Annotated in this window: 58 protein-coding genes and 1 riboswitch (1 of these 59 running past the window's edge); of the genes, 30 read left to right on the top strand and 28 right to left on the bottom strand. The window is 60.4% G+C overall.

The features are described from left to right. From ACE3O2_RS16895 to ACE3O2_RS16855, 9 genes are all read right to left on the bottom strand, one after another. Positions 1-504, bottom strand: the beginning of a protein-coding gene (locus ACE3O2_RS16895) for a DUF1631 domain-containing protein (RefSeq protein WP_374339511.1). It extends 1836 nt beyond the left edge of the window; only the first 504 of its 2340 coding nucleotides appear in the window; the start codon lies at positions 502-504; its stop codon lies off the left edge, out of view. Positions 505-630: 126 nt separating this feature from the next. Further along, a riboswitch (cyclic di-GMP riboswitch) is annotated at positions 631-722 on the bottom strand. A gap of 108 nt (positions 723-830) precedes the next feature. After that, positions 831-1325, bottom strand: coding sequence for a 2-C-methyl-D-erythritol 2,4-cyclodiphosphate synthase (ispF, locus tag ACE3O2_RS16890; protein WP_374339509.1), 495 nt, complete (start codon positions 1323-1325; stop codon positions 831-833). A gap of 72 nt (positions 1326-1397) precedes the next feature. After that, entirely contained in the window at positions 1398-1778 is a 381-nt protein-coding gene (locus ACE3O2_RS16885; RefSeq protein ID WP_374339507.1) for a response regulator, read from the bottom strand. Between the two features lie 45 nt (positions 1779-1823). Further along, positions 1824-2300, bottom strand: a complete 477-nt coding sequence (locus ACE3O2_RS16880; RefSeq protein ID WP_374339569.1) for a low molecular weight protein-tyrosine-phosphatase — start codon at positions 2298-2300, stop codon at positions 1824-1826. A 67-nt stretch (positions 2301-2367) separates the two neighbouring features. Then, positions 2368-3567: an ABC transporter substrate-binding protein gene (locus ACE3O2_RS16875; protein WP_374339505.1), complete on the bottom strand. Its 1200-nt coding sequence runs from the start codon at positions 3565-3567 to the stop codon at positions 2368-2370. A 36-nt stretch (positions 3568-3603) separates the two neighbouring features. Then, the gene (locus tag ACE3O2_RS16870) at positions 3604-3996 is read right to left on the bottom strand and encodes a RidA family protein (RefSeq protein WP_374339503.1); all 393 of its coding nucleotides are present in this window, start codon (positions 3994-3996) and stop codon (positions 3604-3606) included. A 48-nt stretch (positions 3997-4044) separates the two neighbouring features. Next, complete coding sequence (locus ACE3O2_RS16865; protein ID WP_240947327.1) at positions 4045-4902, bottom strand: carbohydrate ABC transporter permease; 858 nt, start codon at positions 4900-4902, stop codon at positions 4045-4047. Continuing rightward, positions 4899-5786 carry a carbohydrate ABC transporter permease gene (locus ACE3O2_RS16860; protein ID WP_374339500.1) on the bottom strand — a complete coding sequence of 296 codons (888 nt, stop codon included), beginning with the start codon at positions 5784-5786 and terminating at the stop codon, positions 4899-4901. The genes ACE3O2_RS16865 and ACE3O2_RS16860 overlap by 4 nt, the downstream gene beginning before the upstream one ends. A 109-nt stretch (positions 5787-5895) precedes the next feature. Then, positions 5896-7134, bottom strand: coding sequence for an ABC transporter substrate-binding protein (locus ACE3O2_RS16855; protein ID WP_205882144.1), 1239 nt, complete (start codon positions 7132-7134; stop codon positions 5896-5898). A 385-nt stretch (positions 7135-7519) separates the two neighbouring features. Between ACE3O2_RS16855 and ACE3O2_RS16850 the strand changes: the two genes are divergently transcribed. Genes ACE3O2_RS16850 through ACE3O2_RS16815 form a run of 8 tightly spaced genes read left to right on the top strand, consistent with a single transcriptional unit; the run spans position 7520 to position 15857 of the window. After that, the gene (locus ACE3O2_RS16850; protein ID WP_374339498.1) at positions 7520-8719 is read left to right on the top strand and encodes a hypothetical protein; all 1200 of its coding nucleotides are present in this window, start codon (positions 7520-7522) and stop codon (positions 8717-8719) included. Continuing rightward, entirely contained in the window at positions 8716-9486 is a 771-nt protein-coding gene (locus tag ACE3O2_RS16845) for an SDR family oxidoreductase (protein WP_374339496.1), read from the top strand. Before ACE3O2_RS16850 ends, ACE3O2_RS16845 begins: the two co-directional genes overlap by 4 nt. Positions 9487-9541: 55 nt before the next feature. Further along, entirely contained in the window at positions 9542-10609 is a 1068-nt protein-coding gene (locus ACE3O2_RS16840) for an ABC transporter ATP-binding protein (protein WP_168878477.1), read from the top strand. Between the two features lie 8 nt (positions 10610-10617). Further along, positions 10618-11943 carry an amino acid deaminase gene (locus ACE3O2_RS16835; protein WP_374339493.1) on the top strand — a complete coding sequence of 442 codons (1326 nt, stop codon included), beginning with the start codon at positions 10618-10620 and terminating at the stop codon, positions 11941-11943. 16 nt (positions 11944-11959) lie between these two features. Then, positions 11960-12847, top strand: a complete 888-nt coding sequence (locus ACE3O2_RS16830) for a MurR/RpiR family transcriptional regulator (RefSeq protein WP_168878479.1) — start codon at positions 11960-11962, stop codon at positions 12845-12847. Positions 12848-12850: 3 nt separating this feature from the next. Further along, on the top strand, positions 12851-14320 hold the full coding sequence (locus ACE3O2_RS16825; protein ID WP_374339491.1) for an amidohydrolase family protein: 1470 nt from the start codon (positions 12851-12853) through the stop codon (positions 14318-14320). Then, entirely contained in the window at positions 14317-15216 is a 900-nt protein-coding gene (locus tag ACE3O2_RS16820; protein WP_374339489.1) for a 2-dehydro-3-deoxygalactonokinase, read from the top strand. Before ACE3O2_RS16825 ends, ACE3O2_RS16820 begins: the two co-directional genes overlap by 4 nt. Then, positions 15213-15857: a 2-dehydro-3-deoxy-6-phosphogalactonate aldolase gene (locus ACE3O2_RS16815; RefSeq protein WP_374339487.1), complete on the top strand. Its 645-nt coding sequence runs from the start codon at positions 15213-15215 to the stop codon at positions 15855-15857. The genes ACE3O2_RS16820 and ACE3O2_RS16815 overlap by 4 nt, the downstream gene beginning before the upstream one ends. Here the strand turns inward: ACE3O2_RS16815 and ACE3O2_RS16810 are convergent. Further along, complete coding sequence (locus ACE3O2_RS16810; protein WP_374339485.1) at positions 15848-16618, bottom strand: substrate-binding periplasmic protein; 771 nt, start codon at positions 16616-16618, stop codon at positions 15848-15850. The genes ACE3O2_RS16815 and ACE3O2_RS16810 overlap by 10 nt on opposite strands. Before the next feature lie 139 nt (positions 16619-16757). Here ACE3O2_RS16810 and guaB point away from each other — a divergent pair, with 139 nt between their 5' ends. The 3 genes from guaB to ACE3O2_RS16795 all read left to right on the top strand — a co-directional run bounded on the left by guaB (position 16758) and on the right by ACE3O2_RS16795 (position 19606). Beyond that, a complete protein-coding gene (gene guaB / locus ACE3O2_RS16805) occupies positions 16758-18218 on the top strand; it encodes an IMP dehydrogenase (protein ID WP_374339483.1) in 1461 nt (486 codons plus the stop codon). Between the two features lie 84 nt (positions 18219-18302). Further along, on the top strand, positions 18303-18944 hold the full coding sequence (gene maiA, locus ACE3O2_RS16800) for a maleylacetoacetate isomerase (RefSeq protein ID WP_374339481.1): 642 nt from the start codon (positions 18303-18305) through the stop codon (positions 18942-18944). 11 nt (positions 18945-18955) lie between these two features. Further along, a complete protein-coding gene (locus tag ACE3O2_RS16795) occupies positions 18956-19606 on the top strand; it encodes a hypothetical protein (RefSeq protein ID WP_374339479.1) in 651 nt (216 codons plus the stop codon). 9 nt (positions 19607-19615) lie between these two features. Here the strand turns inward: ACE3O2_RS16795 and ACE3O2_RS16790 are convergent, their stop codons facing one another. Together ACE3O2_RS16790 and ACE3O2_RS16785 are read right to left on the bottom strand one after the other, a co-directional pair. Beyond that, on the bottom strand, positions 19616-20230 hold the full coding sequence (locus ACE3O2_RS16790; RefSeq protein ID WP_374339477.1) for a nitroreductase family protein: 615 nt from the start codon (positions 20228-20230) through the stop codon (positions 19616-19618). Positions 20231-20264: 34 nt separating this feature from the next. Beyond that, positions 20265-21131 (bottom strand): EamA family transporter, encoded by an 867-nt coding sequence (locus tag ACE3O2_RS16785; RefSeq protein WP_374339475.1) that lies wholly within the window; start codon positions 21129-21131, stop codon positions 20265-20267. A gap of 66 nt (positions 21132-21197) precedes the next feature. On the opposite strand from ACE3O2_RS16785, the gene ACE3O2_RS16780 reads away from it, so the two are divergent. After that, positions 21198-21716, top strand: a complete 519-nt coding sequence (locus tag ACE3O2_RS16780) for a MarR family winged helix-turn-helix transcriptional regulator (protein ID WP_374339473.1) — start codon at positions 21198-21200, stop codon at positions 21714-21716. Between the two features lie 52 nt (positions 21717-21768). Here the strand turns inward: ACE3O2_RS16780 and ACE3O2_RS16775 are convergent, their stop codons facing one another. Next, positions 21769-22260, bottom strand: coding sequence for an Lrp/AsnC family transcriptional regulator (locus tag ACE3O2_RS16775; protein WP_374339471.1), 492 nt, complete (start codon positions 22258-22260; stop codon positions 21769-21771). 155 nt (positions 22261-22415) lie between these two features. On the opposite strand from ACE3O2_RS16775, the gene hppD reads away from it, so the two are divergent. From hppD to ACE3O2_RS16760, 3 genes are read left to right on the top strand one after another with little or no spacing between them, the layout of a single operon-like run. Further along, on the top strand, positions 22416-23525 hold the full coding sequence (gene hppD / locus ACE3O2_RS16770) for a 4-hydroxyphenylpyruvate dioxygenase (protein WP_374339469.1): 1110 nt from the start codon (positions 22416-22418) through the stop codon (positions 23523-23525). A 57-nt stretch (positions 23526-23582) separates the two neighbouring features. Beyond that, positions 23583-24725 carry a homogentisate 1,2-dioxygenase gene (locus ACE3O2_RS16765; protein WP_374339467.1) on the top strand — a complete coding sequence of 381 codons (1143 nt, stop codon included), beginning with the start codon at positions 23583-23585 and terminating at the stop codon, positions 24723-24725. 7 nt (positions 24726-24732) lie between these two features. Continuing rightward, positions 24733-25719 carry a fumarylacetoacetate hydrolase family protein gene (locus ACE3O2_RS16760; protein ID WP_374339465.1) on the top strand — a complete coding sequence of 329 codons (987 nt, stop codon included), beginning with the start codon at positions 24733-24735 and terminating at the stop codon, positions 25717-25719. Between the two features lie 61 nt (positions 25720-25780). Here ACE3O2_RS16760 and ACE3O2_RS16755 read toward each other — a convergent pair whose 3' ends face one another. Further along, positions 25781-27067: a WD40/YVTN/BNR-like repeat-containing protein gene (locus ACE3O2_RS16755; RefSeq protein WP_374339463.1), complete on the bottom strand. Its 1287-nt coding sequence runs from the start codon at positions 27065-27067 to the stop codon at positions 25781-25783. 350 nt (positions 27068-27417) lie between these two features. Here ACE3O2_RS16755 and creB point away from each other — a divergent pair, with 350 nt between their 5' ends. Genes creB through ACE3O2_RS16740 form a run of 3 tightly spaced genes read left to right on the top strand, consistent with a single transcriptional unit; the run spans position 27418 to position 30699 of the window. Further along, the gene (creB, locus tag ACE3O2_RS16750; RefSeq protein WP_374339460.1) at positions 27418-28089 is read left to right on the top strand and encodes a two-component system response regulator CreB; all 672 of its coding nucleotides are present in this window, start codon (positions 27418-27420) and stop codon (positions 28087-28089) included. Between the two features lies 1 nt (position 28090). After that, positions 28091-29530 (top strand): two-component system sensor histidine kinase CreC, encoded by a 1440-nt coding sequence (creC, locus tag ACE3O2_RS16745; RefSeq protein WP_374339458.1) that lies wholly within the window; start codon positions 28091-28093, stop codon positions 29528-29530. A gap of 2 nt (positions 29531-29532) precedes the next feature. Next, positions 29533-30699, top strand: coding sequence for a hypothetical protein (locus tag ACE3O2_RS16740; RefSeq protein WP_374339456.1), 1167 nt, complete (start codon positions 29533-29535; stop codon positions 30697-30699). 13 nt (positions 30700-30712) lie between these two features. Here ACE3O2_RS16740 and ACE3O2_RS16735 read toward each other — a convergent pair whose 3' ends face one another. After that, on the bottom strand, positions 30713-31849 hold the full coding sequence (locus ACE3O2_RS16735; protein WP_374339453.1) for a methyltransferase: 1137 nt from the start codon (positions 31847-31849) through the stop codon (positions 30713-30715). A 141-nt stretch (positions 31850-31990) separates the two neighbouring features. On the opposite strand from ACE3O2_RS16735, the gene creD reads away from it, so the two are divergent. Together creD and ACE3O2_RS16725 are read left to right on the top strand one after the other, a co-directional pair. Next, positions 31991-33373, top strand: coding sequence for a cell envelope integrity protein CreD (gene creD, locus ACE3O2_RS16730; protein ID WP_374339451.1), 1383 nt, complete (start codon positions 31991-31993; stop codon positions 33371-33373). A 12-nt stretch (positions 33374-33385) separates the two neighbouring features. Beyond that, positions 33386-33688, top strand: coding sequence for a hypothetical protein (locus ACE3O2_RS16725; protein ID WP_374339448.1), 303 nt, complete (start codon positions 33386-33388; stop codon positions 33686-33688). A 140-nt stretch (positions 33689-33828) separates the two neighbouring features. Here the strand turns inward: ACE3O2_RS16725 and ACE3O2_RS16720 are convergent, their stop codons facing one another. Together ACE3O2_RS16720 and ACE3O2_RS16715 are read right to left on the bottom strand one after the other, a co-directional pair. Next, the gene (locus ACE3O2_RS16720) at positions 33829-35208 is read right to left on the bottom strand and encodes an esterase-like activity of phytase family protein (protein WP_374339446.1); all 1380 of its coding nucleotides are present in this window, start codon (positions 35206-35208) and stop codon (positions 33829-33831) included. Between the two features lie 66 nt (positions 35209-35274). Continuing rightward, positions 35275-35814, bottom strand: a complete 540-nt coding sequence (locus ACE3O2_RS16715; RefSeq protein ID WP_374339444.1) for a LemA family protein — start codon at positions 35812-35814, stop codon at positions 35275-35277. Positions 35815-35867: 53 nt separating this feature from the next. On the opposite strand from ACE3O2_RS16715, the gene ACE3O2_RS16710 reads away from it, so the two are divergent. The 4 genes from ACE3O2_RS16710 to aroG all read left to right on the top strand — a co-directional run bounded on the left by ACE3O2_RS16710 (position 35868) and on the right by aroG (position 39560). After that, positions 35868-36263: an RNA-binding S4 domain-containing protein gene (locus ACE3O2_RS16710; RefSeq protein ID WP_374339442.1), complete on the top strand. Its 396-nt coding sequence runs from the start codon at positions 35868-35870 to the stop codon at positions 36261-36263. Beyond that, complete coding sequence (locus tag ACE3O2_RS16705) at positions 36253-36561, top strand: SelT/SelW/SelH family protein (protein WP_374339440.1); 309 nt, start codon at positions 36253-36255, stop codon at positions 36559-36561. Before ACE3O2_RS16710 ends, ACE3O2_RS16705 begins: the two co-directional genes overlap by 11 nt. Positions 36562-36665: 104 nt before the next feature. After that, on the top strand, positions 36666-38069 hold the full coding sequence (hemN, locus tag ACE3O2_RS16700) for an oxygen-independent coproporphyrinogen III oxidase (protein ID WP_374339438.1): 1404 nt from the start codon (positions 36666-36668) through the stop codon (positions 38067-38069). Between the two features lie 405 nt (positions 38070-38474). Further along, entirely contained in the window at positions 38475-39560 is a 1086-nt protein-coding gene (gene aroG, locus ACE3O2_RS16695; RefSeq protein WP_374339567.1) for a 3-deoxy-7-phosphoheptulonate synthase AroG, read from the top strand. Positions 39561-39580: 20 nt separating this feature from the next. Here the strand turns inward: aroG and ACE3O2_RS16690 are convergent, their stop codons facing one another. The 5 genes from ACE3O2_RS16690 to ACE3O2_RS16670 form a co-directional block, all read right to left on the bottom strand. Continuing rightward, the gene (locus ACE3O2_RS16690) at positions 39581-40486 is read right to left on the bottom strand and encodes an alpha/beta fold hydrolase (RefSeq protein ID WP_374339436.1); all 906 of its coding nucleotides are present in this window, start codon (positions 40484-40486) and stop codon (positions 39581-39583) included. Between the two features lie 110 nt (positions 40487-40596). Continuing rightward, positions 40597-41313 carry an ABC transporter ATP-binding protein gene (locus tag ACE3O2_RS16685; protein ID WP_168878506.1) on the bottom strand — a complete coding sequence of 239 codons (717 nt, stop codon included), beginning with the start codon at positions 41311-41313 and terminating at the stop codon, positions 40597-40599. Further along, positions 41310-42092: an ABC transporter ATP-binding protein gene (locus ACE3O2_RS16680; protein WP_374339433.1), complete on the bottom strand. Its 783-nt coding sequence runs from the start codon at positions 42090-42092 to the stop codon at positions 41310-41312. The genes ACE3O2_RS16685 and ACE3O2_RS16680 overlap by 4 nt, the downstream gene beginning before the upstream one ends. Before the next feature lie 2 nt (positions 42093-42094). Next, entirely contained in the window at positions 42095-43324 is a 1230-nt protein-coding gene (locus tag ACE3O2_RS16675; RefSeq protein WP_374339431.1) for an ABC transporter ATP-binding protein, read from the bottom strand. A gap of 19 nt (positions 43325-43343) precedes the next feature. Beyond that, positions 43344-44285, bottom strand: coding sequence for a branched-chain amino acid ABC transporter permease (locus ACE3O2_RS16670; RefSeq protein WP_168878509.1), 942 nt, complete (start codon positions 44283-44285; stop codon positions 43344-43346). A gap of 541 nt (positions 44286-44826) precedes the next feature. Between ACE3O2_RS16670 and flhB the strand changes: the two genes are divergently transcribed. The 6 genes from flhB to ACE3O2_RS16640 all read left to right on the top strand — a co-directional run bounded on the left by flhB (position 44827) and on the right by ACE3O2_RS16640 (position 52095). Next, positions 44827-45963, top strand: coding sequence for a flagellar biosynthesis protein FlhB (gene flhB / locus ACE3O2_RS16665; protein WP_374339428.1), 1137 nt, complete (start codon positions 44827-44829; stop codon positions 45961-45963). 58 nt (positions 45964-46021) lie between these two features. Continuing rightward, positions 46022-48106: a flagellar biosynthesis protein FlhA gene (gene flhA, locus ACE3O2_RS16660; RefSeq protein ID WP_374339426.1), complete on the top strand. Its 2085-nt coding sequence runs from the start codon at positions 46022-46024 to the stop codon at positions 48104-48106. 81 nt (positions 48107-48187) lie between these two features. Next, positions 48188-49708: a flagellar biosynthesis protein FlhF gene (gene flhF / locus ACE3O2_RS16655; RefSeq protein WP_374339424.1), complete on the top strand. Its 1521-nt coding sequence runs from the start codon at positions 48188-48190 to the stop codon at positions 49706-49708. Continuing rightward, positions 49701-50585 carry a MinD/ParA family protein gene (locus tag ACE3O2_RS16650; protein ID WP_374339421.1) on the top strand — a complete coding sequence of 295 codons (885 nt, stop codon included), beginning with the start codon at positions 49701-49703 and terminating at the stop codon, positions 50583-50585. The genes flhF and ACE3O2_RS16650 overlap by 8 nt, the downstream gene beginning before the upstream one ends. Beyond that, positions 50557-51333 carry an RNA polymerase sigma factor FliA gene (locus ACE3O2_RS16645; protein WP_374339419.1) on the top strand — a complete coding sequence of 259 codons (777 nt, stop codon included), beginning with the start codon at positions 50557-50559 and terminating at the stop codon, positions 51331-51333. The genes ACE3O2_RS16650 and ACE3O2_RS16645 overlap by 29 nt, the downstream gene beginning before the upstream one ends. 6 nt (positions 51334-51339) lie before the next feature. After that, positions 51340-52095, top strand: a complete 756-nt coding sequence (locus ACE3O2_RS16640; RefSeq protein WP_168878632.1) for a flagellar motor protein — start codon at positions 51340-51342, stop codon at positions 52093-52095. A gap of 25 nt (positions 52096-52120) precedes the next feature. Here ACE3O2_RS16640 and ACE3O2_RS16635 read toward each other — a convergent pair whose 3' ends face one another. The 6 genes from ACE3O2_RS16635 to hpf form a co-directional block, all read right to left on the bottom strand. After that, the gene (locus ACE3O2_RS16635; protein WP_374339416.1) at positions 52121-52753 is read right to left on the bottom strand and encodes a flavin prenyltransferase UbiX; all 633 of its coding nucleotides are present in this window, start codon (positions 52751-52753) and stop codon (positions 52121-52123) included. Then, positions 52734-53354 carry a surface-adhesin E family protein gene (locus ACE3O2_RS16630; RefSeq protein WP_374339414.1) on the bottom strand — a complete coding sequence of 207 codons (621 nt, stop codon included), beginning with the start codon at positions 53352-53354 and terminating at the stop codon, positions 52734-52736. The genes ACE3O2_RS16635 and ACE3O2_RS16630 overlap by 20 nt, the downstream gene beginning before the upstream one ends. Positions 53355-53363: 9 nt before the next feature. After that, complete coding sequence (gene rapZ / locus ACE3O2_RS16625) at positions 53364-54242, bottom strand: RNase adapter RapZ (protein ID WP_374339412.1); 879 nt, start codon at positions 54240-54242, stop codon at positions 53364-53366. A gap of 2 nt (positions 54243-54244) precedes the next feature. Then, positions 54245-55189 carry an HPr(Ser) kinase/phosphatase gene (hprK, locus tag ACE3O2_RS16620; protein WP_374339410.1) on the bottom strand — a complete coding sequence of 315 codons (945 nt, stop codon included), beginning with the start codon at positions 55187-55189 and terminating at the stop codon, positions 54245-54247. Between the two features lie 3 nt (positions 55190-55192). After that, positions 55193-55645 carry a PTS sugar transporter subunit IIA gene (locus tag ACE3O2_RS16615; RefSeq protein ID WP_374339408.1) on the bottom strand — a complete coding sequence of 151 codons (453 nt, stop codon included), beginning with the start codon at positions 55643-55645 and terminating at the stop codon, positions 55193-55195. A gap of 141 nt (positions 55646-55786) precedes the next feature. Beyond that, entirely contained in the window at positions 55787-56122 is a 336-nt protein-coding gene (hpf, locus tag ACE3O2_RS16610; protein ID WP_168878519.1) for a ribosome hibernation-promoting factor, HPF/YfiA family, read from the bottom strand. Between the last annotated feature and the right edge of the window lie 37 nt (positions 56123-56159).

The raw sequence follows: 56159 nt of genomic DNA, 5'->3' as shown, positions 1-56159 counted from the left end.
CAGCTCGGGGGAACTCAACAGCACCCCTAAACGCTGATCCAGCGCGGACAGTTCTTCATTGCAGTTGCTGCGCAGCTTGGTGGCGATGTTTTTCACCGCCAACGATTCTTCGTAGTCCTTGTTATCAACCAGCGACAGCTCCAGCGAGCCCCAGTCAAAGTCCCCCATTTTGGCGGACTGGCCTTTAGGGTTCAGAATGGCCGCGTCAAAGGCTTCCATGAACTGCTGGCGGAAGCTGGCTTCCAGGGTTGCCCGGTTGGTACTGGTCAGGCCACGGGCATTCATATAGAGGTTGCTGCGCTCGCGATCATGCGACTTCTCGGCGAGATCGAACAACACATCCTCGATCTTGTCCATCATGCTGGACAGCGAGCGCGACAAGGTGGTCAGCGCCAGATCGCGACATTCCTGCAGCAAGCGACGTGAGTCGACGCCATTTGCACTCTGACGGTCATCAAAATCGGAGATCGAGATCACATTCGCGGGCTTTGTGGAAGCACTCATGGCAAAACACCCAAAAGGGTACTATTCCTGCCACCCTGTTCTGCAACCAGGGCTGCGGGCAAACAATACTTTGGGGGCAAACTCGCCAGCGGTGCCTGCCCATACTGGCAGGAGCCTTCTGATCCGTGATGCAGCTCCGCTGTCTCTCAGCACCCGATGGCGCGCGTAGACCGGTGGCTTTGCGTCCTCACTTTTCAGTGAGTTTGCCCTTGAAAATCACAGTAACATGGTTGCATGACGATTTTGTGCAGACCATGCGTCTCAGCGTGAAGTATACGCGAACCTTACAGAAAAATTAAGCTCTTAGCATATTTGCCGATGAGCGGTCAGTTTCCGTGGCCAAGGTGCAACAGGCAGATTGCATCTGCGGCAATCCCCTCTTCTCGCCCGGTAAACCCCAGCCGCTCTGTGGTTTTGGCCTTGACGTTGACACAGCTCGCCTCGATCGCGAGGTCGGCCGCAATGCAGGCGACCATCTGCGGAATGTGCGGGGCCATCTTTGGGGCCTGCGCCACAATGGTCATATCGACATTACCGATGTGCCAGCCAGCCTCCCGCACCAGCTGGGCCGCATGGCGCAGCAACACACGACTGTCCGCCCCTTTGAAGCGTGGATCGGTGTCGGGAAAGTGCCGCCCGATATCGCCCAGCGCAGCGGCGCCCAGCAGCGCATCTGTCAGCGCGTGCAGCAACACATCTGCATCTGAATGACCCGCGAGGCCACGCGGATAAGGAATGGTCACCCCGCCGATGATCAGGGGGCGGCCTTCTACCAGCGCATGTACATCAAAACCCTGGCCAACCCGAAATGGAAACTTCATGAGAACCTGCCTGCAACAAAAACGCAGGTAGCAACATAGCAGAAAGCAGCCTGGTCTGCGAGCCAGGCACCGTTAACCCGCCTTGGATTTGAGGGCATGCTCCATGGCGGCAATCAGTTTGGCGGCGTTGAGCGGTTTGACCACAAACCCGCTGGCCCCGGCCCCCAGTGCCGCCCGTACCCGCTCCATGGTCGCTTCGCCACTGACCATGATCACCTTCGGGCGGTGTGCCATCTGCAGCATCTCTGGCAGCACCTCCAGCCCGTCATGATCCGGAAGGTTAATGTCGAGCAGCACAATGCCCGGCTTCAACTGTTCACAAAGCTTCAGCCCGGCATCAGCAGCCGATGCCTCGCCGCACACCACATACTCTTCCTGCCGCAGGATGGAAGACATCAACGATCGCAGCACAGTGTCATCATCAATGATCAGAACAGTCGGTTTGCCTGCCATGGTCAACGCACCCGGAAGTTACAACACTTCCACTGTAGCAGTGGCCTATGCTTTTTGCAGTCCCAATTGCGCCCGCAACTGGCCGATCAGCCCAGTACAGGCATCTTCCAGCCGGTCCAGCACCGCCTCGAAGCCGGCCTTACCGCCATAGTAAGGATCAGGCACAGCCTGGCCGGGGTAAACGGTGCTGTAATGCAGGACCAGCGCCAAGTGCGCCCGAGAGTTCAGCAATCTGGCCTGCATGTGTTGCAAGTGCTGCAGATTATCCTGATCCATGGCCAGTATCAGGTCAAAACGCTGAAAGTCTTCTGCTACCACCGCCCGCGCCCGCAGCGCACTCAGGTCATAGCCTCGCCGGGCTGCAGCGGCAATGGAGCGGGGGTCAGGCGCTTCGCCTGCATGCCAGCTGTGCGTCCCGGCCGAATCCACCAGCACCTGTCCTTCAAGCCCGGCCTGCCGCAGGAGATGACGAAACACCCCCTCTGCACTGGGACTGCGGCAGATATTCCCCATACACACCATCAGCACTGCATACATACCGCCCCCCTGTTTGCTGAGCATGGCAGCTTAACGCAAGGAGCGGGCCAGGTCATTGCCCCAGCACAGCCGTGGCCGCTTTGGAGGCCTGTTTCAGGGCTGCGGCTGGCTCTGCCTTGCCGGTGTAGATGGCCTGCATGGCATCGCTCACCGCTTTGGCGGTATCTTCCCAGCCCGTCACCGTCGGAGCAAACTTGGCATACGGCAACAACTTTACAAAGGTCTGCAACCGCGGGTTACCGGTAAAGTAGGGGGCGGATGCCTCGTCCTTGGTGGTTGGCAGGAAGCCCTCACCCGCCGTAAAGCCGATACGGGGCTCCTTGGTAAACAGAAAATCCAGAAACTGCCAGGCCAACGCCTTGTTCCGGGCGTTGCGGAACATCACCACCGAATCGGTCACCGCATAGGTGGCCCCCCGCTGCTGCGTCGGAATGGGTGCGATGCCGTACTGCATGCCCGGTGCTTCGGCTTTTAGCTGATTGATCAGGAAGGGAGCAGAAATCACCATACCCAGATTGCCCTTCTTGAACAGGTTGCCCACATCCTCACGGCTGTACTGGGTGACATTCGGCTGGGTCAGCCCTTCATCAATCATCTGCTTGTAGAGTGTGGCGGCCTTGACGCCCGGTGTGTTGGCAAATGTCGGCCACTTGCCCACCACCACCTCGCCGCCAAACGACCACAGCGCATAGTACCAGTAGATGTCCGTCTCGATATCCTTGCCCTGCAAACCAAAACCATAGCCACCGCCTGCCTTGATCTTGCGCGAGGCCGTCACCACATCGTCCCAGGTCTTGGGGCCATCCGGGAAACCAGCCTGGCTCAGCAGGCGCTTGTTGTAGTACATGGCACGGGCGGACGCCGCTATCGGCAAGCCCCAGGTCTTGTTGTCGATCTGCGAGGGCTCAAGGAAGGTGCCGATGAAGCGCCCTTCGAACTCGCTGCCCATGTAGCGATCCAGCGGCTCCAGCTGGTCATGCTTCACATAGTCCAGCAGCCAGCGGGTCCCGACAATCGCGATGTCCGCGTTACGCCCCTGCTCCAGATCAACCTGTAGCTTCTTTTGCAGCCCATCCCAACCCGCCATCTCGATCTTGATCCGATGGCCGGGATGGGTGCTCTCAAACTGACGCGCCATTTTTTCGAAGTAGGGCTGCGTTGCCGGACTGTAGTAGGCCACGGTAAATCGCAGGGTATCCGCCTGCGCTGCCACCGCCCCCAGCACCATCACACTGCACAGCAACTTGCGCATGTTTGCCCCTTTTCGCAATTCTTGTTAAGCGTTCTTCTACAACGGCTTGTAAGCCACCACCTCGATTTCCACCTTGCAATCCACCATCATGCAGGCCTGCACGCAGGAGCGGGTAGGTGGGTTCTCTGGAAAGTACTCCTGATACACGCGGTTAAAGGTCCAGAAATCACGGGTGTCATCCAGCCAGACCGTCACCTTGACCACATCCTGCAGGCTGCAGCCGGCCAGCCCCAGCACCCGCTCCACATTGCGGAAGGTCTGCCGCGTCTGCGCTTCGATGCCGCCGTACTCGATCTCACCTTTATCGTTCATGGCCACCTGGCCGGAAATGAACACAAAATCGCCCGCCCGGATCGCCGGGGAAAATGGCAAGCGTTGCCCGCCGGCGCCGGATGGCACCGCGCCGTAAATGACCTTTTCCTTGCTCATGAACATGCACTCCATGAGGGCGGATGCTCTCCGCCCATGACTTGATAATTACTTGACCGCGCCCAGCGACAGGCCCTTGACCAGGAAGCGCTGCAGCCAGGCAAACAACACCGACACCGGCAGCGTGGCCAGCAGCGTTGCGGCCATGACCTGATGCCACTCGACCGAGTAACGACCGGCGACCAGATCGGTAATCCGCACCGTCAGCGTCTTGCTCTCATCCGAGCGGATCAGGGTGTACACCACGGCAAACTCATTCCAGGCGTTGATGAAGGTGAAGATGGCTGTCACCACCATGGCCGGTACCGCCAGCGGCAGGAATACCTTGAACACGGAACGCACCCGGCCACAACCCTCCAGCCAGGCCGCTTCTTCCAGATCACGCGGAATGGTGGCGAAGTAGGAAGACAGCATCCACACCGCAAACGCAATATTGAACGCGGCGTAGGACACGATCACCCCAATGTGGGAATCCACCAGATTGCCGTCACCATAAGGAATCATGGTGGCCAGCCGGAACAAGCCCAGCACCAGCAGGATGGGCGACAGCATCTGCGTGACCAGCAGGAACTGGCGATAAAAGCCCTTGCCACGGAACGGGAAGCGCGCCAGCGCATAGGCAGCAGGTACACTTACCGCAATGGCAATCAAGGTGGACAGCACGCTGATGATCAGGCTGTTCTTCAGCGCGGTACCGAACTGCACCGCCTCCCACATGTCGGCAAAGTTCTGCCAGCGGAAGCTGCTGGGCAGCCAGCGTGCCGGATAGGTAAACACTTCTTCCGGTGGCTTCACTGCGGTAAAGAACATCACCGCAAACGGAAACAGCACAATCAGGGCAAAGGGCGCCAAGGCCAGCCAGCACCACAGGCTGCGCCACAGTTTGGGCTTGTCGATCTGCATCATGCCCCCTCACTCTCTTTGGGCTGCATGCGCACATACAGCACGGTAAAACACATCAGGATTGCCAGCATCACCAGTGATACCGCCGCTGCCTCACCCGGACGGCCCAGGCGGAAACCCAGCTCGTACAGGTAGGTCACCAGAATATGCGTCGAGTTGCTCGGGCCACCCTGCGTCATCACCCAGATGATGGGGAAAGAGTTGAACACGTAAATCACGTTCAACACGACGGCCATATTGATAAAGGGACGCAGCAAAGGCAACGTCAGGCGGCGGAACTGCTGCCAGCGGCTGGCACCGTCCAGTCGGGCAGCTTCGTAAATATCGCCCGGCACCGAGGACAAGCCGCCGAGGAAAATGGTCACGGTAAACGGCACGGATACCAGAATACCGACACCAATTTCTACCGGGAAAGCCCAGTCTGCCGTGGCCAGCCAGTGGATGGGGCCTGAGATTAAACCCAGCTTCTGCAAGGTCACATTGACCATGCCGTATTCGTCATTGAACGCCCAGCGCCAGACAATGGCGGTCATGGTCAGCGATACCGACCACGGCAGCATGACAATGGTACGCGCTACGCCACGACCATAGAAATCCTGATGCAGGATCAGGGCAATGGGCACGGAGACCAGCACCGTGCCACCGACCACGCCCAGCGTCCACCACAGGGTGCGCCAGACGGTGGCCATGAACACCGGATCAGCAAAAACAGTTCGGAAGTTTTCCAACCCGCTGAAATCGCGCAACAAACCAAAGCGGGACACATCGTGCACCGACTGGTTGACGATATTGAACAGGGGGTAACTGATAATGAACAACGCCAGCATGAAGCTGGGGATGATCAGCAGCCACGGCGTCAACGGCCGGCCTGAAGCGGTCTGCGTCATGCAAAACTACCTATGCAAGAGGAAAAACCCGCCGGAGTCATCCGGCGGCAAGCTGCTCAGCGCAGAGGAGATGCGGGCCCCGCCGCTATCGCAGCGGGGCGGCACGGGCTTACTTGCCCAGTGCCTTGTTGGCTTGCTCGGCTGCCGCCTTCAGGGCATCCGCCGGCTTGGCCTTGCCCAGATACACGGCTTGCATGGCATCGCTCACCGCCTTGGCAGTATCTTCCCAGCCGGTAACGGTCGGTGCGAAACGTGCGGTCGGCAGCAGGTTCACGAATGCCTTGGTATCCGGCTCGCCGAACTGCGGCGCAGTGGCTTCTTCCTTGGTGGTCGGCAGGAAGCCTTCACCCGAGGAGAAGGCGACACGCGGGCCCTTGGTGAACAGGAAGTCCAGGAACTTCCAGGCCGTCTTCTTCGACTTGGCGTTCTTGAACATCACCATGGAATCGGTCACGGCATAGGTGGCATTGGCCGAGCCCATCGGCACCGGTGCAATACCGTATTGCAGGTTCGGTGCTTCCTTCTTGATCTGCTTGGCCAGGAACGGAGCCGAAATCACCATCGACACACGGCCCTGCTTGAACAGGTTCTGTACGTCTTCACGGCTGTAGTTGGTCACGCCCGGCTGGGTCAGGCCCTGGTCGATCATCGACTTGTACAGGGTGGCCGCCTTGATACCAGCTGGCGAATTGAACGCGGCCTTGCCATCCTTGCCGACGACGTCACCACCGTTGGTCCACAGGCCGTAGTACCAGTACACGTCAGTTTCGATTTCCTTGCCTTGCAGGCCGAAACCGTAGCCGCCGTTCGCCTTGATCTTCTTGGAAGCGGCAACCACATCATCCCAGGTCTTCGGACCATTCGGGAAGCCTGCCTTGGCCAGTTGTTCCTTGTTGTAATACAGCGCACGGGCAGAGGCTGCGATCGGCAAGCCATAGGTCTTGCCCTTAATCTGGCCCGGTGCCATGAAGGCGCCAATGAAGCGGTCCTTGAATGCGCCGTCCATGTAACCGTCCAACGGCTCCGCCACATCATCCTTCACGAAGTCCAGCAGCCAGCGGGTACCAATGATGGCGAGGTCGGCATTGGTGCCGCCGGAGATGTCCGTCTGCAGTTTTTGCTGCAGGCTGTCCCAGTTCACCATTTCAATCTTGATTTCGCTGCCCGGGTTAGCCTTCTGAAAGGCCTCGGCCATTTTCTTGAAGTACGGCTCGGTCTGATCGCTGTAATACGCCACCGTGACACGCACCGTCTCGGCATGTGCCATCGGCGCAGCCAGGCTGAGCACACCGGTCGCGGTCAGCGCAAAAGCCATACGGGTCAAACCTTGGGTCAAACGTACTTTCATGGTCTCCTCCTGAGTGATTTATTGCGACAAGCCGTGCCTCACACAAGCTCGCCTTTCATGAAACTATCCTACACAACCCCTTGCTTACGCCACACATGGTATCAAACTTGTATCACAAAACAAGTCACGCCCCCGATTTTTGTTTTCCACGGATTTTGCGCCCGACAACCGCTCGAGGCCGCCACAACAATCAAACAAAATAATCCATTAAAAACAATCATCTCAACTTGTGCGGCTTAGTTTGTTCGATGAAAGAACAAATGTCAACTGGCAACGCAACAATATTTCTCATCAAGAAAAAAATACATCAATGGTACTAAAAACGGCTTGCAATTCATAAAACCAGTCTCGTATCATTTGTCGGAAAATTTCACAAGGGCAAGACATGACCACACCACATCGCAGCCTGTACAGCTATGGCTGGGACGTGCTCGATACCGGCGTGACCGCTTTTATCGATCAGTTGCAGGCGCGGAACCTCAATGGCATCACCCTGGCCAGCAGCTATCACGCGGGCAAGTTCCTGCGCCCGCATGCACGTCAGGGCAAGGTGATCTTCCCTGAGGACGGTGTGGTGTACTTCGAGCCGGATGCCCGTCAATACGGTGAGCTGCAGCCCCAGCCACACAGCACACCGGCCTTGCGCCGGGTGCTGGATGAGGTTTTGGACGATGGCCGCGTTGCCGTGCATGGCTGGACGGTGCTGCTGCACAATAGTCGGCTGGGCCAGCTGCACCTGGATTACGTCACCCGCAATGCGTTTGGCGATCCTTATCTGTACAGCCTGTGCCCATCGCAACCGGCGGTGTTCGACTATGCCGTGTCCTTGTGCCGAGACCTCAGCAGTCAATACCCGCAGCTGAGCAGCCTGGTACTGGAAACACCAGGCTGGTTGCCTTATGCACACGGCTACCATCATGAATTTGCCCAGCTGCGCAGCAATGCCTGGCTGGATGCCCAACTGGGCCTATGCTTCTGTGATGCATGCCATCATCTGGGGGGGCTGGCCGGCCTGGATGTCGCCGGACTGCAGCAGCGCATTGCCACCCGCATCGACCGCTATCTGCGCGCGCCCGTCGATGCCAGCAGCACTCAAGCCCTGCACTGGCTGGCAAGCGACCTGCTGGAAGATGACACCCTGCGTCAGTACCATCAATTGCATCAGGCCCGGGTCACCGCACTGGTGCAGCACATTCGCACCGCCTTGCCGGCGTCCATGCAACTGACGGTGATCCCGACCGTGCAACGGCCTACCGCCCATTGCTGGACCGAAGGCAGTGACCTGAAGGCGCTGGCGCAAGTGGCTGACCGTCTGGAAGTCCCCTTCTACGAGCCCAATGCAGATCAGGTCGCAGCTGACGCTCTGGACCTGCTACAGCGCGGCATTCCGGCAGATCGCATTCGTGCCATCCTGCGCCCGGGCCCGCCGGACCTCGCCGATGGTCAGCAACTGGATGCCGCATTGCGTGCGCTCATCGCGCTCGGCATCACCGAATTCGGCTTTTATAACCATGGGTTGCTGCGCCCTCACCTGCTGGACCAGCTGGGCCAGACCCTGTCGTCCTACACACGGAACCTGTCATGAACCGACTTACCTTGATTACCGGCGCCTGTGGCGGCATCGGTCGCAGCCTGTGCCAGTACTTTATCGAACAAGGCGACCGGGTAATTGCCCTGGATCGGGACGCCGCCGCGCTGGCCAGCCTGCAAGTCGAACTGGGCACAGCCTGCCTCACCGTCGCTGCAGACCTGACCGATGCAGACGCCGTACAGCAGGCGCTGGCCCCGCTATTGCAGGCCCATGGCCCGGTTCAGGTGCTGATTGCCAATGCCGGTGCAGCTGCGGCCACCACCTTGCAGCACACCACCCCCGCCTTGTGGCAACAGGACATCGCGCTCAACCTCAATGGTACCTACCACAGCGTGGAGGCGGTTCGACCCGGCATGATGCAGCAGGGCAAAGGGGCTATCGTGCTGATCGGTTCCGTCAACGGCATGGCGGCGCTGGGCCACCCGGCGTATAGCGCAGCCAAAGCGGGCTTGATCAGCTATACCCGCGCATTGGCACTGGAATATGGCCGCCATGGCATCCGCGCCAACATTGTCTGCCCCGGCACGGTCAAAACACCGGCCTGGCAGGCCCGCGTCGACAAGAACCCGCAGGTGTTCGAGCACCTGAAGAAGTGGTATCCGCTGGGTGACTTCGCCACACCGCTGGACATCGCCAAAGCCGCCTGGTTCCTGGCCTCGGACGATGCCCGCATGATCAGCGGCGTCAGCCTGCCCGTCGACGGCGGCTTGATGGCCGGTAACCGGGTGATGGCGGAAGAACTGACACTGGAAGCATTCTGATTGACAACAATGCTGCATCACGCGGCAAGCAGCAGGTAGCAAAAGGGGAACAGGCATGGCAGCGGTACAACTGAAGGGCATTTTCAAGCGCTACGGTGACACCCAGGTGGTGCATGGGGTAGACCTCGACATTGCGGACGGTGAATTTGTGGTACTGGTCGGCCCCAGCGGCTGCGGCAAAACCACGCTGATGCGCATGGTGGCCGGACTGGAAGACATCAGTGGGGGTGACCTGATGATCGGAGGCACCCGAGCCAACCAGTTGCCGCCGCAAAAGCGCAATATCGCCATGGTGTTCCAGAGCTACGCGCTCTACCCGCATCTGTCGGTTTACGAAAACATCGCCTTTGGGCCACGTCTGCGCAAGGAGCCGGAATCGGGCTTTCGTCCGCGTATTGAGGCGGCCGCCAAAATGCTGAATCTGGCCCCGTATCTGGAGCGACTGCCGCGTGCCCTGTCTGGCGGCCAACGCCAGCGGGTGGCCATGGGCCGCGCCGTGGTGCGTGAACCCTCACTGTTCCTGTTTGACGAACCGCTGTCCAATCTCGACGCCAAGCTGCGGGTGCAGATGCGCACCGAGATCAAGGCGCTGCACCAGCGTCTGAAGAACACCGTGATCTATGTGACCCACGACCAGATCGAAGCCATGACCATGGCCGACCGCATCGTGGTGATGAACGCCGGGAATATCGAACAGGTGGGTCGCCCGCTGGAGCTGTACGATCGCCCGGCCAACCTGTTTGTGGCTGGCTTTATCGGTTCACCGTCGATGAACTTCATCCCCGGTACGGTAGCCGCAGGCGATGAGGGCCTGGTGCTGATGCATGATGCCGGTATCGTGGTACCGCTGCCTGCCAACAGTGCCGTGCCAGGCCAGAGTTTGACGCTGGGCATCCGCCCTGAACACATTGAACTGCACGCGCACGGCGGTATCCCGCTGAAAGTGGATGTGGTGGAGCCCACCGGTGCGGAAACGCATTTCTACAGCAGGGTGGGGGATGCGGTATTCTGTGTGGCCGCCCACCGCCGCCTGAATCTGCAGCCCGGTGATATTGCCCATCTGCACTTCCCGGATGACAAGATCCACCTGTTCGACAGCCAGAGCGGCCAACGCCTGAATTGAGTCCTGATATGCCTTATACCCCTTTGCCACGTGGCAGCCTGCAACTGGCCGCCTTGCAGGAAGCCCCCTTGCTGCCTGGCAGCAAGGGCCTGCCCCTGCATGCGCCCCTGCTGCCATCGCAGGTCGCGGCACAGCAGTGGAACATCCTGCGTGGTGACACCCCGTTTCCGGTAGCCGTCCTGAAAAGCAGTGTGCTGCACCATAATCTGCGCTGGATGGATGCCTTCTGCCGCCACTACGGCGTACAGCTGGCGCCGCACGGCAAGACCACCATGAGCCCGCAGCTGTTTGACGCCCAGCTGGCGCAAGGAGCCTGGGGCATGACCCTGGCGACCCTGCCGCAGGTACAGACCGCACACCGCTTTGGCGTTCGTCGGGTATTGCTTGCCAATCAGCTGGTCGCACCGGCTGAGCTGCAGTTGGCGGCACACCTGCTACAAGCCGATCCGGATTTTGAGTTGCTGTTGCTGGTCGACAGTGTGGCCGGCGTAGAACGGCTGCAACACGCGGCCCAGTCAACGGGCTTGCAACGCGGATTCTCAGTGCTGATCGAGCTGGGCTTCAGCGGAGGCCGTACCGGTTGCCGTTCCGCAGCGGACGCACTGGCGCTGGCCCACAGCGTGGCCGCAGCACCCGGCGTCCATCTCGCCGGCGTGGAAGGTTATGAAGGTCTGCTGGTCAGCGCCAATCGTGAGCAAGATCTGGCTGCGGTACAGCACTTCCTCAGCGAACTCGCCAGTGTGCTGCAACAGATCGACCAAGGCCCCGGGTTTGCGGGCGAACAGGTCATCATCAGTGCTGGCGGCTCCGCCTACTTTGACCGGGTCGCGGAAGGCTTTGCCAGCCTGCCCGCCCTGTCACGGCCCCTGCTACCGATTCTGCGCAGCGGCTGCTACCTGACCCATGACCATGGTTTCTACCACGGCCTGATCCGTGAGATGCAGCAACGGCTGGGCGCAAGCGATACCGGGTTGCAGCCTGCGCTGGAAGTCTGGAGCATGGTGCAATCCCGCCCGGAAGCCGACCTGGCCATTCTCACCATGGGCAAGCGTGATGCCTCCTACGACATCGAGCTGCCACTGCCTCAGCAATGGCATCGCCCCGGCAGCAGCGATCCGGTGCAGGCCTTGCCCGCAGGCTGCAAGGTCGAGAAGATGAACGACCAGCATGCCTATCTGCGGCTGCCGGAAGGCGCCATCCGGCAGGACTTGCATGTGGGGGACCTGGTGATGTGTGGCATTTCGCACCCCTGCACCACCTTTGACAAGTGGCCACACCTGCTGCTGGTAGACGACGGTTATCAGGTGCAAGACATCATTCACACCTGCTTCTGACCTGCGGATAGACACCATGCCCTCAGCCAACCTGATCCTGCACATCCGCGACACGCTGGAGCAATTACGCCCGGCAGAACGCAAGGTGGGCGAGGCGGTGTTGGCCGATGTGGACTTCGCCATGCACGCCAGCATTGCGGAGCTGGCACTCAAGGCGCAGGTGTCCGAGCCCAGTGTCACCCGCTTTTGTCGGGCCATTGGCTGCGAGGGCCTGCGCGCTTTCAAGGTACAGCTGGCGCATAGTGTCGCCAGCGGCCTGCCTTACAATTCGGAAACGGTCGAAGCCAGCGATGACACCCACACGCTGATCCACAAGGTGTGCGATGCCATCAGCCATGCCTTCCAGCACAGCCGCGACCTGATCGACCCGTTGGCGACCGAAGCCGCCATCCGGGCGCTGGCACTGGCCCCGCGCATCTACTTCTTTGGCGTCGGCGCCGGGTCCGGCATCGTGGCGGAAGACGCCTATCTGCGCTTCCTGCGGCTGGACATTGCCGCCAGTGCTTTTACCGACGGACACTTGCAACGGCTGTCCGCCGGGCTACTGGAGCCGGGTGACGTGGCGTTTGCCATCTCACACACTGGACGCAGCCAGGAAGTGATCGACAGCCTGAAGATTGCCAAGCAGCGCGGTGCCACCACCATCGCCTTGACCACGGCAGGGTCCCCGCTGGCCTGGGTAGCCGATATTCCCTTGCTGGTCCGCCTGCCACGTTATGGTGACCCCCACACGCCGGGGGTCTCCCGCCTGGTGCACCTGGGCATCATGGACATCCTCGCCATCGGCACCGCCTTGCGGCGCGGCCCCCGCAGCATCGAAAAAGTGCGTCGGGCGCGGGCGCGACTGGAAACCCTGCGCGCCAGCGACGACGCCGACCCACCGGATTCTTCTGGAGTTTTCTGAGTCATGACCACCCCCATCTACGATACCGTACTGCACGGCGGCACCCTGCTCGACGGCAGCGCCACCCCCGGCTATCAGGCCGACATTGGCATACAGGCCGGCCGCATTGCCGCCATTGCCCCGGCTGGCAGCCTGCACGGACAGCAACAGCGCGATGCCAGCGGCTGGATCATCAGCCCCGGCTTTATTGATGTACACGCGCACGACGACCAGCAGGCCGTCAGCGCCCCCTCCATGCAGGCCAAGTTGACCCAAGGCGTGACCACGGTGGTGGTCGGCAACTGCGGCATCAGCCTGGTGCCGTGGGTGGCCGATCGCACGCCCCCCGCACCGCTCAACCTGATCGGGTCCCAGGCGGACTATTGTTACCCCACCGTAGCCGCCTATGCAGCGGCGGTGGATGCGGCCGGGCCTAGTGTTAACATCGGCCTGCTGGTCGGACACTCTACGCTGCGGGTGAACGTGCTGGATGATCCCGCACAAGCGGCCAGCGCCGCACAGGTCGAGCAGATGCAGGCCCTGCTGGAAGAGGGCATGCAGTCCGGCGCGCTGGGTTTCAGCTCCGGCCTGTTCTACCCCACCAGCAAAATCGCCGGTAACGACGAAGTGATCGCGCTGGCCAAGGTGGCGGCACGCCACGGCGGGGTGTACACCTCGCACATCCGTGACGAATACGCCGGGGTGATCGACTCCATTCATGAGGCCTGCGATGCCGGTGAAGCTGCAGGCTTGCAGGTGGTGCTGTCCCATCACAAGTGCGCGGGCCCGGCCAACTGGGGCCGCAGCAACGAGAGTCTGGCCTGCGTCACCGAGCGGCGGCGGCGCCATCCGGTCGGACTGGATGCCTACCCCTACACCGCAGGCTCCACCACCCTGAACCCGGACTACGTGGACGGCAAGATCAAGGTGCTGGTCAGCTGGTCCGAACCCCACCCGGAGCACAATGGCCGCGATCTGGCCGAGGTGGCGGCGGAATGGGGTGTTGACCAGAAAGAAGCGGCGCGCCGCCTCTCTCCTGCAGGGGGCATTTACTTCCAGATGCACGAGGACGATGTACGCCGTATCCTCGCCTACCCGCATACCATGATCGGCTCGGATGGCCTGCCGCGCGATGCCCACCCGCACCCACGCCTGTGGGGGGCCTTCCCGCGCGTGCTCGGCCACTATTGCCGCGAGGAAAAGCTGTTTCACTTGCCGGAAGCCATCCGCCGGATGACCACGCTGTCCGCCGATACCTTTGGCCTGCGGCGACGCGGTCGCCTGCAGGTCGGCTGCGCGGCCGACCTGGTGGTGTTTTCGCCCGCACACATCCGCGATACCGCCACCTTTGCCGACCCCAAGCAGCCTGCCCAGGGCATTCACCAGGTGTGGGTCAATGGTGTGCTCTCCGTGGTCGATGGCGTGCTCACTGGCCAACGGGGTGGCCGCATGTTGCGCCGGCAGCAAGAGCGGTTTGACGAGGGCCAGCCATGACGACCGCACTGATTGGCGTCGATTGGGGCTCCTCCAATCTGCGGGCGTTTCGTTTCAACTCGCAGGGTGAGGTTCTAGAGACGCGCCATGCCGCCCACGGTGTCACCCGCTTCCCGGCGGGCGAAGCCACCGCTGCGATGCTTGCCAGATTGCGCGACTGGCTGGATGCGTGCCCTGGCGTCCCCATGCTGCTGTGTGGCATGGCCGGCAGCAAGCTGGGCTGGCGCGAAGCCCCCTACTTGCCAGCCCCCGCCGACCTCGCCACCTTGAGCCGAGGGCTGGTGCGCTTTGAAGCCGAGCAGCGACAGGTCGCCATCATCCCCGGGGTGTCCAGTTTTGAAGACTGCGCCGGATTCCGCGATGTGATGCGAGGAGAAGAAACCCAGGCGCTCGGGCTCAGCGCACCGGCACCCCTGCTGATTGCGCCCGGCACCCACAGCAAGTGGATCCGGCTGGAAGACGCGCGAATTACCGGGCTGCATACCGCCATGACCGGTGAGCTGTACGCCGTCCTGCGGCAGCACAGCCTGATTGCAGGGGTAACCTGTGATGGCGCGTGGGACGCCGCAGCATTTCAACAGGGTCTGGACAACGCCAGCGCCCATCCAGACTGGCTGACCCAGTTGTTTGGGGTACGTGCCCGCGGGGTGCAGGGTGAAATGCCTCCTGCCAGCCTGGCCGCCTGGCTGTCTGGCTTGTTGATTGGATATGAACTGGTGCAAGGTTTGGCCCGTTATCCGGATTTGCAGCAGGTGGCCATTGTGGCCAGCGCCCCGCTCTCGGACCACTACGCCAGTGCCTTGGCCAGCCGGGGCATCGAGAGTCAGCTGATTGATGGGGATCAGGCCGTCGTGCACGGCTTGTGGCGGGTGGCCAAGGAGGCGCAACTGGCATGAATCATGAAACACGCTTTGAACAGGCCTGGCAGCAGCTACCGATGGTTGCCATCCTGCGGGGTATTACACCGGACGAAGTCGTGCCAATGGCCGACATGCTGTATGCGGCAGGCTGGCGCATGCTGGAAGTCCCGCTGAACTCGCCCGATCCACTCAACAGCATTCAGCGGCTGCTGTCTCACTGTGGGGATCGCATGCTGGTGGGGGCCGGTACGGTGCTCGAAGTGGATCAGGTGCAGCAGCTGGTCGCGCTGGGTGCCCAACTGGTGGTTTCGCCCAACTGCAACCCGGAAGTCATCCGGGCAACCCGGGCGGCGGGCATGGTCGCTTTGCCTGGGGTGCAAACGGCCACCGAGTGTTTTGCCGCACTGGCCGCCGGGGCGCACGGGCTCAAGTTCTTCCCGGCGGAGCTGGTGCCACCCGGCGCCATCCGTGCCTTGCGCAGCGTATTGCCGCCGCACAGCAAGCTGCTCCCCGTCGGAGGGGTGACGCCGGATACCATGGCAGACTATGTGGCAGCCGGGGCCAATGGCTTTGGCATTGGCGGTGCGCTATACAAAGCAGGTGATCACGTTACCACCGTCCGCGAGCGTGCCCTGCGTTTTACTGAAGCCTGGCAACGGCACAAGGCTCAGTCCTGAACACCATAGCGGGCCAGAATGCGGGCCCGCTCCCCGCCACGGATTACCTTGGTGATGGCCTTATCGATTTCAGCTTTGTCTGCCGGGGCAAGCGTCATCTTGTTCAGCATGTAATGCACCGGGCCCCGGCTGGCCACAAACGGCAAGGGCACCAGCTTTATACCATCGTCATGGCGCGAGGTCAGGAACTGCAAGGCCACTTCGTCCCCCATGATCAGCCTGGCCCGACCGACCCGCAGCATTTCCACCCCTTGCTGGTATTCTTCAAAGGGCAGCAGCAAGTGTCCCTCGCTCAGCTGCGGCATCAGCTGCTGGTACTCTGCTCCGAAGAAGCCTCCATGCGGCACCAGCAGTGGCAAACGCCGCTCCAGGATGGTAGAAAAACTGGCTGGCAGGGGCTGCGGAGGATTGCTGGCATCGGCCATCACCCGCACCACTTCATCCCGATAAGAGACGCTGAACAAGGCAAATGTACGACGCTCAGGCGTGTCCGATGCGGCATACATCACGTCCAGCTTGCCCAGCTTGAACAAGGCCATACGCCGCTGCCGAGGGATATTGCCCAGAAACTTGACAGTGCACCCGGCCTCCCTGGCCACCGCCTGCAGTAACTCCACCTCCAGCCCGACGGGTTGGCCATTCGCCCCGACATGAACATAGGGCGGCCAATCTTCCAGCGCCACCCGCAAAGGCTGGCGACATGCAGACCACGCCCAAGGCATGCTCAGGCACATCATCAACACCAGTCCATAACGACGCATGATAGATCCCGACTGTTCTGCTCATTTAGCAGTATAGGGTCTCCAACCCCCGGCACAACAGTGGTAGACAAACGGCCAGCGCCTTTACCGCAAGTGGCTGTTTTCGATATAATTCTGCTTTGCCGGAAGGAACCCCCCGATGCGTGTCATTCGACAAGCCCTCACTTTCGACGATGTCCTGCTGGTTCCGGCGCACTCCGCCATCCTGCCGCGAGACGTGAGCCTGACCACCCGCCTGAGCCGCAACATCACCCTGAACATCCCGCTGCTGTCCGCTGCCATGGACACCGTGACCGAAGCCCGGCTGGCGATTGCGCTGGCACAGGAAGGTGGCATTGGCATCGTGCACAAGAACATGCCCGCTGAAAAGCAGGCGCGTGAAGTGTCCAAGGTCAAACGCTTCGAAAGTGGCGTGGTCAAAGACCCGATCACCATTCCGTCCAGCCTGACCGTGCGCGAAGTGATGGCACTCACCCGTCAGCATCGTATCTCGGGTTTGCCGGTGGTCGACCACGGCAAGGTGGTCGGCATTGTCACCAACCGCGACCTGCGCTTTGAAAACCGGCTGGATCAGCCGGTGTCCAGCATCATGACCCCGCGTGACCGTCTGGTCACCGTGCGCGAAGGCGCCAGCCGTGAAGAAGCCATGAACCTGATGCACCAGCACCGCCTGGAGCGCGTGCTGGTGATCAACGAGGCTTTCGAGCTGCGCGGCCTGATCACGGTAAAAGACATTCTGAAATCCAGCGAACACCCGCTGGCGTGCAAGGATGACCTCGGCCGTCTGCGCGTGGGCGCGGCTGTTGGCGTCGGTGAAGGCACCGAAGAGCGCGTAACCTTGCTGGCCGAAGCGGGCGTAGACGTCATCGTGGTCGACACCGCACATGGCCACTCGGAAGGCGTGCTCAAACGGGTAGAGTGGGTGAAAAAGCATTTCCCGCATGTGCAGGTGATTGGCGGCAACATCGCCACCGGCGACGCGGCTCGTGCGCTGGCTGATCATGGCGCCGATGCGGTCAAGGTGGGCATTGGCCCTGGCTCCATCTGCACCACCCGGATTGTGGCCGGTGTGGGGGTGCCGCAGATCACCGCCATCGACAACGTCGCCACGGCGCTGGCCAATACCGGTGTACCGCTGATCGCGGACGGTGGCATCCGTTTCTCGGGTGACATCTCCAAGGCGATTGCCGCCGGTGCCGATTGCGTGATGCTGGGTGGGCTGTTTGCCGGTACCGAAGAAGCGCCCGGTGAAACCGAGCTGTATCAGGGCCGCTCCTACAAATCTTACCGTGGCATGGGTTCGCTCGGTGCCATGCAGCAAGGCTCCAGCGACCGCTACTTCCAGGACAATGAAGGCAATGCCGAAAAGCTGGTACCGGAAGGCATCGAAGGTCGCGTCCCCTATAAGGGGCCGATCAGCGCCGTCATCCACCAGCTGATGGGCGGCCTGCGCTCCAGCATGGGCTACCTGGGTTGCGCCAGCATTGCCGATGTGAAGGATCGCGCCGAGTTTGTGCAGATCACCAGCGCCGGGGTACGTGAAAGCCACGTCCACGACGTGCAGATCACCAAGGAAGCACCGAACTACCGCATGGAGTAAGCGCGGAAGCAACCCGGTCCTGCAAGGCGGCTGTCACTCTGACAGCCGCCTTTTTAACACGACGTTGAAACGGAGCCCCAGCCCATGCAGCTCTACACCTACTTTCGTTCCAGCGCAGCCTACCGCGTGCGCATTGCGCTGAATCTCAAAGGGCTGACTGCCGAGCACATCCCGGTGCATTTGCTGAAAGACGGCGGCCAGCAGCATGGCGAATCCTACCGTAGCCTCAACCCCCAGGAGCTGGTGCCCACGCTGGTGGATGGCCCGCATGCCCTCACCCAGTCGCTGGCGATCTGCGAATACCTGGACGAATGCCACCCGCAGCCGCCGCTGCTGCCGGGTGATGCCGCCCAGCGCGCCCACATCCGCGCCATTGCGCTGAGCATTGCCTGCGACATTCACCCGGTCAACAACCTGCGCATCCTGCAATACCTCAGCAACACGCTCCAGGTCAGCGATGCCCAGAAAACCGACTGGTACCTGCACTGGCTCCGTCTCGGACTGGATGCACTGGAAACCCAGATTGCCCAACAGGCCGGGCGCTGCTGTGTGGGCGACCACCCCACGCTGGCCGATCTCTGCCTGATCCCGCAGCTGTATAACGCCCGGCGCTACCAGCTGGACCCGGCACAGCACTGGCCAACCCTCGCCCGCATCGAGCAGCACTGCCTGAGCCTGCCCGCCTTCCACGATGCGGCGCCGGAGCAACAGGCAGATGCTGCCTGAGGGTACATCGCGTGCCTTTCGCTACATTTCTGGACGAAACCAGGGTGCTCCTGGATCGCCCCCTGAGCGTCGAGGACGGTCTTCCTGAGGTCGAGCTAAGGCAGGCAGAAACGCGTCTGGGCATCTCCCTTCCCTTTGCACTACGCCTGTTTTATCAGCACCTGGGGCGGGTCGAGGTGCTGACGGAGTCCTTTCAGCGCTTTGCCAGTCCACAGCAGTTGAGTCTTCATCAAGGTCGCATCGTTTTTCTGGAGGAACACCAACAAGTCTGTTACTGGAGTGTGGATCATGCTGGTTCGGTTTTTCAGATACCCGACCTTGGCGAGAAAGAGGCCTACCCCGAGCCCCAGCCGATCGAGGGCTTCTTGCACACCCTGCTTTACTATCAGCTGGCGCAAGGGGGCTACCCCTACTGCGCCCAGCGATACTTACCGGCAGCGGTGACCGCAGAGGAGCAGATCCGGCAGCTGCACCCCGCTGCCGTGAGGCCAGCCGTAGCCATCGACGGACTGCGCATCTGGCTGGGCTCAGGCCCCATCCTGCTCTGGTGCCTGCCGGACCCAGGGGGTTTTGCGCCTGACGGCCTGTTCCTGTCAGCCCTCCATCCACAACCCTTCCAGCAATATTGCGCTCGCTGGAACTTCACCGACCTGTCGGGTTGAGTCTGACCGTCAGACCAGTGACAAGACCTCCTCTACCGGTTTGCGCAGTTTCTGCGGCCAGTTGCCGCTGGCGGGATAGCCAACCGAAATAATCATCACAGGCAGTTCAGTGGGTTCCAGTTCAAACGCGGTACGGAGTTGGTCGGCATCAAACCCGCTGATGGGGCAACTGCTCAGCCCCATCCCTTCCGCAGCAAGCATCAACGTCATGCAGGCCAATGAGGCGGAGCGAAAAGCCTCGTCCCGCTGCAATGCCGGATCATGGCGATGCGACGTACTCGCCAGATCAGCCCAGCTTACGGCAACCTGTGCAGGCATGATCCGGGCCTGCACACTCGCAGACAGCGCTTCGGGCAATTGCTGGTAGCCTGCCAGCTTTCCGCACACAATGAATGAAACCGACGCCTCCACCACTTTGACCTGGCCATTGGCCACCTGCAGCAAGCGCGCCTTGGCCTCAGCTGACTGGACCGCAATAAAACGCCAATTCTGCATATTGAACGCCGTCGGCGCACGCGTTGCCAAGGCCACCAGCTGATGAATGGTCTCCGTGGCTAAAGGACGACCTGCCTGGAAATGGTTAACGGATACGCGAGCGTTGATGAGCTGTTCGATCGTCTGCATGGATGTATTACCCTTCTGATAAAATCAAAAAATGTCACCGCGTCCGGACGGACGTCCACTGCACCACAAACACGCTCGCCAGTACCATCAGCAAGCCAAGCAGTGATGTCCCCGTCATGCGCTGAGACAAGCACAGCCACCCCAATACCACTGCCGTCAGCGGGCTTAGCAAGCCGAGTGACGCCACCGCTACCGTAGGCAGCCGGGATACCCCGCGAAACCACAGGGCATAGGCCAGCAGAGCACCAGCCAGGCACAGGTAGGCATAGGCGGACCACTGTTTCACACTTAACGGCGGCAATGGCACGTCAAACACCATCGCCAGTGGTGCCAACATCAAACCACCGAGCAACAATTGCCATCCCGTCAGGGACAGCACGGGTAAGGTCATTTTCCAGCGTCGCGTAAGCCATACCCCGCTGGCCATGCATACCGCCCCCAGCAAAGCGGCCACCATGCCGATGGGTTCAAATCGGGTTTGCGGTGAGAGCAGGAGTACCGCCATGCCTACAACCCCAGCGGCTGCAGCGGCGAGCGTGGCTCGCGCGGGTGCGCGCCCATCTGCCCCCCACGCCAGCAGCATCACCAGCAAGGGCTGAATGGCCCCCAGCACTGCCGCCAATCCACCTGGCAAGCGATAAGCCGCCACAAACAGCAAGGCCTGGAAGAAACCGATATTCAGAGCAGCCAGGATCAAGAGACGCCCCCACTCGGAGCGCAACGGCAAGCGGCGGGTCCACAGCAATAACAGCAGGCCAGCGGGTAGTGCACGGAGCAGGGCCGCGGTAAATGGACGGTTTGGCGGCAAAAACTGCGTGGTGACCAAGTAAGTGGAACCCCAGATGGTGGGCGCCAGTGCAGTTGAAATCACATCACGCCAATAGCGCAGAATCGCTGTCATATTTATCTTCAAATCAAGTTATAATGCGCACATTGTGCGTTTGCATTTATCTTGAAGTCAAGACATATGAACAAAAAAAAACCATCCATGGGGGATGCGGTTGATCACATCCTTGCGCAGTGGCAACGCGAACGGCCTGATCTGGATACCAGCCCGATGGGCACCATCGGGCGCATCATGCGCAGTGCGGCCCTGCTGGAAGCCCGGCTGGAGGTGATATTCGCCGACTTTGGCCTGTGTGCCTGGGAGTTTGACATGCTGGCGACCTTGCGCCGCTCAGGTGCGCCCTACCGGCTGAGCCCAACCGCAATGTTTTCCACGTTGATGGTAACTTCGGGCACCATGACGCACCGGCTGAAAAGTCTGGAAGCACGAGGGTTGATTGAGCGCATCCCCAATGCGCAGGACGCCCGCAGCATGCTGGTCCAGCTGAATCAGGCAGGGTTCGAGCTGATCGAGCGTGCGCTGGAAGCCCATGTCGCCAATGAGCACCGTATCCTGTCTACCCTGCCCGTGCCGGTAATCCAGACACTGACCGAACAGTTGTCCACCCTGCTGCAGGCGCTGGAAGGCCCTGCCCAATAGGCGATTAGTGGCCTGCGTAGTACCCCGGAGCACAGCAGAACACAAGGCGGCCTCAGTCCTCTTCTGCCAGCGTCTCGATTGGCAAGGCCGTGGTGCGTTTGACCCCTTCCAGCGCGAAGCTGGATTTCACGTCCAGCACCCCGGCCTGTTTGAGCACCTTGTCCATCACAAAGCGGGAGAAGTGCTGCAGGTCGGTGACCATTACCCGCAGCAGATAGTCCATTTCGCCGGTCATGGCGTAGCACTCAGTCACTTCCGGCCAGTGGTGCACCACCTGCTTGAAAGCATCGGTCGCCTGCGGGTTGCGCTTGTCGAGCGACACGTTGACATAGGCCAGCAGCCCTACTCCCAGCTTTTCCGGGTTGACCAGCGCCACATAGCGGTCAATCACCCCTTCTTCCTCCAGCCGCTGCAGCCGTCGCAGACAGGGTGAGGGGGAAAGTGACACCCGGCGCGCAAGCTCGATATTGGAAATCCGCCCCTCCTGCTGCAATACCATGAGGATGCGACGGTCGGTTTTATCGAGTCTGACAGTCTTTGACATTTCATTGCTTCATTAGGAACAAGGCTTCCATTTTGTTGCTTACATTGATCAGATGCAAACAATATTTGGCATCTAATTTTGAAGGCAGGGGCGTAACATACTCTCCACTGCGATGACATGACATCGCCTTGACCCAGATCAATGAGGAGCACACCATGTCGGTTCAATTCGTGTCCCAGCACAACACCCCGCCCGCGCTGTGGGACAACCCGATGGGTACAGACGGTTTCGAGTTCGTGGAATACACCGCACCGGACCCCGAACAGCTGAAAACCCTGTTCCGCCAGCTGGGCTTCAAGGCGGTGGCCAAACACCGTACCAAGGATGTGACCCTGTTCCGTCAGGGCGAGGTGAACTTCATCGTCAACGCCGAGCCGGACAGCTTTGCACAGAGCTTTGCCCGTGTGCACGGCCCTTCGGCCTGTGCCATGGCGTTCCGCGTCAAGGATGCCAAAGCCGCTTACGACCGCGCCATCAGCCTGGGGGCTGAGCCTTTCGTGCAGCAATATGGCCCGATGGAACTGAACATCCCCGCCATCAAGGGGATCGGCGGCTGCCCGGTCTATCTGGTGGACCGCTACGGCAAGCAATCCATCTATGACGTGGACTTTGTACCGCTGGAAGACGACGGTAGTGCAGAATGGGTGGGCGCAGGCCTGACCTATATCGACCATCTGACCCACAACGTACACCGTGGTCGCATGTCGGTGTGGTCCGGCTTCTATGAGAAGCTGTTCAACTTCCGCGAGATTCGCTACTTCGACATCGAAGGCAAGCTGACCGGCCTGAAGTCGCAAGCCATGACCAGCGCCTGCGGCAAGATTCGCATTCCGATCAACGAGTCCTCCGACGACAAGAGCCAGATCGAAGAATACCTGCGTGCCTATAATGGGGAAGGCATCCAGCACATTGCGCTGGGTACCAACGACATTGCCGCCACCATTGAAGCCATGAAGGCCAATGGCATCAAATTCCTCGATACGCCGGATTCCTACTACGAGGCGGTGGATACCCGCGTGGCAGGTCATCAGGAAGACGTATCGGTACTGCACAAGCACAAGATCCTGATCGACGGTGCGCCGAGCGAAGGCCAGGGTTACCTGCTGCAGATCTTCACCGAAACGGTGATTGGCCCGATCTTCTTCGAGCTGATCCAGCGCAAGGGCAACGAAGGCTTTGGCGAAGGCAACTTCAAGGCACTGTTCGACTCGATCGAGCTCGACCAGATTCGCCGTGGCGTGCTGGAAGACCCGGCCGCCGCCTGAGCTCAATTCAGTGCCGGGCACCCCAGCCCGGCTTGACAGACTGACCTGGAGACCATGATGCGTCGCTGGTTGAGTTACCCCCGCGCCGAAGGTACCTATTCCCGGCAAGCCCATTGCGACCTGCCAAGCGGCACCTATGAGCGCGAAATGGGCAAGGAAGGCTTTTTTGGCCCGACAGCCCACTTCCACCATGCCAACCCTCCGACTGGCTGGGTCAAGTTCGAAGGCCCGCTGCAACCGCACGCCTTTGATACGGTAGAGTTGCCGCCCTCCGGCAGCAGCCCGTGGGATGCCCACGGCCTGTTTGGCAATGGCGACACCCACATTCGCTACTGGCAAGTAGATGCACCGATGGACCATCTGGTGCGCAACGCCGATGGCGACGAGCTGCTGTTCATCCACGAAGGCGAAGGCGCGCTGTTCTGCGACTGGGGCCACCTGCCCTACCGCGATGGTGACTACCTGCTGCTGCCACGGGGTGCCATGTGGCGCCTGGCGCCCAGCTCCCCCACCCAGCTGCTGCTGATCGAAGCGGTGAATGGCGCCTACCAGGTACCGGAAAAAGGCATCCTCGGCCCGCAAGCCATTTTCGACCCGATGGTGCTGGATACACCTAAGCTGGATGAGGCCTTTGAGGCACAGAAAACCACCAGCTTCGATGGCAATGGTGAATGGCGCGTGGTACTGAAGCGCCGTGGTGAGCTCTCCGTCATCACCTACCCGTTCAACCCGCTGGATACCGTGGGCTGGCACGGCGACCTGATGGCCTGCCGGCTCAACTGGCGCGACATCCGCCCGCTGATGAGCCATCGCTACCACCTGCCACCCAGCGCGCACAGCACCTTCATTGGCCGCAACTTTGTGGTCTGCACCTTTGTACCGCGCCCGATCGAATCCGACCCCGGTGCGCTGAAGGTGCCGTTCTATCACAACAACGACGACTACGACGAAATCCTGTTCTACCACCGGGGCAACTTCTTCAGCCGCGACAACATCCACCCCGGCATGCTGACGCTGCACCCCTACGGCTTCACCCACGGCCCGCACCCGAAAGCCTTTGCGCTCTCGCAAACCGCGCCAAAGAAGGAAACCGACGAAGTGGCAGTGATGATCGACACCCGCTTCCCGGTAGATATCCTTGACGGCGCCCGCCGGGTCGAAGTCAAGGAATACGTCCACTCCTGGAAACCCAAGGCCTGAGCACACCATGAAACTCGCCACCCTCAAACAAGGCGGCCGTGACGGCACGCTGGTCCTGGTCAGCCGCGACCTCAGCCGTGCGGTAGCCGTACCGCAGATCGCCACCACCCTGCAATCCGCGCTGGACCAGTGGGACAGCGTGGCCCCCCGGCTGCAGGAAATCTACCTGGCGCTCAATCGCGGCGAAGTTGCCAGCAGCATCGCCTTCGACCCCGCCGCCTGCCACTCGCCGCTGCCCCGCGCCTACCAGTGGGCCGATGGTTCAGCCTACGTCAACCACGTCGAGCTGGTACGCAAGGCACGCGGCGCCGAGATGCCGCCGGAATTCTGGACCGACCCGTTGATGTACCAGGGCGGCTCCGACAGCTTCCTCGGCCCGCGCGAACCCATCTGGGTACGCGATACCAGTTGGGGCGTGGACCTGGAAGGCGAAGTGGCGGTGATCACCGGCGACGTGCCGATGGGAGCCAATGCAGAAGCCGCCGCGCCCCACATCCGCCTGCTGATGCTGGTCAACGACGTGACCCTGCGCAACCTGATTCCGGCCGAGCTGGCCAAGGGCTTCGGCTTCTTCCAGAGCAAACCGGCCACCGCCTTCTCTCCAGTCGCCATCACGCCGGACGAGCTGGGCACCGCCTGGGATGGCAAAAAGGTACACCTGCCACTGCGCGCCAGCATCAACGGCACGCTGGTGGGCGCACCGGAATGCGGCGTGGACATGGTGTTCGACTTCCCGCAGCTGATCGCCCACGTGGCCAAGACCCGCGAACTGGAAGCGGGCTCCATCGTCGGCTCCGGCACCATCTCCAATGTAGACCGCAGCAAGGGCTATACCTGCATCGCGGAGAAGCGCATGCTGGAAACGCTGGCCGATGGCAAACCCAGCACCCCCTACCTGCAATATGGCGACACGGTACGCATTGAAATGCTGGACGGCCAAGGCCAGTCCCTCTTCGGCGCCATCGAACAGACCGTGCAAGCCTATCCTGGCTGACCCCGAATACCCTCCCCCCATTCAGCCACTCGGGCGCCGCAAGGCGCCCTTTTTTTAATTATTACTGAGCATGAATAGCTACCGTACTCCACGTCTTACCATCATCGCTTGATTTAATCAAGTACCCATGATAGGGCGTTGTAGCATAAAAACTATTATTCGCACTATTATAGAAAATTTCATTAGCAGTAAACTCTGGCTGTTGACTCTCCTTCCATGTCAAACCACCATCTTCAGTGTATTTCAACTTTCCACGAAACATTATTCCCTTTTCATAGCCGACACCATGCATCTTGTCCTTGAAGAAAGGAACATTCATTAAGTGAGAATATGATGACCCCTGCCACGTCCCTCCAATATCCATACTTTCATATTGATTAATAATAACCCATGGCATGCACTGACACCTCAAGCGTCCATCACCAGACACTGAAAATTGCAATGCCTTTCCCGGCAAAGGATATACTCGACTCTTTCGGCTGAGTATATCAAGAATTGCCATTTCCGCCCCGGGAACAGTGGTTACTAATTTATCTTCAATGATAAACGATACCGGATCAATCCACGCCAAACCGGTCCCATCCAAGTTATCAGGCTTCCCTAGGTAACTCGCCCAAAGCTCCCATTTACCGCTTGAAATAGGTTTGCCATATATCTCAACATTACCATTACGAAGTAACGTAACAATCAAATTTTCCTTCCATTTTTTCAAGTCCACCACAAAACCCAAAGGCAGATTTTCCAAAACAGAATGCCACGAAGCTCCAGCGTCATCTGTCTGCACAAGCTCCCCAAAGCCACCTGCCAGCCAGACACGGTCTGATACTGGTAGTATTGTGTCTAGCGGGGCTCCTGCCCCCACATCAATTACATTAACACGCCCATTGTTAATATTGACCTTGTAGACAACATCGGGCCCAACAGCCAAATAATTCGAATCATTAAGGTGTTTTAAGTTGCCAAGTAAAAAATCATCACGCTTAATCTTGGCAAGTGCTACCCCGCGCCCTTCCAAGGCAGGATCGGACCATGACAAAGCCTTACCATTAATAGCGCTAGTCAAACCCGGAACCAACTCTCTTAAATAACTCTCAGATTTGATACCTTTCGCAACCTGATGCGTAGCCAGCACCTTATCTGCCTCATCAGGCAAACCCACCACGATCATTCCAAGATCCGTTAATTTACCCGGCTCAATGGAAAAACGAAAACTCTTATCATCAATCAGTACATCATAGCCTTTACAAACCAGCATGTTGATACAGCCAAGCCTTGCTCCAATAGTTTCAACTTCATAGACCCCCTCCATAAGCGCTGCTGCATGAATAGGGGTAGGCTTGTTTGCCATGTTTATGGCTGGTATGAGGATGGCACTACCCTTGCCATCCTCTCCAGAAATTCGTCTAACCCATATCTCTGGTGAAGTATTTACACCATTATTAACCCTTGGACTTGACAAAGACAGCTTAACGACAACAGCCCCTTGATTTGGACTAGTTATCCTATTATTAGTCACGCAACCCACAAGCTGCAGACATGATATTATGAAAAATGCAACTCGAAATATCATCTTCCAATCTTTCTGACTATTAGTAAAAATCCGACATATGATAATTATGCCTGACCTTGATAAAATATTCTCTACCTGAACTTTAAACTACCTTGGCACCCTCGTCGCTTTCCCGTACAGTCACCGCCATGAAACCTTCCCTCCTGTTACTGGAAGACGAGGCCGCGATTGCGGATTCCTTGATCTATGCCTTGCAGACTGATGGCTTTGCCGTGCAGCACACCAGCCTGGTGCGGGATGCACTGGTGGCGCAGCGGCAGCAGGCGTTTGATCTGCTGATCCTCGACATTGGCCTGCCGGATGGCAATGGCTTTGAGCTGTGCAAGCAGATTCGCCAGCACTCCGATGTGCCCATCCTCTTCCTCAGCGCGCGCAATAGCGAGATCGACCGGGTGGTGGGGCTGGAGATTGGTGCTGATGACTATGTAACCAAGCCTTTCAGCCCGCGTGAGGTCTGCGCGCGGGTGAAGACCATCCTTAAGCGCACGCGGGTGCGCAGTGCGCCGCCTGCGCTGTTTGAGCATGATGCAGCGGCAGCGCGCATCCGCTACTGCGGCCAGTGGCTGCTGCTTACCCGCTTCGAGTATCAACTGCTGGCCACGCTGCTGGCGCGGCCGGAGCAGGTGTTCAGCCGGGCGCAGCTGATGGATCAGGTGTGGCAGGACCGTACCGAGACGCTGGAGCGGACGGTGGATGGCCATATCAAGACCTTGCGTGCCAAGCTGCGCGAGGTGGATGCCGAGCGTGACCCGATCCAGACCCATCGTGGTCTGGGTTACAGCCTGAGTCTGGCGGGCTGAAATGCGGGTCAGCCTGCGTATTTTGCTGAGCTATGTGCTGATCGTGGCAGTGGGCGCGTGGTTTGTGATGAATACCTTCCGCGATGAGGTAAAGCCAGGCATCAGCCAGTCGATGGAAGACGGGCTGAACGATACCGCGCACCTGCTGGCACATATGGCGGCGCCGGAGCTGCGCAAGCAAACATTGCATGACGGCGCCTTTGCCGCCGCGCTGCATGAGATGCGGCAATGGAAGCCGCAGGCGGTGATCTGGGGGGTACGCAAGCAGCAGATTGATTACCGGGTCTACATCACCGATACCCGTGGCATCGTGATTTTTGACTCCGACAGCAAGGATGTCGGCAAGGATTTCTCGCGCTGGAACGATGTCTACCTCACCCTGCGCGGCAAGTACGGCGCGCGCAGCACCCGCAGCAATCCAGACGATGAGAGCAGCAGCGTGATGCACGTTGCCGCCCCGATTCGCGATGCGCAAGGCCTGCTGGGGGTGCTGACCGTCGCCAAGCCCATCTCTACCGTGCAGCCTTTTGTCGACAAGAGCCAGCAGTCGGTGGTGCGTGGCGGGCTGTGGTTGCTACTGCTGTCACTCGCCATTGGCATCCTGTTCTCGCTGTGGATCACCGGCTCGCTCAACCAGCTGGTGCAATACGCCACCCTGGTCAGCCGCGGCGAGCGGGCTACGCCACCCGCGCTCGGCAGCAGCGAGCTGGCCTCACTGAGCCAGGCGCTGGCTACCATGCGCGAGAAGCTGGAAGGCAAGCAGTATGTGGAGCATTACGTCCACACCCTCACCCATGAAATGAAGAGCCCGCTCGCCGCCATCCGCGGCGCGGCGGAGCTGCTGCATGAAGATTTGCCACCGGCTGAGCGCCAGCGCTTTGCCCAGCATGTATCGGAGCAAACGCTACGGCTGCAGGATCTGATAGACAAGATGCTGGGGCAGGCCAGTGTGGAATCCCTGCAGCATTTGCAGCGGGTGGAGGCCATCGACCTGCCCGCCTTGCTGGCAGAGCTGGCCGAATCACGCAGCCCCCGCCTGCAGCAGCGGCAGCTCCAACTGGCGCTCCCCGATCCCCTCGCCCTCAAGCTTGAAGGGGACCGCTTCCTGCTCGGGCAGGCGCTGGGCAACCTGCTGGACAACGCCATCGACTTCAGCCCGCAGGGTGGCCGTATTGAACTGGGCTGGCAAGCACAGGGCCCGCAGCTGCAGCTCACCCTGCGCGACCACGGCAGCGGCATCCCGGATTACGCACTACCGCGCCTCTTCGAGCGCTTCTACTCCCTGCCGCGCCCGGATAGCGGCAAGAAAAGCACCGGCCTTGGCCTGCCCTTTGTACGCGAAGTGATCGACCTGCACCACGGCCAGATTGACCTGCACAACCACCCGCAGGGCGGGGTGGAAGTGGTGCTCAGCCTGCCCTTACGACAAGGTAACGCATAATAATGACCTCCGAAGCACAAGACTTTGACGACTGGTGGGAGCAGGAGCAGTTAAAGGAAGAAGCTGACCGACGCCGTAAAGCCGAGCCCAAGCCGGAACTCAGCCCGGAAGAATTCCTTGCCTGGCGTGGTGTACGGCGCGGAATCCAGCACCCGACCCGATTTGACCATCCACTGTGGCACTGGCTGGTCCGTACTCACTGGAATGCCTTTCAGGCGAATGAGCAGTACTTCGGCCCCTCGCCTTTCGATGCAGGCCCCATGTGGTGCTTTGACCGCTTTGGCCAGAGCGAAACCACCCTGCCCGATGGCCGGGTGGTTTATATCGGCGGCGAGCATGAAGACCATTACGACCCGGACTTCTACATCTACAACGATGTCACCATCATCGCGCCGGATGGTCAAATCGCCATCTATGGCTATCCGGAAGCAGATTTTCCACCCACCGATTTTCATAGCGCCACACGGGTGGGGGACGATATCTACATCATCGGCAGACTGGGCTACCCCGAAAGCCGTCAGGTTCACACCACCCCGGTGTACAAGCTGTCACTGACCACCCTGCGAATCGAGGCAGTCCCGACCCATGGCGAATCACCCGGCTGGCTCCACCAGCACGAAGCGACGCTCATGGCGGACGGCCATACCCTGCTCATCCGCGGCGGCGAGCTCTGGCTGGGCGACGAGCCTGCAATGCGGGAAAATGTGGAAGACTGGTCCTTCGATACCCGCTGCGGGTTGTGGCAGCGCCTGAGCCGGAAAGGCTGGCAGCACTGGGTCATGCACCGCGTGGATAAACAGCGCAACCGATTGTGGGACACCCGCCGGGAGGCGTGGGATCAGGCCAACCCCGGATTCTCGACGCCAAGATACTGGCAACACCCGGAGTCGCCCGATCTGGAAGCCTTGCAGAGCCTCTATATGTTGCCGGGTGTCGCCGACGAGGTGAGCGAGGGTAGCGATTACAATGTGTTTTACACCTGCATTGATGGCTTGAAGGTACGCTTTCGGGAGACCTCTTTCTGGGTGGAGGCCATCGTGGAGGGCCAGCTCAGCCCGGCCCGCCTCCACGCGCTCCAGCAACATACGCTGGCCTTGCTGGCGCGTATCGACCACGCAGATTACTGCATTGAGGGCATGCCCACTGACAACGGCCCCACGCCCTCCTGAGTAGCCAGCAGGCTCACGCCCGCCCCAGCCGCCACAGGCTGGTGACTTCGGCAGCACGGGCCTGGTGCAGCGGGTCGCTCGTGTCCCGCGCCTTGCCGTGGCGGGGGCGGGTGTCCAGTCGGCCCAGTACCTTGAGGCCGGCATCCGCAATCCAGCCTTGTAGCTGACCCGCTTGCCGCAGGCCGAGGTGCTCGGCGAGGTCTGACATGATCAACCAGCCTTCGCCCTGCGGGGTGAGATGGGCCGCCAGCTCGTTCAGGAAACCGCGCAGCATGCGGCTATCCGGGTCGTACACCGCGTACTCAATCGCCGAGCTGGGCTGTGTCGGTAGCCACGGCGGGTTGCAGACCACCAGCGGGGCTTGCCCGGGCGGGAACAGGTCAGCCTGCATGACAGTGACTTGTGCCGCCAGCCCCAGCCGCTGCAGGTTATCCGTAGCACAGGCCAGCGCGCGTGGGTCCTGATCGGTGGCGATGACCTGACGGATACCGCGCCGCGCCAGTACCGCTGCCAACACGCCACTGCCGGTGCCAATGTCGAACGCCTGCTCCACCCCGGCGGGCAATGGCGCTTGCGCCACCAGATCGACATACTCACCGCGTACCGGCGAGAATACGCCATAGTGCGGGTGAATGGCATCGCCCGCCAGCGCAGGCACCGACACCCCCTTCTTGCGCCATTCGTGGGCGCCAATCACCCCGAGCAGCTCGCGCAGCGACAGCACATAGGGGCCAGACTGTTCGCCATACGCTTCCAGGCAGGCTTGCTGCACATCCTGTGCGCGGCGCAAGGCTATGCGGTGGTCAGCTTCAATCTGGATCAGCAGCAGGGAGAGCAGCCCAGCACGACGTGCCAACTGTTGCCGCTGCCGCTGGAAGGCCTCGCCCGGCGTTTTGGCGGGAGGCGGCGGATTGCGCGGTGGCTTGTCCACCCGGCGGGACAGCGCTTGCAGCAGCTGGCGGGCATTGTGGTAATCCCCCTGCCACAGCAAGCCAACCCCGCTGGACACCAGCCGGAAGGCCTCGCTGGCCGATAGCTGGTCGTCGACACATTGCAGCTGACCCGGTGCCGGGGTGCCATTCTCGGATTGCCAGCGCGCCTGCTGCGGCTGGCCCTGGCGATCCAGCCAATTTACGGTTACTGCGGTCACACCCTGCTCCTGTTGCGGCTTGCCGTACAGTGTACCAGCCTGTGTGCCCTACCCTGCACACACAGCGCACATATTCAGCGCATCATGCCCACACAGACGCACCGCAGACTGGCGCCATCTTCCCCACGGAGCCTGTCTGTCATGTCACGAACCCTGTTCATTAAACTGATGTTGATCGGGAGCCTGTTCCTGCTCCTACTGTTACCACTGACCGCCGTAGAGCGGCTGGTCGAAGAGCGTGCGGCGCACCGCCATGAAGTACGCAGCAGCCTGATGCAAAGCGGCAACCTGCCGCAGACCGTCACCGGGCCGATACTGGTGGTGCCCTATGATGTACTCAACCCGTCCGATGGTACGGTAACCACGCGTCAGCATGTCATCCTGCCGCAGCAGCTGGCCGTCAAGGGCAAGCTGAAGAGCGATGTGCTGTATCGGAGCCTGTACCGGGTACGCCGCTTTGCGATGGATGGCGATTTGTCCGGCCAGTTCCGGCTGGAGCCCGCCGATCTGCCAGCAGAATCGAATACTTTGAGGCTGGGGGTGCCGTATCTGGTGGTGGGGGTCAGCGATTCGCGCGGCATCCATAATCAGCCCGAGCTGCAGTGGCAAGGTCAGGGCCGCGCCTTCATGCCGGGCTCACCGTTGCCGATGCTGAGCAATGGTATCCATGTTCCGCTGCCAGACCTGAACCTGAAAGCCGCCGCAGATTACCAGTTTGCCGTCAACCTGCAGCTGGGTGGCAGCGAATCCTTGCAGTTCACCCCACTTGGCCGGGATACCCGTGTCAGCCTGGAGAGTGACTGGCCGCACCCCTCGTTTGACGGCAATCTGTCGCCGACCACCCGCAATGTCACCCGCACCGGCTTTACCGCAGACTGGCAGACCTCCTGGTTCGCCACCAACCTGAACCAGCGCGTGCTGGAAGCCGTCTCGGGTAAAGAGCGTGCTGAGCTGCCGACCGACATGAACTTTGGCGTCACCCTGGTGGAGCCAGGCGATGTCTACCAGCAAGCGGTGCGTGCGGTGAAGTACGGCGTGCTGTTTGTGCTGCTGACCTTCGTCGCCTGCTTTTTGATGGAAACCCTCTACCAGGTACGCATCCACCCGATCCAGTACGCACTGGTCGGCACCGCGCTGGCGATGTTCTTCCTGCTGCTGCTGGCACTGGCCGAGCATATCGGCTTCCCGCAGGCCTACAGTACCGCCAGCGTGGCCTGCGTCGGGCTGATTACCTACTACAGCCGCTACATGCTGGGTAGCCGGGGCCGGGCTCTGGGCTTCTTCCTGATGCTCTCCATCCTGTACGGCGCGCTGTACGGCCTGCTGCAATCGGAGGAGTCCGCCCTGCTGCTGGGTACCTTGCTGCTGTTCGCTGTGCTCACCACCATCATGCTGCTGACCCGCCGTCTCGACTGGTATCAGGTCGGTGCGCCTACCCCGCAGCCTGCAGTCGCACCCACGGCAACCCAGGCCAGAACCCGAACCAGCATGCTGGACCCATCCAACCCGGACGAAGTCCGCTAACCGGAGACCGCCATGACCTACGCCCTCTACATTCTCGGTGTACCGCTGATGCTGATCCTGATCTGCCCCATGCTGGTGTGGCGAGGGCCCTTCCGGGTCTATGCGGTCACCATCAGCACCCTGCTGCTGCTCAGCTGGCTGGAATTCACGCTGCAGCACAGCATCACCCTGTTCCGCGTCAGTCCCCTGCTCAGCCAGCTGGGGCGGGAAGTGCTGGTCATCTACAGCATCGCCCATCTGGTCGGGCTGGCAGTGCGCTGGGTGTTGCGCAGTGATACCCCAGCCGAGCCACCACGCACCCTGCACCATCCATGAGCTGATGATTTGCGGCTGCCATCCGGCTCAGGTATAAACAAATGGGGCTGCCCGGCTGGGCTGCCCCGCATACAAGCCCTCTGCTCCCTGTGCGGCATGGGGTCAGTTGCCGGGGCAGGATACTGCCCCGGTCACCTGGTTTAGAAGCCGAAGTACTGATCCACTTTCTTTGGCAGCTTCACCAGCCACAGGCGGCTGCGGCTGTCAGAAGCGGCTTGGGCTTCGATCTTGTAGCGCTCTTCCAGCACCTTGCCGCTCAGGTCTTTCACCTGGCCGCTGCTGTCGGCTACCATCTTCTCCCAGTCTTTCTGCTTGCCGAGGCTGGCCTTCAAGCCAAAGTCGTTATCATTGGCCACCGCCAGCGTCTGGCGATCCGGCAGCAGGGTAATCCCCTCCAGCTTTTCTTCCATCCAGCCCAGATCGCGCATTTCCAGCAGCTTTTCCTTGCGCACCAGCTGGATACCCTGGCTCAGCAGGCCCTGACGACTATTGATGCTCTCCAGTGGTTTGCCATCCACCGTGCGCTGTTGCAGGTCGCTGGCACCATTCAGGTCGAGCAGGAACACGCTGTTGCGCATCACCCCATCCGCGCCCTTGCCCTGCTCTACCATCAGGAAACGGCCCTGCCCCAGTGCCAGCAGGTCGCCCATCTTGGCGTCGCGGGATTTTTTGTACACCGGCTCAATCGGGACTGCAAAATTACGGGTCTGCTTGCTGCGGGCGTCGTATTCTACGAGGCGGACAAAGGTTGCCTCTTCCGTCTTGCCCTCAATATCCAGCGTACTTTGCACCAAACCATAGACCTTGCCATGGTCGAACGCGACACCTTCAAAACCGCGATTGGGACGACGATAGCGCAGAATGTCCGGCAAGCCACTGCCCGGCGCCAGCCGTTGCAGCACGCGCCCGGTCTTGGCTTCGACCTGCAGCAGGAAGGGGCCATACTCATCGCACAGCCACAGGGTGCCGTCACCGGCATCCACGATGCCCTCCGGATCCACACCTTGCGCATCATAACTGAGGGCCTGCAGGCGATCGGTCAAGGGCATTTCCAGTGAACTGCCTATGCTGCCCGGTGGCAAGGGGCGGCCACTCAGGGCCTTGCCTTGCGCATCGCGCAGGGGCTGCATCTCCAGCAGGCGTGCGCCTTCCTCGCTGACCTCCACCACACCGAAAGCAGGGGTGAAGTCCGGCACCGGGAACACCTTGCTCGACATGCGCTGCGTACCTTCCTGCCACAGCGGTGCATCGCCATTCGGGCCACGGTCATTCAGCACCCAGAATTGCAGCTTGCCTGCCTTGGCCACTTTCAATGCCAGACCGGAACCCAGGCTTTGCGGGAAGCCGCCCGGAAAGGCCGCCTTGACTTCGGCCGACATGGCATCAGACTTCACGGCAAAGGTGGACGGTACCTGCACCTGCAGGCGGCGTACGGTCACCTCTTCAGCGGTCAGCGGTGCGGCAGACAGGGTCGAGGCATACGCCAAGGACAGCACCAGCAAGACACGATGCAGCTTCATGCGAGGAACTCCAGCAGAAAAAGCTGCAGCTTAGTGGCCCGATGTGACGCCTGCGTGACACACCGTTCAGGGGCGCTTGGACAAACCAAGCAAGGTCGCGCTCCAGCTCTTCGGGAAATGATCCGCCGTCTGGTTGAATTGATCGGCTTCGCTGCGGTAATGCTGCCAGGCCACTTGCTGCTCTTGCTGCATCTGCCGGGCCTGCCACATCCAGTCGCGGTAGTGTGGGTCAATCAACAAGTCAGGGGATTGCTGCAACACTTGCTGATCCAGCTGAAGCACCGTACCGTGCAGGGCCTGCTTCAGGGCCTGGTACTGCTGGAAGGCTACCGCATCGTCGAGCAAGCCTTTGGCCTTCTCGGTGCTTGGCAACCGTCCCAGATAGCTATTCAACTGCGCCAATGCAGGAGCCGAGCTGCCCTTGCCCTGACAGAATTGCAGCAGCTTGGGTAAAACGGCCAGCCAGCGCTGATCCTGCTCCACCACATCGCGCCAGGCACGCTCAGCGGCGGCATGTTGCGAGCGCAACTCACCAAAGCCGCACCCGGCCAAGCCCAGCGACAGCAACAAGGCCAGCGCAACACCCCGCATTGCCCGGATTCGCATTACAATCTCCCCCATCTCTCGCCTGCCGTATGAATCCTGCATTAAACCATATCATGCCTGACTTGCTCACCGAAGTTCGCCTCGACAAATGGGTGTGGGCGGCCCGTTTCTTCAAGACCCGTAGCCTCGCCAGTCAGGCTGTTGATGCCGGACACGTGCGCCTGAATGGCCAGCGCAGCAAACCCGCACGTAGCGTCAAAGTAGGCGACACCCTGCATATTCAGGTGGCGCATGGCCTGTTTGAAGTGGTGGTACAGGCCCTGGCCGAGCAGCGCGGCAGTGCGACGCTGGCACAATCGCTCTATCAGGAAACCCCTGAGAGCGTGAAGGCACGTGAAGCGGTCCAGCTGCAGCAAAGCCTGGCACCGCGTTATGAAGCCCAACACGAAGACAGTGGCCGCCCCAGCAAACGCGACCGCAGACAGATTGGAAAACTCCGTGGCTACTGATTCCCACATCCTGCGCATTGAATATTGCACCTTGTGCCGCTGGCTGCTGCGTGCCGCCTGGCTGGCGCAGGAAGTCCTGACCACCTTCGATACGGATGAACTGGCCGAAGTCGCGCTGGTGCCTTCCAGCGGTGGCATTTTCCGGCTAACGCTGGATGGCGAGGTGATCTGGGACCGCAAGCAGGAAGGCCGTTTTCCCGAGGCTAAAGAGATCAAGCAGCGCGTCCGTGACCGGGTAGCGCCGGAGCGCTCACTGGGGCATAGCGACCGCCAGACGGACGACCCGTCAAACCACTGACACTTGATACCGAGCCACCCCATAGGCCTTTGATGGGCATCAAAGCCCACGCAGCAGTTCACTGCTAGTCTCCGGGTATCCTGTTTACTCCGGACACAGCCACCATGTCTGCCCACCTTGATGTACAGAACCTCCAGTTTGACCGCACGCTGATCGAGCGGCTGGCCGGCAACGGTCCACGCTACACCTCTTACCCGACAGCAGACCGTTTCCATGCTGGTTTTACCGAGCAGGACTACCGCCAGGTGGCATCTTCCTGTTTTGTACCGGGCGTCAATCGGCCACTGTCACTGTACGTGCATATTCCGTTCTGCAACACCATTTGCTACTACTGTGGTTGCAACAAGATCATTACCAAAGATACCGGCAAGGCCGAAGTCTATCTGCAGTATCTGGAGAAGGAACTGGCCTTGCAGCGCCCCCTGTTTGCCGGCGCACGGGTCGAGCAGCTGCACTTCGGTGGCGGCACCCCCACCTTCCTGAGCGATGAGCAGTTGCGCTGGCTGGTGGAGCGCCTGCGCGCCGCCTTTCCGTTCGCACCGGATGATGAGGGTGAGTTTTCGATCGAGATCGACCCGCGCAAGGTGCAGCCGCAAACCATCCAGCTGCTGCGCGAACTGGGCTTCAACCGGATGAGCCTTGGGGTACAGGATTTTGACCCGGAGGTACAACAGGCGGTCAACCGCATCCAGAGTGAAGCGGAGACTTTGTCTGTCCTGAAAGCAGCGCGCGAGTGTGGCTTTCACTCCATCTCCATCGACCTGATTTATGGACTGCCGAAGCAAACCGTAGCCGGCTTTACCGCCACGCTGGACAAAGTCATCGCCGCCCGGCCCGACCGGCTCTCCATTTATAACTACGCCCACCTGCCCCACTTGTTCAAGCCGCAGCGGCGCATCAATGAGGCGGACCTACCCAGCGCCAGTGAAAAGCTGGACCTGCTCAGCTTGTGTATCGACAAGCTGCAGGCAGCCGGTTACTGCTATATCGGCATGGACCACTTTGCGCTGCCGGATGATGAGCTGGCCATTGCCCAGCGCGCAGGTACCCTGCACCGCAATTTCCAGGGTTACTCCACCCATGACGATATTGATCTGCTGGCACTGGGGGTATCCGGCATCGGCAAGATCGGCCACAGCTATAGCCAGAATGTGCGCACCACCGAGGAATACTATGCCTCGCTGGATGAAGGCCGCCTGCCCCAGTTTCGTGGCTTTGCCCTGCAGCAGGATGACGTGATCCGCCGCGACCTGATTCAGCAGTTGATGTGCGAATTTGCCCTCGACTTTAGCCAGATCCGGGCACAGTGGCAGATCGAGTTCCAGCACTACTTTGCCGATATCCTGCCCAAGCTGGCGCACTACCAGCAGGAAGGCTTGCTGCAGATGGGTGAGGATAGCCTGCGCATTCTGCCGCGTGGCCGCCTGCTGGTACGTAATATTGCCATGCTGTTTGACCACTACCTGGGTCAGGGTCAGGTGCTGCAGCGCTACTCCAAGACCATTTAGCCCGGCAAAGCCATCATTGTTACCATATAGGTAATAATGATGGCTTTCACCACTTCAACCACCTTTCAAAAAAAGTTACCAATAAGGTAATGCCTGTGATGTAATACAGGTATGCAAGCCATCCCTGATATTCGCCGCCAGAATCTGCGGCTCCTGATAGCGCACCGCTTTGGTGGTCGCCAGGTGGATTTCGCCCGCACGGTGGGCATCGCTCAATCTTCTTATGTGTCGCGCCTGCTGTCGACGGACGGCAGCGGCGGGCGCAATCTGGGCGAGGAACTGTCGCGCAAGATCGAAATCGCCTGCGAATTGCCCCCGTTCTGGCTGGACCAGCCCCAGATCGGGCTGCCGCTGGACCCGCACGCGGCCACACAACGCATTCAACATCTGATTGGACATCCTGCCATGAACCAGACACGCCATATCGCCAAAACCGACGACACCCGCATCAAGGAAATCAAAGAGCTGGCCCCGCCCTCGCATGTGCTGCGTGAGTACCCCATCACCGAAGGCGCCGCGCAGCTGACCCTGGAAACCCGTCAGGCCATCCACCGTATCTTGCACGGTGCGGACGACCGGCTGCTGGTCATCATCGGCCCCTGCTCCATCCATGACTACGACGCCGCCATGGAGTACGCCCGCCGCCTGCAGGAGGAAAAGGTACGCCATGAGCAGGATCTGCTGGTGGTGATGCGGGTCTACTTCGAAAAGCCGCGCACCACCGTCGGCTGGAAGGGCCTGATCAACGATCCGATGCTGGACGGCAGCTACCGCATCAATGAAGGCATTCGTCTGGCGCGCAAGCTGCTGCACGACATCAACGATGCCGGTGTGCCTGCGGCGACAGAATACCTGGACATGATCACCCCGCAATACCTGTCTGACCTGATCAGCTGGGGCGCCATCGGCGCTCGCACCACCGAGAGCCAGGTACACCGCGAGCTGGCCAGCGGGCTATCCTGCCCGGTAGGCTTCAAGAATGGTACCGACGGCAATATTCGCATTGCAGTGGATGCCATCAAGGCTGCCAATGCGCCACACCACTTTCTATCGGTGACCAAGGCCGGGCACTCCGCCATCGTTTCGACCATGGGCAACGAGGATTGCCACGTCATCCTGCGTGGCGGCAAAACACCGAACTACGATGCGGCCAGTGTGGACGCCTCCTGCCAGCAGCTCTCGGCCGCCGGTCTGGCGCAGAAAGTGATGATCGACTTCTCGCATGCCAACAGCAGCAAGCAGTACCAGCGTCAGATGGACGTCGGCGCGGATGTCAGCAACCAGCTGGCCTCGGGTGACGAACGTATCTTCGGCGTGATGGTGGAAAGCCATCTGTGTGCCGGCCGCCAGGACCTGATCCCCGGTCAACCGCTGACCTACGGCCAGAGCATTACCGATGCCTGCATCGACTGGGACAACAGCCGTGAACTGATGTCCCTGCTGGCAGAGGGCGTGCGTGCGCGTCGGCTGAAGCGTACGCGCGGCGAGTAAAGACCGCGCTCCTGCGCAGATCATGCCATCCGTGACAGGATGGCGTTTGCAAACGCATCGGGGGCCTCCTGCGGCAGGTTGTGCCCTACGCCAGCCAGCACCATGCGGCGATAATCCGCTCTGAAATAGCCGTGCTCATGCTCAGATACCGCAGGCGGCACCACCGTATCCGCGCCACCATGTACCGAGAGCGTCGGCACGGTGATGATGGGTTGACACGCCAGCTGCTGCTCCAGATGCTCCAGCGCGGGGTCACCCGCCACCAGCCCAAAGCGATGGCGATACGAGTGCACCACCACCTCGACAAAATCCGGATTATCAAATGCGGACGCGGTTTGCGCGAAATCGCTGTCGCTGAACGGCCACCCTGGTGACCAATCCTGCCACAGCTGGCGACACAGTTCATGACGATACTGCGTCAAACCATCGCGCCCTCGCTCGCCGTGCAGGTAGAACTGATACCAGTACCGCCGCTCCACTTCCGGTCGCTGCGGCTGCTGCGCACGAGCAATCTGCTGAATGCTGTAGCCATCGACCACTAGCCCCTTAACCCGTTCTGGCCACAAAGCCGCCATCGCACAGGCGGCCCGACCGCCCCAGTCGTAACCCGCCAGTAGCGCATGAGGGACATTCAGGGCATCCAGCAACGCTCGCACGTCCTGTGCCAGTGCGGCCTGTTGGCCGCTACGCAGGGTCTGCGCAGACACAAACCGGGTTGGGCCAAAGCCGCGCAACCATGGAACCACCACCCGGAGCCCCGCTTGCAGCAACCGGGGAACCACATGGGCGTAGGCATGCGCATCATAGGGAAAGCCATGCAACAACACGACAACAGGGGCATCCTGCGGCCCCTCTAGCCAGCAGCCCATACTCAGCTCAGGGGTTTCCAGCTGATGGATGGCAAACGGCGTGCTCGGCGCGGGCATGTGCACCTCCAAAGAGTAGCAGACGAATCAGCTTAACATGCCCGCCCCCATCTGCCTGCCCAAACAAAAAGGGATGCCGAGGCATCCCTTTTTGCTGGATACTGCAACGCTTACTCGCCGAGGTAGGCCTTCTGCACGGCTTCGTCGTGCAGCAGCTTCTGCGCTTCGCCTTCCAGCGTGATCTTGCCACCATCCATCACGTAGGCGCGCTGGCAGGTTTGCAGTGCCAGTTTGGCGTTTTGCTCCACCAGCAGCAGGGTCACGCCCTCCTTGGCCACCTCACGGATGGTTTCAAAGATCTTCTGCACGATGATCGGGGCCAAGCCCATCGACGGCTCATCCAGCAGCAGCAGCTTGGGGCGGCTCATCAAGGCGCGTGAAATCGCCAGCATCTGCTGTTCACCACCGGAGAGGGTACCGGCCAACTGTTTGGCCCGCTCTTTCAGACGCGGGAAGATGTTGAACATGCGGTCCATGTCCGCCTGGATGGCAGCCTTGTCGTCCGTACGAGAGTAGGCACCCATTTCCAGGTTTTCAGTCACGGTCAGGCGACTGAAAATGCCACGGCCTTCCGGTACCAGCGCCAGACCATGCCGCACCAGATCATAGTTCTTGATGCTGGACAGCGGACGGCCCTGATACAGGATCTCACCTGCGGCCGGACGCAGCATGCCTGCCAGCGTCTTCAGCGTGGTGGTCTTGCCAGCACCATTGGCCCCGATCAAGGCCACCATTTCACCTTGCTTGATGTGGAAGGACATGCCCTTGATGGCCTGAATGGCACCGTAAGCCACCTTCAGGTCTTTGACTTCGAGAATGTTGCTCATGCGGCTGCGTCTCCTGCTTCGGAGCCCAGATAGGCTTCAATCACACGCGGGTTGCTTTGTACTTCGGCCGGTACGCCATCGGCAATCTTCTTGCCAAACTCCAGCACCGCCACCCGATCACACAGCCCCATCACCAGCTTCACATCGTGCTCGATCAGCAGCACCGCCTTGTTGTCCTTCTGCATCTTGGCCATCAGGGCACGCAGGCCTTCGGTTTCCGATGCGTTCATGCCGGCCGCCGGCTCATCCAGCGCCACCAGCAGTGGATCGGTCGCCAGCGCGCGGGCAATTTCCAGCCGACGCTGATCGCCATAAGACAGGTTCTTGGCCGATTCATTGGCAAAGCGGCGAATACCCACATACTCCAGCCAGTATTCGGCCTGCTCGCGAATCTCTTTTTCTTCCCGCAAGGTAGAAGGCAGGCGCAGCATGGCGCCAATCACCGTCGCACTGGTCCGCACATGGCGGCCTACCATCACGTTTTCCAGCGCCGTCATGTTGTGGAACAGACGGATGTTCTGGAAGGTCCGCGCGATACCTGCCTGTACCACCTTGTGCGGCTTGGTGGCTTCCAGCGGCTTGCCATTGAAGGTCATCACCCCGGAATCGGCCTGATACAAACCGGTCATCACGTTGAACAGGGTGGTCTTGCCTGCCCCGTTCGGACCGATCAAACCACGAATTTCACCCTTCTTGATGGTCAAGGCCACGTCAGAGAGGGCTTGCAAGCCGCCGAAGCGCTTGTTGATGCCACTGATTTCCAGCAATACGTCTGACATGATTAGCGTCCTTCCCCGGTATTGGCTCGGTTATTCGGTTCATCTTCCGAGATCTTGGCATGCGCGGTCTGGTTCAGATGATGCGCACTCGGGAACGGGGAGTCATCATTGTCATGCAATTCCTGGCGACGGCGAACCGACGGCCACAGACCTTCCTGACGGAAACGCATCACCAGCACCAGCGCCAGGCCAAACAGGAACATGCGCAGGGTGTTCGGGTCCAGGAAGCTGCGAACCACCTCTTCCGGGATGAAGGAAACGTTTTCGATGATTTTCGGTTGCACCCAGCCGAGGAAGTAGCGCAGCAATTCCGGCAGTACCTGCAGCATCACGGCACCCAGAATCACGCCACGGATGGAACCCATGCCACCCAGCACCACCATGGCCAGGACCATGATCGACTCGTTCAGCACAAAGGATTCCGGGCTGATAAAGCCTTGGTAGCTGGCAAACAGCGCACCGGCGATACCGGCAAAGGACGCACCCATACCGAAAGCCAGCAGCTTCACATTGCGCTTGTTCAGACCCATCGCCTCAGCGGCAATTTCATCTTCACGCAAAGCCATCCAAGCGCGGCCAGCACGGGAGTTTTCCAGACGGCTGATCAACAGCACCACAAACGCGGTCACCGCCAGGAAAAACAGGTAATGGTTGATGACGTTGTTACCGCCGACTGTCAAAGTAGAGCCATCCGACTTGGCAAACTCGAACAGGGTCCAGTTGGTACTCAAGGACCAGCCAAACAGGTGGATAGGCTCAATGCCCAGAATCCCTTGCGGGCCACTGGTCACGCCACCAGGATTGTTGTTCATCACAATACGGATGATTTCACCAAACCCCAGGGTCACAATGGCCAGATAGTCACCACGCAACTTCAGCGTTGGCGCACCCAGTAAGGCTCCAGCCACCCCGGCCAGCACCGCGGCCAAAGGGATGATGACCCAGATCGACCATTGTGGCACTGAGGACATCAACCCGATGCTTTGCAGCTGTGGTGAAGACACCCACGCATAGATGTAAGCACCCACGGCATAGAAGCCGATATAGCCCAGATCCAGCAGACCGGCGTAGCCGATCACGATGTTCAGGCCCAGCGCCAGCATCACGTACAGCATGGTGTTGCCCAGAATGCGCACCCAGCCGGTACCCATGAAGGGCAGGATATTGACAATGAAGGGGAGGATGGCCAGCGCAGCCAGCAGCGCGGAGACCCGCAAAATCTTGTTGTTCATCTGTTGTCTCTCCGGTAACTCAAGCGCGCTCGGCGACGCGTTCGCCCAACAAACCATTCGGGCGGAACACCAGCACCATGATCAGCACGACAAAGGACAACACACGCTCGTAATGCGAGCCGATGGCACCATTGGTCAAAATCGACAGGGTCATGATGCCCAAGGTTTCAATCAGCCCCAGCAGGATACCGCCGGCCATGGCACCAAAGATGTTACCGATACCACCCAGCACGGCAGCAGAGAATGCTGCCAGACCCAGCTCCACCCCCATGAACGGGCTGGCCTGACCATAGTTGGCGGACTGCATCACCCCAGCGATGGCAGCCAGGGCAGCACCAATCACAAAGGTCATGGAGATCACATAGTTGATGTTAATGCCCATCAGCCCGGCCACTTCCTGATTCAGCGAAGTCGCGCGCATGGCTTTACCCAGCTTGGTACGTTCCACCAGATACCACAGGCCCAGCATCATGGCGAATGCGGTCACGATGATGGTGACTTTCACATTGTCCAGCGCAGCGCCCAGAATGGTCACGCTCTGGATGTCGATGACCAGCGGGAAGGTCTTGGGGGTACTGGTCCAGAACATCACGGCACCATACTGCATCATCAACGAGATGCCGATGGCGGTAATCAGCGGTGCCAGACGCGGGGCCTTGCGCAGCGGGCGGTAGGCAATACGTTCCATGCCAAAGGCGAGCAACATGCAGCATGGCATGGCGATCAGCAGCGCCATCAGCACCAGCACGGCGCCCGGCAGGTGAATGCCCATGCTGACAAACAGGTTCAAGAGGGTAATGGTCAGCATGGCACCGATCATCACCACCTCGCCATGGGCAAAGTTGATCAGGCCGATAATGCCGTACACCATGGTGTAACCCAGGGCGACCAGTGCGTAAAGACTCCCTTTGACCAGGCCATTGGCGACCTGCTGGGGAATCTGATGTAAGAGTTCATCCACGGATTTGTTTCCTCACTAGCGATTACTGCATGGCAAGCCATGCATGGTGATCCCGTTTTCTTATGTATAGGCGGCGATATCAGGTTTACCTAATAATAAGCGGATCCGTTCGGGCCAGCGTTGTGCGCCAGGCGACTCAGTCCGACTGCGGCATCAGGCGATGCCGGTGAGGTTTGCCACGGTTACAAAACATGTTGCTCCTCGTATATTATTTTGATTACAAAGGCAAAACACACAGAGAAGCATGGGGGGCACCCCTGTGTGACGGGCGATTATCCGGAGCACCCATAGGCGTGTCAATGATGGCCAAAATTGCGGCCCTGCAACATCCATATGCTCAAAAACATTGTTTTAAATAACTTAAATTTGATATTGCAATGCAGCAATTTTATTTGCCTACGTAGTATTACGTAGCCTTGTCCGCATAAAAAAGTGCAGTTTCATGACTTGTGTCGTATTTTGTCAGCTATCGGTCCAGCATGCTGTAGCAAAACTACGCTCCATGCTGGATTTGCCCCACCTTTGTTGACCCTGGCACGCCATGGCTGAAGAAGACCTCGAACGTACCGAACCTGCCACCGGCAGACGCATCAGCGAAGCCCGTGAGCGAGGGCAAGTTCCCAACTCGCGGGAGCTGGCCACCCTGGTCAGCCTGGCCTCGGGCGTCGCCGGGTTGATGATGCTGGGCCCCGGCTTGCTGCACGCCCTCTCCACCGTGCTGCAGAAAGGGCTGAACTTTGAATGGTCGCAAAACAGCACGCCACAGGCCATGCTAGAGCAGCTCTACCGGATGTCACTGGACATGCTGATCGCCAGCCTGCCCTGGCTCGCCCTGGTGGCGGTTGCGGCGGTTATCGCACCGCTGTTGCTACATGGTTGGCTCTTCACATGGCAAAGCATTGCGCCAGACTTCAGCCGGGTCAGCCCACTCAATGGGCTCAAACGGTTGTTTTCGGCGCAAAGCGCGGTAGAGTTGCTCAAGGCGGTATTAAAGTCAGTACTGATCGGTGGCGCAGCACTGTGGGTGTTGTGGCGACAAAAAGAAACGCTGGTGGGTTTGCTGAGTGTGGAGCTCAACACCGGGATCGGCATCGTCTGGACGCTGGGCATCAAGGTGCTGCTGTATGCGCTGGGCGGCATGCTGCTGGTCGCCGCTGTCGATGTACCTTACCAGTTGTGGCAGTACGCCAAGAGCCTGCGCATGACCAAGCAGGAAATCAAAGATGAGGCCAAAGAGTCGGAAGGCGATCCACAAATCAAGGGGCGTATCCGCGCCTTGCAGCGTGAAGCGGCCCGTCGCCGCATGATGAGCGCCATCCCCAAGGCCGATGTGATTGTCACCAACCCGACGCACTATGCGGTGGCCTTGCAGTATCAGGAAGGCATGAGTGCCCCACGCGTTATCGCCAAGGGCATGGGCATCATTGCCGAGCGGATCATGGAAATCGGTCGCGAGCACCGCATCCCTACCCTGCGTACCCCGCCCTTTGCCCGTGCACTTTATCAGCACGCCGAACTGGAGCAGGACATCCCGGCGCCCTTGTATACCGCAGCGGCGGAAGTACTGGCCTATGTCTACCAGTTGAAAACTTACCAGCAGGTGGGCGGCGTAGCGCCCGTGTTTCCGGAGGAGCTGTCCGTTCCGGCCGATATGGTGCCTCCCGCAATGGATGCCTGAGCCTGCGCAGGCCTGATGCGACAGAATCCGCTACAATGACGGGTCAAGCCCCACGCCCATGAGCACCATGCAGAAGTTCAACCTGAACCGACTGGCCGGACCGGTACTCATCATCATGATCCTGATGATGATGATCCTGCCATTGCCGGCGATTCTGCTGGACATGTTCTTCACCTTCAATATTGCGCTCTCGCTGATTGTGCTGCTGGTGGCGTTGTACACCCAGAAGCCGCTGGAATTCTCGGCCTTTCCCACGGTCTTGCTGCTGACCACCCTGCTGAGGTTGTCACTGAATGTGGCGTCCACCCGGGTGATCCTGCTGGAAGGGCATACCGGGGGGGATGCCGCCGGCAAGGTGATCGAGGCTTTCGGTCACTTTCTGGTAGGCGGCAACTACGCCATCGGTATTCTGGTCTTCATTATTCTGGTGGTGATCAACTTCACGGTGGTGACCAAGGGCGCCGGGCGCATTGCAGAAGTGAGCGCCCGCTTCACGCTGGACGCCATGCCCGGCAAACAGATGGCCATTGATGCGGATCTCAATGCCGGCCTGATCGGCGAGGAAGAGGCCCGCAAACGGCGTACCACCATTTCGCAGGAAGCCGAATTTTTTGGCTCCATGGATGGTGCCTCCAAGTTTGTACGCGGCGATGCTGTCGCCGGCATCATCATCATGCTGCTCAATGTCGGCGGCGGCCTGTTCGTCGGCATGCTGCAGCATGACCTCAGCTTTGCCGACTCTGCCAAGACCTACACCCTGCTGACCATTGGCGATGGTCTGGTGGCACAGATACCGGCGCTGATCATCTCCACCGCCGCCGGCATTGTGGTGACCCGGGTCGACACCAATGAAGATATTTCTACCCAGTTGATCGGGCAGTTGTTCCGGCGAGGCCAGGTGATGTACATCACCGCAGTGTTGCTGGCCTTGTTTGGTGTCATTCCCAACATGCCGCATGTTGCTTTCCTCAGCTTTGCTGCATTGGCAGCAGGCATGGGCTATATGCTGGACCAACGGCAAGAGCAGGCCCAGCAGGCGGCACAAGCGGCCGAGCAAGCGGCACCTGCGCCCGCAGCGGCGCCTGAGGTCAGCTGGGCGGACGTGCAGCCGGTTGACATGATCGGGCTGGAGGTCGGCTACCGGCTGATTTCACTGGTAGACCGCAATCAGGATGGTGAATTGCTCAAGCGCATTCGCGGCATTCGCAAGAAAATGGCGCAGGATGTCGGCTTTCTGGTGCCCGCCGTGCATATCCGGGACAACCTCGAGCTCAAGCCCAATGTCTATCGCCTCGCCTTGAAGGGGGTCGATGTGGCGGAGGGTGAGGCCTATGCCAACCAGTATCTGGCCATCAATCCAGGCCGTGTCTTAGGCCCACTACCGGGCAACGAAACACGAGACCCGGCCTTTGGCCTGCCCGCGGTCTGGATTGAGGCCAGCCGCCGCGATGAAGCGCAGGCACTGGGTTATACGGTGGTCGATGCCAGCACGGTGATTGGCACCCACCTCTCCAGCATCATCCAGGCCAATGCGGCCGAGCTGTTGGGTCGCGAGGAAGTGCAACAGCTGGTCGATCATGTGGCCAAGGAGTTCCCCAAACTGGTGGAAGAGCTGGTGCCCAAGGTCATCCCGATCGGGGTGCTGCACCGGGTACTGCAAGCCTTGTTGCGCGAGGATGTGTCGATCCGCGACATGCGCAGCATCATTGAGACCCTGGCCGAATGGGTACCCCGCACTCAGGATGTGGAGGAACTGACTGCACAGGTGCGTATCGCGCTGGCACGCTCCATCGTGCAGCAAGCCTATAGCGGCTTCGGCTACAAAGAGCAGGACGCCCTGCCGGTACTGGCGCTGGATCCCAATCTGGAAACCCTGCTGCTGCAAGCGACGCAAACCCGTGGCGGTGAAGGCGCCGGATTTGAGCCTGGCCTGGCTGAAAACCTGCTACAGCAGACGAGTGAACTGGTGCAGCAGCGTGAGCAGCAAGGTCAGCCTTCCGTGCTGATGGTGCCCGGCCCTTTGCGCAACATCCTGTCGCGTTTCCTGCGGCGCTCCATCCCGCAACTGAAGATTCTGGCGCATGCCGAAATCCCCGATAACAAAGCCATCCAGGTGGTGGCGGTGATAGGCGGACGCAGCTGATGCGCATTCACACAACATATTACGCGTTGAATCTGCGCGCCACCCTTCCCGTTCTGGCAGCCATCGGCTAGAGTGCGCACCATGGTGGTCAAAAAGTTCTACGGCAACAATACCCGTGAGGCGCTGCGCCAGGTGCGTGATGCACTGGGCCCGGATGCGCTCATCCTGTCCAACCGGCAAGTACCGGGGGGCGGGATCGAGATCATGGCTGTCGCCGACACCGATGTGGCGCAATTGACCAGCGGGCCAGGGCAGCTGGCCCCGGCGACACCACAGGACCGCACGGCCCAGGTACACGCCCCACAGGCAGATGCCGCCTTGCAGGCACGCGAGCCCGACTGGCCGCAGGTGACCCGCCGCCGTGGCCGTGAACCTTCTCCAGCCCTGGATCGGGAAGAACCCTTCCTGATCAGCCACTCAGCCCCCCCGCGCGCAGCGCCCCCGCCTGCCCCCAAGCGCTACGTCGCGCCGGAATGGCTGGATGATGGCGAAGCTGCCACGCAGCCGGTTGAAGCACCGCCTGCTGCCACGCCCGCTGCCGCCCGGCCCGACCCGGCACAGGAAGACGTGCTCAATGAAGTGCGCATGCTGCGCGCGCTGCTGGAAGGCCAGCTGGCCGGTTTTGCCTGGGGCGAGTTCAGCCAGAAGCATCCGGAACGACTGGATGCACTGCGACAGATGCTGGCTGCAGGCTTCAGCCCCCGGCTGGCTCGCGAATTGATGGAGCCCCTGCCACCGGGGCTCAACGGCAGCCAGATCAACAAATGGTTGCGCCAATCCTTGCAGCAGCAACTGCAGGTCAGCACCGCCGCAGACGAGCTGGTGGATCGGGGCGGTGTTTTGGCGCTGGTCGGCCCGACCGGGGTGGGAAAAACCACCACCGTGGCCAAACTGGCCGCACGCTATACCCTGAAATACGGCGCGCAGCATGTTGCGCTGATTTCGACCGACAGCTACCGGATCGGTGCCCACGATCAGTTGCGCATTTACGGCAAGATCCTCAATGTGCCGGTGTATTCGGTCAAGGATGAGGATGACCTGCAACTGACTTTGGCCGATCTCACCAACCGCCACCTGATCCTGATCGACACCGTCGGCATGAGCCAGCGCGACCAGCGGCTGGTGGAGCAGATTGCCATGCTCAGCGGCCAGGGCGAGCGCATCCAGCGACTACTACTGATGGCGGCCAACACCCAGGCCGGCACGCTGGACGATGTGGTGCGGCGCTATAGCGGCGAGCACGCGCACGGCCTGATCGGCTGCGTGCTGACCAAGATTGATGAGTCACTCAGCCTGGGTGCCAGCCTGGACGCCATTCTGCGCTACCGCCTGCCCCTGCACTATGTCACCAATGGCCAGCGCGTGCCGGAAGACCTGCACCTGCCCAATCCACTCTACCTGATCGACCGCGCCTTCAAGAATCAGGCCGACAGCGACACCTTTGCCCTGCGGCAAGAAGAATACCCGCTGTACATGGCGGCACAGCCCAGCAACCATCAAGCGATGCCAGCAGCACCAGCCCCTGCGGCCGCGCCCGCCGCACCCATGACGCCACTGGCCCAGGTGCTGCGCTCCAACCGAAAAGGCCCGTCGCTTGGCTGAAGCTCGGTGGCGGCAGGATCAGGCCACCGGCCTGCGCCAGTTGATGCAAGCGCGCAGCCAGCGCAGTATCAGCCTGATCGGAGGCCGGGGACGCATTGGCAAAACCAGTCTGGTCATCAACCTGGCCACCTCGCTGGTACATCGTGGCAACCGGGTGCTGGTGATCGACGAGTTCAACAGCTCCGGCAATGTCGCGGCGCGGCTGGGTATGCGTGCCCGCCAACGTCTGGGCGACGTGTTGCGAGGCGACGCACCACTGGAGAGCCTGGTCCTGGATGCCGCGACCGATTTGCAGATCCTGCCGCTCTCGGTGCAACCCAGCCAGCTGGCACGACTGGACGCCGACGGCGAAGCGCGCTTTGCCCAACAGTTTGCCGACCTGCTGGCGGATGTGGATTTTCTGCTGGTCGATGCCGCACCCATACACAGCCCCGACCAGCCCAGCATGGCACTGGCAACCGATGAACGCTTGATTGTGCTGGCAGACCGGGCAGAAGCCATTACCGATGCCTATACTTTCATCAAGTTATTGAGCCGCGATTTTGCCAAGCGGGATTTCCTGCTGCTGGTCAACCGTGCGCCGGACTACACCGCGGCTAAACAGCTGTTCGAACGGGTGGCCCGCGTGGCACGCCGCCATACCCAGGCCGACGTGCGCTTGTTGGGCTTTGTGCCGGAGGATGAAACCTTGCATCGTGCCAATCACCTGCTGCAACCACTCATGCCTGCCTTTGCGGATGCCGAGGCCAGCCATGCCTGCCTGCAGCTGGCCGAGGTACTGGAGCGGCTGGTGCCGGTGAGCCTGACGCCTCCCGATGCCTTTGTACACCGCTGGATCGAGTGCAACCGTGCTTTTCTCCCGTCACAGCAGCCGTGAAACGCCTTATCCCGCCATGTACAAACCCAGCCCACAGGATCTGATTGCACAACGGGTCACCGCTCTGGCCCCGCTGGTCAAGCGGATCGCACACCATTTGATGGTACGGCTGCCCGCCAATGTAGAAGTGGATGACCTGATCCAGGTGGGTTTGATGGGCTTGATGGAAGCTGCACAGCATTTTGACGAGACACTGGGCGTGCAGTTCGAAACCTTTGCAGGCCAGCGCATTCGCGGCGCCATGCTCGACGAACTGCGGCAGCTCGACTGGCTGCCACGCCAGGTTCGCCGCCAGTTAAAGGAAGTGGAATCCGCGATGACCCAGCTGGAACACCAGCTGGGTCGCCCGGCAGGCGAGTCGGAGCTCGCCCGCCATCTCGGCATGCCCCTTGCCGATTTGCAAAGAACACTGGATGATGGGCGCGGGCATCAGTTGCTGTATCTGGATGATTTTGCGGTGGACGATGACAACCCGCTGATCGACCGCCTGCTGCCCGACCATGCCGCCAACCCGCATACCCTGCTGGAAGAAGACGGCTTCCGCCAGACACTGATCGATGCCATCCGCCGCCTGCCGGAACGGGAACAATTGCTGATGAGCCTCTATTACGAACAGGAACTCAACCTCAAGGAAATCGGCGAGGTATTGGGCGTAACCGAATCACGCGTCAGCCAGTTGCACACCCAGGCCATCAGTCGTTTACGGGCCTGCATGCGCGAGTGGCTGAGCGAACCCCGCCGGAACTGACCCCCCATGCGCTTTGACTACCTCAGCCTCACCGGCATCCTGCTCTCTTTTGTCGCCATCCTGGGCGGCCAGTTGCTCGAAGGCGGCCATATTGGCTCCTTGCTGCAGCTGACCGCTTTTCTGATTGTACTGGGGGGCACCACCGGGGCCGTGATGCTGCAATATCCCTTGCCCATTTTCTGGCAGGGCGTGCGCATGCTGCGCTGGATCGTACGCCCACCGCAGTACGATTTGCCTGCCCTGCTCAATAATCTGGTGACCTGGAGCCAGCTGGCACGTCGCGGCGGCCTGCTGGCACTGGAACCCCGCATCACCGACCAAAAGGATGATTTCAACCGCAAAGGCCTGCAACTGCTGGTCGACGGCGTGGAGCCGAATGCCTTGCGCTCGACCTTGTGGATCGAGCTGGAAACCCGGCAGGACAACGCCAAGCGTGCAGCACGGGTGTGGGAGTCTGCGGGCGGCTATGCCCCGACCATCGGCATTCTCGGCGCGGTGATGGGCCTGATCCACGTGATGGAAAACCTGTCGGACCCGTCCAAACTGGGCGCGGGCATTGCCGTTGCCTTCGTGGCGACCATCTATGGCGTCGGCTCGGCCAACCTGTTGTTCCTGCCCATCGCCAACAAACTGAAGCAGCTGGTGCAGGAAGAAAGCGTACAGCGGGAAATGTATATTGAAGGGCTGTGCGCCATTGCCAATGGCGAGAACCCGCGCATCATTGAGGCCAAGCTGCGCGGCTACCTCGGCAGCCCCCGCTGAGTGGCCGACCTCCAGCACACCGTCGTCAGTGGCCCCAGCGGCGGATCATCGGGTGAGACAAGCCCATATGATCCAGCAGGCGGGCGACCATGAAATCCACCAGGTCCTCAATCGTTTTGGGATGATGGTAGAAGCCCGGGGCCGGTGGCATGATCACCACCCCCAGCCGCGCCAGCTTCAGCATGTTTTCCAGATGAATGGCAGAGAGCGGCGCTTCACGTGGCAGCAGGATCAGCTTGCGCTGCTCCTTGATCATCACATCCGCCGCACGTTCAATCAGGTTATCACTGCTGCCCATGGCAATGGCCGCCAGTGTGCCCATGCTGCACGGGCACACCACCATGGCGTCCGCCGGGTTGGAGCCACTGGCCACCGGGGCAAACCACTCCTCCCGCCCGAAGACCTGCAGCAAGGCCTCATCTACCGCATAGCGCTGTCGCAGCCAGTCCGCCAGCTCCGCAGCCCGCCCCGGGACCGCCAGGTCGGGCAGCTCTTGCCGCAGCACCACCTGGGCAGCCTGTGAGGTCAGGACGTACTGGCGGACCTTTAGCTCGGCCAGGCATTCAATCAGTCGCAGTGCATACGGCATGCCGGACGCACCGGTCAGCGCAACACAAACGGTATAGGGCGGCTGCGGGTCAGGGTTTGGGTTCGCCATTGCCAGGAATCACAATCAGGTTATCGGCCCCATTCGGGGCAGGCGCAGGGGGTGTTGCCGGTTTGGCAGGTGTCAGTTGCGGTTTGCTCGGCGCAAGGGGCGCTTTGGGTGCAGGCACCGGGGTCAAGGGCTTGCGGGGTACCACGGTCAACCCCGTATCATCCGAGGCACCCGGCGCGTTGGGGCTGACCGGTCGCATCGGACACAGCTTCTCGGCAAAGGCATCCCCTATCGAATCCGGCACAATCGGATGAGGATCGGTTTCACTGGCGGGCAATTGATCCAGCAAGCGTCCTTGCCCATCATATAGCAGCCAGTTCAGCTGCAGAATGGTGTGCACCTTGCACTGAATACGCTCGCGAAACAAGGCGGTCACCACGCTGCCCTTGGCAGTTTCCACCGGTGTGGCAAACTGCACCCGCCGCCAGTAGCTGACCTCATCCAGCTCGAACACCAGCTTGCTGGCATCAAAACTGTGTATCGCGGTATCGCCCCCCACCGGCAGCCGCTGCCAGTCCGCCGCTTGGGCGGAAGTCGTCAGTCCAGCCAGCACCATGGCCGTAAGCAGGGTCTTGCAGCGTGCCAAGCCATGGGCAACCATCACAGGCCCCTAGAGCAAACGGCTATCGTGCAGCTCCCGATGCCGCACCAGTACGGTCTGCTGGGCACGGAACCAGGCCCCCAGCATTTCCACCAGATAGACCGAGCGATGCTGACCACCGGTACAACCCACTGCCACCGTCAGGTAGCTGCGATTCTCTTCACGATAGGCGGGCAGCCATTTCTCGACCAGCGACCGGATGTCTTCATACATGGTCTGCACCGCAGGCGCGGCCTGCAGAAACGCCGCGACGGGCTGGTCCTTGCCGGTCAGCGGGCGCAATTGCGGATCGTAATGCGGGTTGGGCAAGGCGCGGGCATCGAACACCAGATCAGCATCCAGCGGAATACCATGTTTGAAGCCAAAGGACTGGAAGACCAGCGTCAACTGCTCGCTGCGCGACACGCCCACCAGCAGCTTGATCCAGGCCCGCAAGGTATTGGCCTGCATGTCACTGGTGTCAATGTGGTGGGCAAAATCCACCACATCAGACAGCTCTTCGCGCTCCAGTTCAATGCACTCGGCCACGGTACGCTGCCCTTCCGACAGCGGGTGCCGCCGCCGGGTTTCCGAAAAGCGTTTGACCAACGTCTCCGTGCGCGCCTCGAGAAACAGCAGGCGCACATCCAGCCCACCGATACGCAAAGCCTGCAAGTATTGCGGCAGGGATGAGACGCTGTGGCCACTGCGGACATCAATGCTGATCGCGGCGCGCTGGTAGCCTTGCGCCGCCAGAAACTCGGCCACTTGCGGCAGGAAATGCGCCGGCAGGTTGTCGATGCAGTAGTAACCGGAGTCCTCCAGCACCGCCAGCGCCACACTCTTGCCGGACCCTGACAGTCCAGACAGCAGTACCAGCTGGAAGTCCTTGTTCTGCAGCTCGACCACGCTTACTCCCCTCCCGCTTCCAGCAGGCGCTGCTGCCGTTCGATGAATTCACGGGTGCTGTCAATGCCCCGCAATTGCAGGATATAGGCACGCACGGCGGTTTCCACCAGTACCGCCAGGTTACGCCCGGCCGCCACCGGCAGCACCACCTTGCGCACCGGCACATCCAGCACATCCTGCGTCTGTGCGTCCATTTCCAGCCGGTCCAGCGCGGCCAGGTTTTCACCGCTGGCTTTTTGCAGATGGATGATCAGCTTGAGGGTCTTGCGCGGGCGGATGGCGGTTTCACCAAACACGGTACGGATATTGAGGATGCCGAGACCGCGTACCTCCAGAAAATCCTTGAGCAGCTGCGGGCAGCGCCCTTCCAGCAGCTCCGGCGCCACCCGGTAGACCTCGACAATGTCATCCGCCACCAGACCATGGCCGCGACTGATCAGATCCAGCGCCAGCTCGCTCTTGCCCATGGCCGATTCACCGGTGATCAGCACACCCACTTCAAGCACATCCAGGAATACGCCGTGCAGGGTCGTCGACACCGCCAGGGCTTTGGCCAGATAGGCCCGCAAGACATCCATCAGGTAGGGGCTGTGCTCCGGGGAGGACAGCAACGGGATCTGATGCTTTTCGCAGAATTCGATCAGGATGGGCGGTACCTGTTCGCCATTGGCGACGATCATGGCCGCCATCGGGTTGGCAAACAAGCGGGTAATGGAAGCATGCAGCGAGGGAAAGTTCAAGCTGCGCAGATAGTTCATCTCCGCCAGACCCAGCACCTGGATGCGGTTGGGGTGAATGAAGTTCAGGTGGCCTACCAGGGCCAGCGAAGCACGGTCTACGTCGTCATTCGACAGGCTGCTATCGGTGGCGGAGCGCCCCGCAACCCAGCTGAGATCGAGCTTCTCACGATTGTCGTCATACAGTTGGGCAACGCTGATACGAGGCATGGATCATTCCTGTCCACTGAGCATGCGGTAAACCTGGTCCGGGTCCGCCGACTGCAGCAATTGCTCGCGCAGCGCACGGCTACAGAACAGCTCAGCCAGCTCGCCCAGGATCTGCAAATGCAGCTCGCTGGCATGATCCGGCACCAGCAGCACAAACAGCAGTTGCACCGGCTTGCCATCCGGAGCATCGAACGGGATGGCCGCCTTCAGACGCACGAAAATGCCGACCGCCTCTTTCAGACCCTTGATCCGTCCATGCGGAATGGCCACACCTTGTCCAAGACCGGTTGACCCCAGTTTTTCCCGGTCAAACAGGCTGTCTGTCACCTTGCTGCGGGCAATCTGGTAGTCATTCTCGGCCAGCAGGCCAACCTGCTCAAACACCCGCTTCTTGCTGCTGACATCCAGATCCAGCACAACATGGCCGGGACGCAATATCTTGTGTAAAAAACTCATGAATTAGGCTCGCCAGTGGGCGGCACGCTCCACCTCGGGAGGGCATCCCCCTCGGGTACGGTGCAAAACAAAACGGCGAGGCAGGGAACCCCTGCCTCGCCGTGGCATTGTACTCCTGTTTGCACCGCTTCGGCGCGACGCTTATTCAGCCGCCTCACCATGGAGATGCTTCAACGAACCGCCATCATGGCGACGATCAGCCCGCTTTTCCTTGTGTTTCAGGACCTGACGGTCCAGCTTGTCGATCAGGGCGTCAATGGCTGCGTACAGATCACTGTCGCTTGATTCGGCAAAGATGTCGTTACCGCGCACATGGAGCGTGGCCTCCACTTTCTGGACCAGTTTGTCCACCGACATGATCACATTCACGTCCAGCACATGATCAAAGTGGCGCGTCACCCGCGTCAGCTTGGAGGTCATGTATTCCCGGATGGCCGGGGTGATCTCAAGATGGTGTCCGCTCATGGTCAGATTCATGGTTTACCTCCTGGGGAAAACTCGGGTCAGACACCGC

This window comes from Leeia sp., assembly GCF_041909055.1.
GTDB classification, from domain to species: Bacteria; Pseudomonadota; Gammaproteobacteria; order Burkholderiales; family Leeiaceae; genus Leeia; species Leeia aquatica.
The sequence above is the reverse complement of the archived record's forward strand: the minus strand, read 5'-3'. Positions and strand labels throughout refer to the sequence as shown.

Coding starts and splice junctions, on each gene's coding strand:
- ACE3O2_RS16780 (WP_374339473.1), top strand. CDS start 21,198: ATGAACAAAAAAAAACCATCCATGGGGGATGCGGTTGATCACATCCTT.
- ACE3O2_RS16850 (WP_374339498.1), top strand. CDS start 7,520: ATGACCACACCACATCGCAGCCTGTACAGCTATGGCTGGGACGTGCTC.
- ACE3O2_RS16765 (WP_374339467.1), top strand. CDS start 23,583: ATGCGTCGCTGGTTGAGTTACCCCCGCGCCGAAGGTACCTATTCCCGG.
- ACE3O2_RS16810 (WP_374339485.1), bottom strand. CDS start 16,618: ATGCGTCGTTATGGACTGGTGTTGATGATGTGCCTGAGCATGCCTTGG.
- ACE3O2_RS16840 (WP_168878477.1), top strand. CDS start 9,542: ATGGCAGCGGTACAACTGAAGGGCATTTTCAAGCGCTACGGTGACACC.
- ACE3O2_RS16865 (WP_240947327.1), bottom strand. CDS start 4,902: ATGATGCAGATCGACAAGCCCAAACTGTGGCGCAGCCTGTGGTGCTGG.
- creD (WP_374339451.1), top strand. CDS start 31,991: ATGTCACGAACCCTGTTCATTAAACTGATGTTGATCGGGAGCCTGTTC.
- maiA (WP_374339481.1), top strand. CDS start 18,303: ATGCAGCTCTACACCTACTTTCGTTCCAGCGCAGCCTACCGCGTGCGC.
- ACE3O2_RS16875 (WP_374339505.1), bottom strand. CDS start 3,567: ATGCGCAAGTTGCTGTGCAGTGTGATGGTGCTGGGGGCGGTGGCAGCG.
- ACE3O2_RS16835 (WP_374339493.1), top strand. CDS start 10,618: ATGCCTTATACCCCTTTGCCACGTGGCAGCCTGCAACTGGCCGCCTTG.
- ACE3O2_RS16680 (WP_374339433.1), bottom strand. CDS start 42,092: ATGTCAGACGTATTGCTGGAAATCAGTGGCATCAACAAGCGCTTCGGC.
- ACE3O2_RS16630 (WP_374339414.1), bottom strand. CDS start 53,354: ATGGTTGCCCATGGCTTGGCACGCTGCAAGACCCTGCTTACGGCCATG.
- ACE3O2_RS16635 (WP_374339416.1), bottom strand. CDS start 52,753: ATGGCGAACCCAAACCCTGACCCGCAGCCGCCCTATACCGTTTGTGTT.
- ACE3O2_RS16885 (WP_374339507.1), bottom strand. CDS start 1,778: ATGGCAGGCAAACCGACTGTTCTGATCATTGATGATGACACTGTGCTG.
- ispF (WP_374339509.1), bottom strand. CDS start 1,325: ATGAAGTTTCCATTTCGGGTTGGCCAGGGTTTTGATGTACATGCGCTG.
- ACE3O2_RS16855 (WP_205882144.1), bottom strand. CDS start 7,134: ATGAAAGTACGTTTGACCCAAGGTTTGACCCGTATGGCTTTTGCGCTG.
- ACE3O2_RS16830 (WP_168878479.1), top strand. CDS start 11,960: ATGCCCTCAGCCAACCTGATCCTGCACATCCGCGACACGCTGGAGCAA.
- ACE3O2_RS16740 (WP_374339456.1), top strand. CDS start 29,533: ATGACCTCCGAAGCACAAGACTTTGACGACTGGTGGGAGCAGGAGCAG.
- ACE3O2_RS16720 (WP_374339446.1), bottom strand. CDS start 35,208: ATGAAGCTGCATCGTGTCTTGCTGGTGCTGTCCTTGGCGTATGCCTCG.
- ACE3O2_RS16725 (WP_374339448.1), top strand. CDS start 33,386: ATGACCTACGCCCTCTACATTCTCGGTGTACCGCTGATGCTGATCCTG.
- ACE3O2_RS16640 (WP_168878632.1), top strand. CDS start 51,340: ATGCGCTTTGACTACCTCAGCCTCACCGGCATCCTGCTCTCTTTTGTC.
- ACE3O2_RS16860 (WP_374339500.1), bottom strand. CDS start 5,786: ATGACGCAGACCGCTTCAGGCCGGCCGTTGACGCCGTGGCTGCTGATC.
- ACE3O2_RS16880 (WP_374339569.1), bottom strand. CDS start 2,300: ATGGTGTGTATGGGGAATATCTGCCGCAGTCCCAGTGCAGAGGGGGTG.
- ACE3O2_RS16760 (WP_374339465.1), top strand. CDS start 24,733: ATGAAACTCGCCACCCTCAAACAAGGCGGCCGTGACGGCACGCTGGTC.
- creC (WP_374339458.1), top strand. CDS start 28,091: ATGCGGGTCAGCCTGCGTATTTTGCTGAGCTATGTGCTGATCGTGGCA.
- guaB (WP_374339483.1), top strand. CDS start 16,758: ATGCGTGTCATTCGACAAGCCCTCACTTTCGACGATGTCCTGCTGGTT.
- hpf (WP_168878519.1), bottom strand. CDS start 56,122: ATGAATCTGACCATGAGCGGACACCATCTTGAGATCACCCCGGCCATC.
- ACE3O2_RS16675 (WP_374339431.1), bottom strand. CDS start 43,324: ATGAACAACAAGATTTTGCGGGTCTCCGCGCTGCTGGCTGCGCTGGCC.
- ACE3O2_RS16615 (WP_374339408.1), bottom strand. CDS start 55,645: ATGAGTTTTTTACACAAGATATTGCGTCCCGGCCATGTTGTGCTGGAT.
- flhB (WP_374339428.1), top strand. CDS start 44,827: ATGGCTGAAGAAGACCTCGAACGTACCGAACCTGCCACCGGCAGACGC.
- ACE3O2_RS16815 (WP_374339487.1), top strand. CDS start 15,213: ATGAATCATGAAACACGCTTTGAACAGGCCTGGCAGCAGCTACCGATG.
- hemN (WP_374339438.1), top strand. CDS start 36,666: ATGTCTGCCCACCTTGATGTACAGAACCTCCAGTTTGACCGCACGCTG.
- ACE3O2_RS16690 (WP_374339436.1), bottom strand. CDS start 40,486: ATGCCCGCGCCGAGCACGCCGTTTGCCATCCATCAGCTGGAAACCCCT.
- ACE3O2_RS16790 (WP_374339477.1), bottom strand. CDS start 20,230: ATGCAGACGATCGAACAGCTCATCAACGCTCGCGTATCCGTTAACCAT.
- ACE3O2_RS16785 (WP_374339475.1), bottom strand. CDS start 21,131: ATGACAGCGATTCTGCGCTATTGGCGTGATGTGATTTCAACTGCACTG.
- ACE3O2_RS16715 (WP_374339444.1), bottom strand. CDS start 35,814: ATGCGAATCCGGGCAATGCGGGGTGTTGCGCTGGCCTTGTTGCTGTCG.
- ACE3O2_RS16825 (WP_374339491.1), top strand. CDS start 12,851: ATGACCACCCCCATCTACGATACCGTACTGCACGGCGGCACCCTGCTC.
- ACE3O2_RS16845 (WP_374339496.1), top strand. CDS start 8,716: ATGAACCGACTTACCTTGATTACCGGCGCCTGTGGCGGCATCGGTCGC.
- hprK (WP_374339410.1), bottom strand. CDS start 55,189: ATGCCTCGTATCAGCGTTGCCCAACTGTATGACGACAATCGTGAGAAG.
- ACE3O2_RS16685 (WP_168878506.1), bottom strand. CDS start 41,313: ATGAGCAACATTCTCGAAGTCAAAGACCTGAAGGTGGCTTACGGTGCC.
- flhF (WP_374339424.1), top strand. CDS start 48,188: ATGGTGGTCAAAAAGTTCTACGGCAACAATACCCGTGAGGCGCTGCGC.
- ACE3O2_RS16710 (WP_374339442.1), top strand. CDS start 35,868: ATGCCTGACTTGCTCACCGAAGTTCGCCTCGACAAATGGGTGTGGGCG.
- ACE3O2_RS16775 (WP_374339471.1), bottom strand. CDS start 22,260: ATGTCAAAGACTGTCAGACTCGATAAAACCGACCGTCGCATCCTCATG.
- ACE3O2_RS16820 (WP_374339489.1), top strand. CDS start 14,317: ATGACGACCGCACTGATTGGCGTCGATTGGGGCTCCTCCAATCTGCGG.
- aroG (WP_374339567.1), top strand. CDS start 38,475: ATGAACCAGACACGCCATATCGCCAAAACCGACGACACCCGCATCAAG.
- ACE3O2_RS16755 (WP_374339463.1), bottom strand. CDS start 27,067: ATGGCAAACAAGCCTACCCCTATTCATGCAGCAGCGCTTATGGAGGGG.
- hppD (WP_374339469.1), top strand. CDS start 22,416: ATGTCGGTTCAATTCGTGTCCCAGCACAACACCCCGCCCGCGCTGTGG.
- ACE3O2_RS16870 (WP_374339503.1), bottom strand. CDS start 3,996: ATGAGCAAGGAAAAGGTCATTTACGGCGCGGTGCCATCCGGCGCCGGC.
- creB (WP_374339460.1), top strand. CDS start 27,418: ATGAAACCTTCCCTCCTGTTACTGGAAGACGAGGCCGCGATTGCGGAT.
- flhA (WP_374339426.1), top strand. CDS start 46,022: ATGAGCACCATGCAGAAGTTCAACCTGAACCGACTGGCCGGACCGGTA.